This is a genomic window from Streptomyces sp. NPDC048411, from assembly GCF_040704695.1.
Classification (GTDB): Bacteria; Actinomycetota; Actinomycetes; order Streptomycetales; family Streptomycetaceae; genus Streptomyces.
Genome location: NZ_JBEZKL010000049.1, coordinates 1 through 53,022 on the forward strand (window position 1 = coordinate 1; position 53,022 = coordinate 53,022).

Sequence of the window (53,022 nt, forward strand, 5' to 3'; positions counted from 1 at the left end):
CCGTCATCCAGGTGTGGCCCTCCCAACGCGCCGCCCTGGAGGCCGGCCTGGTCGATGCCGCAGCGCGGAACATGGCGGTGACCATGCCCACCTCGGCGGGCAAGACCCACATCGCCGAGTGGGCCATCCTCCACGCCCTCGCCCCCCGGGCCGGCGACGAGAACCGCTGGTGGCTCGTCCCCCGGCTCGCCGTCTACGTCGTCCCCACCCGCGCCCTCGCCGCACAAGTGGAGCGGCACCTGGCCGAGAGCCTCGAACTGCTCGGTCTGAGGGTCTCCTCGCTCTTCGGCGGCGCCGAGCACGTCCGCTACGAGATGCAGCTCCTGGACTTCACCGATGTCCTCGTCGTCACCAGCGAAAAGCTCGACCTGCTGCTGCGTAATATGCCCGAACTGGCGGCACGCCTCGCATTGGTGTTGGTCGACGAGGGCCACGCCATCGACCGCTCCGAGCGCGGACTGCGCCTGGAGATGCTGCTGACCCGTATCCGCCGTGCCACCCCGGCCGCCCGCCTCCTGCTGCTCTCCGCGGTCCTGCCCAACGGCGAGGACCTCGCCCGCTGGCTCGACCCCGACGCGGATGCCGCCAACCTGGCCAGCATCAACTGGTCGCCCTCTCGCCTGAGGATGGGCGTCTTCTCCTGGCGCGGCCGCGACGCCGACGGACAACAGGGCGCCATCGACTACGGCAACGAAGGCAACGACGAGTTCTTCCTTCCTCGAGTCCTGACCCGGCACAAAAAGCGCGTCAACCTCTTCCCCAGCGCACCCAAGGACGTCGCCGCAGCCCTGGCCCTGCACTTCGACCGGCTCGGCCCCGTCCTCATCGCTCAGCCCACCAAGATCAAGGCCCGCGCCGCCGCCAAGGCTCTGGGCGACGCCCTGGACAAAGAGGGTGCACCGAAACTCGGCACCACGGACGGGTCCTTCAGCGCCGAGGTCGTCCAGCGGCGCTTGGAAGCCTCCGCCGAGATCGGCCGACACATCGGCACCAGCCACGAACTCACAGCCATGGTCCTTATGGGCTACGCCTACCACCACGCCGAGGTCCCGCAGGCCGTCCGCAACTGCCTTGAGCGCGCCTACCGCAACGGGGCGCTCCGGGTCCTGTGCGCGACGAGCACCCTGTCCCAGGGCATGAACCTGCCCACCAAGACCGTTCTCGTGCCCGACACCTGGCGCGGCGAGAACGACAGAGTCAGCGTCCGCGACTTCTGGAACACCGCCGGACGGGCCGGACGGGCCGGACGGGAGACCGAAGGCCACGTCGTCCTGATCGCCAAGGACGCCAGAGCCGCCCAGGACCTGCGCCGCCGCTACCTGGACCGCAACAAGATCGAACCGGTCGAATCCACGCTTGCCTCGCTCTACTTCGAGCTGGTCACCGCCCGCCTCGGCCACCGGCCCGAGGCCGGCGAGGACCTCACCGCGCTGGACCTGCCCGACCCCACCGGCGGGCGACTGGCCGAGTGGGCCGAAGGACTGGACATCCAGCTCCTGACCTTGCTCGCCGAGGAGGTCGTCGACACCCCCGACCAGCACCTCCTCGAGCAGGCCGCGCAGACGCTCCTCGGCGACACCCTCGCAGGCCACCAACTCGGCGCTCGAAATTACTCCCTGGCCCCGCTGGCCCGCTACTCCGCCCGCCGCGTCGCCGCCATCGCCCAACGCCTGTCCGACCGACCCGCGCGTGCCGCGATCGTCCGCTCTGGCCTCAGCGTCCAGGGCGGCATCGACGCACTCGCCGCCGCGGAGCAGATCCAGACCGTCCTCGACGTACGTCCCGAACTGCTCACCCTCGCGCATTGGCCCGACCTGCAGCTGCTCATCCTGGCCCTCGCCACCGACGTGCACGAAGTCCAGCGCGGCATCCGTCAGAAAAAGGTCGCCGCCCCCGCGCTGATACCCCTGGCCACCGACTGGATTGCCGGAATCCCGGCAACCGACCTCCACCAGACGCACCACGGACGACTGCTCACCCTCGACATCACCGCGACAATCAGCGCGATCGACAAGATCATCGTCCAGGACCTCGCCTGGGTCGTCTCCGCGCTGCTCCAGCTCCTCGAACTCCGGCGCGGCGTCGCTGCCGAGGGCCACCTGGCCGCGCTCCCCGCCATGATCAAATATGGAGTCGGCAGCCCCGCGGCTTGCTACGCCTCCAGCATCGGCATCCACGACCGCGCCACCGCGACCACCCTCGCCGCCAACTGCCCGTACCCAGAGCCGACCTTCCGACAATTCCTCGACTGGCTCAGTCAGCTGACCACCGAAGAGATCACCACGCTCACCGACCCCGACACGGCCCGCCTTCTCATCCGCAGCACCGAACGCCGCAGCCCCCGCGCCACCCAGGCCGCAATCCTCAGCGGCAAAGGGACCTTCACTTGCCCCCTGCGCGGCGTCCGCCACAGCGGCAACGGCGCCTACCTCGCGCAACTGCGGGCCGGAACCGCCCTAGACCTCGTCCGCGACCCCAGCAACGAGTCCGACCCGAACGCCATCCAGGTCCAGCACCAGGGCGTCTCCCTCGGATGGATTGCCCGGGAGATCACTCGCCCGCTCGCCCTCGCCCTAGACGAAGAACCTGCCCCCCACATCTACGCGCACCTCGCCACCGACGCCAGCTCGATCGCGCAGCAGAACGGAGCCGACCAGCTCCATGTCCACAACGCGGTCTCCCTGACCATCATGCTCGCCCCCCGGTAACCGGCCTCGCCGCCGGCTGGACACGCGCCGACGCTGTTGCAGTTGCTATTGCCGCAGGGCTGCTCGCTCGGCTTGAAAACCTGCGCTAGCGCTGTCTGCCAGCGATGGAACACCAACCATTTCTCACCGTTAGGTTCAGGACCCATGAGTCTCACAGCCACGGACTACACCTGGTTGCCGGACCACCAGCTACACGTTGCAGCGACACTGGCCCACGTCGATCAGACACTTGACCGTGTCATTCGGATGATCCACGCCTACACCACCGCCCAGGATCCCCTCTCCCTAAAGACCGTCGTTGACGGTCATCAAGCACACGCGGTCGTGACCGCGATTGCTCCTCTGCCTGAAGCGATTCCTCGCCTCGTCGCAGACGCTCTCACTCAGCTCCGCGCTGCGCTCGAACACACCGTGTACGCCGAGGTGGAACACCTTCTCGCACGACCCCTGATGGCTGAGGAAGCGCGCAGCATCGAGATGCCTGCCAGCACGAGCCCTGCCGACTTCGAGTCCTGGCTCAATCACCGCCGGAGACGTGCACTTCCGCCTCTGCAGCCCGGTGCTCCCGTTGCCCAGCGCATACGAGCCCTGCAACCCTTCAATCGCCGCGCTTCTGACGAGCACCCACTCAAGATCCTCGTCGAGTACACCAATCTCGCGAAGCATCGCCGGCCCGCCGTCGCGGCGGCCCGTCTCGGAGCTGTCTACCCCGACGCACCGCACCCCGGTCTTGTTGTGGTTCAGCCACTTGAACGGCGACCGCAGCCTGGCAGCGGACAGCCGCTACATGTCGGCGACACCCTCGCGACAGGACCACGGGGTGAGTACATCCCTCTCTCCATCATTACGACGGTGTCGCTGCAGCGCCCGCATACCGGGGTATGGAACATCGCGGTCAAAGAACTGGAAAGCTTGGAAGACTGGGTCCGCACGACGGCCATCCCCATGCTCGTCACGGGAGGCCGCGACGTCGCGCCGCTACCGCCGCAGCTGGACATTTCAACTGGGCACGACGATCTGCGCACTGCCCTGCCGCGTGCAGGAGTTCTATCCGCCACAGAACGAGGCGGACACCGACTCCAGGCTGAGGTCGCGCGCGCTGATCTTGCCGAGTTTCTTGTCCCGTTGGTGGGGAGCGACACAAGCGGAACGATCGATGCCTGGGTATCCACGCTAACCGACGACGTGGCGCGCGAGCGTATCGACCATTTGATCCGCGCTCGCCGTAGCCCTCACGAGGCACTGCGAGTTACTGAGCAGCTACTTGCCGAACTCGGTGACTTCGAGGCCAACTACCATGTATCAGGCAGGGGTTGAGGTGTCGAATCCGAAGCTCCACCACTATGTGCCTCAGAGCTATCTGGCGCGATTCGGGCGAGGGGAGATGGTCAGGGTAAGGCGCCGGTGGCCACCCAAGACGCACCTCGCCAACGTCAAGAACGTCGCAGCCGAGACTGGCTTCTACACGATCACGGACGATAACGGCATGCCCTCCGCAGCCATCGAGCGTGAGCTCAGCGGCCTGGAAGGGCAGGGGCTTGCCGCCCTGCGCCGAATAGACGAGACGGGAATGCCGCCGGCCGTCGGTACCGATGACCGCGAGCTGCTCTGTCTCTACCTGGCTGTGCAGATGGCCAGGACACCGCGGAAGCGCACTGCCCCGCTCTTCGGGCGTAACGTCACCGCCTACGCGAACGGCCGGGAGGTCGACCACGCGCTGATGACCGAGTACCTCACGCGCGAGCATCTCGGTCACCCGCCACGGGCAGCCGAAGCCCAGGGTGCCTGGGATTTCTACCACGGCACGCGAGCGATGAAGGGCGGCAACGACCCCACCCACGACGAAGCGGTCACCGTGACGCTCAGCTCTGTCCAGGTGTGTATCCCGCAGTACCGTGCCCGGCACTGGCGACTCGAGACCAGCCGCAAGCCGATCTTCCTCACCTCCGACGCACCCCTCGTACTCTGGCGCCCGGAAACTCCGAGTGATGCCTATCAAGGTTTCGGCCTGGAGGGTGCTCACGAAATCAGGTTCCCGGTCAGCCCCACGGCCCAGCTTGTGCTCATCCCCGGCCAAGGCACATCCGCCCAAGAGGTCAAGCTCAGCCGGGTGATCAGCTGCAACCAGGACCTCGCGGACAGCTGCGAGCAGGTCGTCCTCGGGCACCCGGACCGGCACGCCGCGCTCGACAAGGTCCAGCTGAGCAAGCGCGGGCCCACACTGCGCTTCAACACGGCCCCCGGCATCCGGAAGAACCGGGACGGCACAGAAGAGGCCATGGGCGACATCCTGCATCTGTGGACCACCCGCCGCTGAGACCGAACAGCAGTGGGCCCGGCAGAAGTCCCCGCCCGGCCCACTGCTGCGACTGCCGCTGCGCACTACATCCACCGCATCCCGATCGCAGACAGCTACCCGCAGCGGCAACACCCTCGATCACCTCGCTCGGTTGGGTGAACACCCGGTCTGGGTGAAACCCTCTCCAGGCACCGAGCGTGCTGCCGTACATGGAGCCAATCCGCGCGACGCACGGAGGCGAGCCGGGCCTCGTCGTGGTCGACATCGCGACCGCTGACGACACGGCCTCGCTCGTCCTCCAGGAGCTGCTCGCCGACCGAGGGGGTAGGCCGAGGTTCAAGCAGCGCATTGAGGCCCAGCAAACGCCATACGTTGCCGAGCCTCCGTACGTTCGTCAATCTACGAGGTAGTGGGCTTCGATGTAGGCGACGGTGGAGTCGTACGGCTCCCCCACCGGCTTCAACATGTACCGGCGGAAAACCGCAGCGGTAGCGCGTCGGACCCCGCGGTTGCGAGCATCGGCGTTGTCCCATGACCAGCCAAGGGTGCGGGTGACGACCTGGTCGATCTCCTCGGCCAGGTTCCGCTCCGTGACGGTGAGGCCGGATGGCGCGTGGTCGTGGATGATCCGCGACAAGACACCCACATGGTCGTTGTCCAGCACGACGACAGCTTCATCGGGATGCTTCTCGGCGTCCACGATGGCGCGGGCGACCCGGAGGGCTTCGGACAGGAAGTCCAGGGCATCCTGGGCGTTCTGGATGATCCGGTCCCGCAGTTGCTTGATGCGCTCCGCTAGAGCGGTGTACTTCGCCGAGCCCGGTTCGACGCCTTTTTCGAGGGCGGCCTTGATCTGGTCCAGGATCTCCGCCGCGGACGGCGGCGCCTTGTCCGCGCCGTCGTCCTTGTCGGGCTTGGGGCGGACGAGGGCCAGAAGCTCCTTGAGGATGGCTATGCCCTGGGCGTCCAGGACGAGGGCTTCCTCCTGGGAGGCTGCCACAGAGAAGGAATGGACGTGGGCGTTGATTATCTCCAGGACCATTGGCCCCAGTTCGCCCAGCCGTTCCTTCCTTTCCTCGTCGGAGGACTTCTTGAACAGGGTCGTGTACACGGACCCGAACAGCCCGAAGCCGTCCCGGTACTTGGCGACCCGCTTGTCGGTGTTGATGAGCGGGTACAGGCGGGCCAGGAGCCGGTAGTCCTTGGTGAATACCTCGGCCGCGCCGGGGCTGGCGTCCAGGAAGATGTTGATGGCTCGCACAGACTCGTATCCGTGGACCGTGAGGTCCAGACCATCCACGTTGGCGAGGAGGTCTTCGATGCGGGCGAAGGTGGTGCGGAACTCGGCGACCAGCTCGGTCAGGTCGGTGACGAACCCGCCGCCCTTGCTGGCTCCCTTTGCGGTGGGGTCGACGACGGCTCGCTGGACCTCTTCGGCCAGGCCGATGTAGTCCACGACCACGCCGTCGGTCTTCACGAACCCGGTCGGGGACACCCAGGTGCGGTTCGGGCGGGTGATCGTCTGGAACAGGTTGTGGGCCTTCAGCGGCTTGTCCAGGTAGAGGACGCCCTCGTTGGGGGCGTCGAACCCGGTCATCAGCTTCGCGGTCACCACCAGGAAGCACAGCGGATCGTCCGGGGTGAGGAACCGCCGCTTCTGCTTCTCCTCGTCGACCTCCGAGAGCTGGTACGGCCGCATGGCGGGGTCTTCGTCCTTGGAGTCCGAGACGGAGATGTTCACTTCGGCGGTGATCCGGTCGTGCTTTCCGACCTCGGTGAGTACCTGTGACGCCTCGAAGCCGGCCAGCAGCTCGTTGATCTTGTCCGTGTACGCCACGGCCAGCTCACGGTTGTAGGCGACGACCTGGGCCTTGAGGCCGTTGCGGTAGGCGCTGGCCAGGTAGTGGTCCACGATGTCCTGGCAGACCGTGTGTATGCGGTCGGGGTTGGCGAACACCGAGGTGAGGCGCCCGAACTTGCGGGACAGGGCCTCGCGGTCGGGGTCGTCGAGGTCGAATTCATCGGCGAACTGGTCGAACTCGGCCTGCAGTGCGCTGTCGTTTATCTCGAAGGTGACCGGGTGCGGGTCCAACATGACCGGGACGGTCGCCTCGTCGAGCAGGGACCGGGACACCGAGTACCGGTGCAGCACTCTGCCCGGGTCACTCTCCTCGCCGAAGAGCGCGAAGGTGTCGGTGGCGAGGTTCCTGACGGGAGTGCCGGTCATGCCGAAGAACTTCGCGTTCGGCAACGCTGCGCGCATCTGCCCGGCCAGGGACTTCGACTTGGCGGACTGGGTGCGGTGTGCCTCGTCGACCAGCACGATGATGTTGTCTCGAGTCGACAGATTCTTGCCGGCATCGGCGAACTTGTGGACGGTCGTGGAGATGACACCGCGCACGTCATGGGCCAGCAGGGAACGCAATTTCTGGCTGGTGGCGGGCTTGTGGAAGTAGGCGTCCCCCATCGCAGAGGTGAACACCCCAGAGGTCTGCCGGACGAGGTCGGTTCGGTCCGAGAGCAGAATGATCGTGGGCGACTCAGTGCGGGTGTCGGTCAGCAGCAGCGAGGCGGCGAACACCATCAGCAGAGTCTTGCCAGAGCCCTGGTGATGCCAGATCAGGCCCTTCGACCCGCCCTCCAGAACCCGCTCGTGGATCAGGTGCGCGGCCTCCATCTGCGGGTAGCGGGGCAGATACTTCATATCCGCACCGTCCCCGGAGGTGTCGAAGAGGGCGAAGTTGGCGAGCATGTCCAGGATCGTGGCCGGGTTGAGCAGCAGCTCGACGGAGCGCCGCACGTCGGCCTGCCCGGACAGGTCCTCGTCGTCGGCGGTGGACCGGAACGGCTGCCACAGGTTCACCGGCGCGCCAGCGGCACCGAACCGCAGCTTCAGCCCGTCGGAGGCGACGGAGAAGACATTGGGAGTGAAGAACCACGGGTACTCGGTGGCGTATACGTCGTTGATCTCGCGGGCCGCGTCCGCCCAACCGGACTTCGCGGTCGGAGACTTCACCTCGACCACAACCAGAGGCAGCCCGTTGACCCAATACACGAGGTCGAACCGGCGGGAGGTCTTGCCGGGGACGGTGATGGTCACCTCATCCGACACGACGAGCGTGTTGGCCGTCGGATGCTCGAAGTCGATGACCCTCAGGGCGTGCCACACGCCGTCGGCGTCCCGGAACTCCTTCTGCCCGCGCAGCAGGTTCAGCACCAACTCGTTGGACCGGACCAGGCCGCCTTCGACGGCGTTGACCGTGCCGACGATCTCCTCGACGATCGCGTCCACGTCGAGCCCTGCGATCACCTCAGCGTTTAACCGGACAATGGCGTCCCGCAGTTGGCCGACCAGCACCGTCTGCGTAGTCTCGCGCGGCAGCGATCTGCCCGCTATGAAGTCCCAGCCCATCGGGAGGGACCACTGGATCATCAGGTTCTGGAACTCCCGCTCGCGAATGCCCTTCGCCACGGCTCAGACCTCCAACTTGGCGGACTTGATGTCGATGGTGCGGTCCAGCAGCCCTGAAAGCAGTGCCACCCGCGCCTGACGGAGACGTTCCGCCTCGGCACGGAGGGCGACGACCTGCGCGTCCACCGCGCCAGTCATCTCTGAAATGCGCTCCTGCTCTTCACGAGGGGGCACAGGCATAACGATCTTCTTAAGGTTCGCGGCGGAGATGCGAACCACCTTAGTTACGCTCGTGAATTGACGCTTCTGGTGCTGAAACAGGGGTGAGGCGAAGAAATACGAGACGAACTTCGAGTCAAGATCATGACGGAAGATGAAGCAGTCGTCGTGAACAGCCACGTCATCGTCACCCAACCAAGCAACAGCCTTGCCGACGTCCTCGACGTTCTCGCTCGTCCCGGCAATTACCACATCGCCGGGTTGCGCCAAGCGCATCGAGCCGCGGAAGCTCTCGGGCAGGTACGTCACCGTGCGTGTAGCCGATGCCCCGAAGTCCGTGTAGATCTGGCCGTAATGGATGCATCCCAGGCCGGACTCCGTGTAGTCGTTCTTCACGAACCGGCGGCCGCGGGTGAGCGTTCCAGCTGCCGACAACGGAGCAGACAACCATCCTTCACCGCCACGGGAGAGCATGTCTCCCAGAGCAGCGTTCCGGACTCGAAGGAGGCTGTCTGCCTCCACCTCGAGTGCCGCGACCTGCTCGTCTATCACGCTGATGACCTCGACGATCCGCTTCTGCACAGGCAACGGCGGGATGTCCATGACGATGTTGAGGAAGTCTGCAGGCTTCACTCGCTCCCGCCTGCCGCCCATCCCCTTCGACGCACCTTGGAGTGCGTCCCACATGCTCTGCGTCGTGGTGAGAATCCGGAAGAAGTCGGGGTCCCCGCCAGAGGCGAAGGCGAAGGTAGGGAACTCCTGGGACGCGAACGATTCCGGCAGGTCGTCGGGAGTAACCGTGATCGCGCCTTCGAATGCCTTGAGCCGACTGTAGACGAGCAGGCCGGAGCCGATCCGGTTGAGCTTCTTGTAGGCCGTAGAACTCCCTGCGACGGGATCTCGGTAGAGCAGCCCTCTCCCCCTGTTCAGGACTCCCACGGTTGGATAGGACTGGCCCGGATCCACATCTACGATCGCGACGTTCGGTGTGAGGAACCGCGAGAAAGGTGCCCGAAGCCACTCCTCCTGCGAACCAGCTGCTACTTCACTCATTGAATCCCTCAATCCCAGCGTCCGCGAGGATGGCGAGCATGCGCTGCTCAATCTTCTGACGGTCAGTTCGGGCAACGCTGTACGCCTCGATCAGGGTGGGCAGGTCCGCTTGCTCAGCCGAGACCCGCTTGATATAGCGACTGATGTTGAGGTCATAGCCGTTCGCCGCGATCTCAGTCAAGGACACGAACCGGGCGGCCAGCCCACTGTCTCCGTCCAGGTCCAGCGAGGTCCCGTCGGCCTCGAAGCTCGCGTTGTAGGCGGTCACGGTGTCGGAGATGTCAGCGTCGGCCAGGACGTTGCGGTTCTTGCCCTTGATGAACCGCTTGGAGGCGTCGATGAACAGCACCCCGTTCTTGCGCTCGTCGGTCTTGGTGCCGGAGGCACGGAACACGAGGATGCAGGTCGGGATCGTCGTGTTGTAGAAGAGGTTCGCGGGCAGCCCGATCACGGATTCAAGCAGGTCGTTATCGACGACTCGCTGACGGATCGCCCCCTCCTGGCCGCTACGGAAGAGGACACCGTTGGGCAGGACGACGCCGGCGCGCCCCTTCTTCGGGTCCATCGATGCCAGCATGTGCTGCACGAACGCCCAGTCTGCCGACGACTGCGGGGCGACCCCGCCGAGGGCGCGTGGGTCATGGGCCCACGGCTTCCACTTCAGGCTGTATGGCGGGTTGGCGAGGATCACATCGAACTGCGCGACGGACCCGTCCGGCTTCTTGAAGCGCGGGTCCTTCAGGGTGTCGCCGACCTCGACCTTGAACTGGGTGAGGTTGTGCATGAAGAGGTTCATGCGGGCCACACCCGCGGTGTCCTGTACGGCCTCCTGCCCGTGCAGTTTGAGTGTGTAACCACGCCCACCATGGGCCTTCAGGAGGTTCGCGGAGGCGATGAGCATGCCCCCTGATCCGCAGGTTGGGTCGTACACCGACTCGTGGCCCTTGGGATCCAGGACCTCGACGATCAGCTCGACGACCTCGCGCGGAGTGAAGAACTGGCCGGCACGGGTGCCGGACCCGTCAGAGAACCGCTTCAGCAGGTACTCGTACGCCCCACCGAGCACGTCGTGGGACATGTTGCCCTCGTGCATCTTCGGGGTGCGGTCCATCGTCTGCATGACTGCCGCCAACACCTCGCCCGACAGCACCTCTTCGGAGGTCCAGGTCATGGACCCGAACAGGCGGGAGAACTTGGCTGGGTTGGCCGTCTCGATGGCCTGCAGCGAGGCACGGACCCGCTGGCCGAGGCCGGGCTGGGTGATGGTGGCCAGGATGGACGTCCAGGAGGCGCGACGCTTCTGCACGGTGCCGGGGTAGATGAACGGAATCTCGAACGACTGGTAGTCGCGGTACTCGATCTCGTGGGCTTCCTCAGCAGCCAGCCCGTCCAGGAGATCCTTGTTCTCGGTGAGGAACTCCTGGTGGTGGTGCTCCCAGGTGTCCGACAGATACTTCCAGAACATCAGCGGGAAGACGACCGAGGAGTATTGCGCTTCTGGCATCGCCACGCGCAGCTCATCGGCGGCATCCCACAACCGGTTCTCGATCTCCTGCTGGGTCACTACCATCAGTCGAAGGTGTCCTTGCTCGTCAAAGGTGGCGACCCGAGGGTCGTTATGTTCCTGCAGGTCAGTCAGCCCATCTCTAGGTATGCCCGACATGAGCACGCCGGGCGCGCCCTGTCGGTTGGACCTGCGCGGAACGTCGTATCCCTGTGCGGACGACTCGCCAACGATATCCCTCCCCCAGGAACACGAAATACGGCAATCACCCCATGCGAACGATGCGTTGGGGAAGCGGCGAGGAAGGCGCCGAAGCGATGCCGTGGATCCGGGTAGGCGATGGAGCGACCCTGCCGGCGACCACCCGGCGTCCCGCGCCTGGGGCGATCGCCCCTGGGTGGATGCGTCCCTCGCCCTCAATGCGCTCCTCGCGGGACGATGCGTGACGGCCTTCGGCATGCCGCCCGTCATGCGTCATGCATGGACGTCCCAGCACTCGACTGAATTCTCCGCCGCGTCATGAGCCGCTCGGCGTGCAGAGAGTTGCCACGAAGTCTTCATTGAGGTTCGCTAGCTGGCATGCCGAGGCATCTGCTGGCCGTTGAGCACACGAAGATCCGAGCGCTGCGCGAGCAGGCTGGGCTCACTCCGCAGGAGCTTGCTGACCGCGTGGGAGTCACGTATCGCGTGGTCGTGTACTGGGAGGAGGGCAGATACGTGCCTGAAGCCAGAAACGTACGGCGTCTCGCCGATGCCCTCGGCTGCGCCACCGCCGACCTCACTGGTACGCGCAGCGGGACCGAGGCACTGGTTGACCTCCGATATGCCACTGGTCTCACCGCTGAGCAGGTAGCCACCCGACTGCGCGCTACTCCCGCCGGCCGGGATCTCTTCGTGGACGCTCACAAAATCCGCAGCCTGGAGCGGAACCGGCCGGTGTCCGGCTGGAATTGGAAGAAGCCCGAGTGCACAGGCCGACTCGTGCAGCAGCTTGCCGTCTTGTATGAGGTGCCGGTCCGCATGGTCATGGACGCCTGGATGCGTACGCGGCCGACTGATAAGCCTCCGCGTCTACCCGAACATCAGCGGCAAGGCCCGCCGGCCTCCGCGATCAACAGCTGGGAGGGCCTGAATGATCGGCAGCGGGTCTATCTCGGTGAGATCCTGCGGGATGACCGGATGACCGAAGCTGAGATGTGGATGCGTCGACAGAACCAGGTCAGGGTTCCGTCGGCTAGGCAGTGGCGGCAATTGCCGTTTGCTCTCGATGCACCCGCCGAAGTGGTCGGTCACACTCGCCTTCAGCAGCGTCTGCGGAGTGCTGGTGTTCACGATCAAGGGGCCGGGGCCACCCTCCACTCCCTGGAGCGGCTGGGACTGATCAAGGTGGTCAGGGACCGTGTGGAGGTCCCCGGGGTCGGCGAGGTGGACCGCACGCTGGTGGAGATCACTCGCCGGGGCCGTGCCTGCGTCCGTGCCGGACTAGGAGAGCCCACGGAGCCGGCAACACCTGCGCATCTGCTGTCCGAATGGCTGTGGGGCGTTCTACTGCGTGTCGCCTCTGCCGGCTCAGAGGGTCTCCATGAGAGCGAACTGACGGGGAAGTCCCTGTTCTACTTGGCCGTCGGCTACCGACCGAAGCGCCAAGCTCATCCCAGCAGAGGGTTCATCGAGCTGCGCCCTCGGATGGCGCCAGGCGATACGCATGTTCTCGAATACCGGTGGCATGCCACTGTGCTCGGACAGCAGCACATTGCCGCGTACCTGCACGTCTACGCGGAGATGTACCCGGCGGCTGCCTCTCCTCCAGATTGATCATTTAGTTCGGTCCGAGGCCGTTCCGGACCCATTGTCAGACCCATACTCTACGGTCGTCTCCCGTGACGACCCACGCCGATGATGACGGCCTGACGTTCTCCAATTTCGAGGCGTTCCGCCTGATCAACTTCACCTTCATCAAAGCCTGCCAGACGATCACCGCCCCGGACCTAAGCCCAAGGGACCGGGCGGAGAAGCTGATGCGATACCACGGGGACTTGCTCGCCGCGTACGGCCCTGGAGTGCCGCTGTCCTTCGCGGAGTTCCGCCGAAGACTGCGCGGCCCCATCGAGGGCCTGCTCCCGCCATGGCTGGACCGATCCGGCTTCGACGATCTCGACTTCCCCGTCGTCGACGCCGAGGGGTGCGTCACCGGAAACGCCTTCGATCTGCAGTGGGAGACCGCCCAGCTGCACCGGATCTTGAAGCGGCTCCGACGGATCGGACGTATGAGATTCACTGAGGAGCAGCTCCAGGACGAGATCGACCAGGATCAGATGTACGAGATCCTCAAGGGCCGCGGCGATGCCCAGTACGTCAAGGACCGCACCACGCTGGTGGAATGCCCTGCCGGCACGGCCGCGGAGCTGAACAAGCGCGGTCTGCCCCTCAACGCGATCGGCTACTACGAACCGATCCCCTACCACGCCATCTACCGCACCTGGTGGTTCCCCTGCACGGTGTGCAAGTGGCCCATGAAGGTCAGCAAGCGGATGAGCGCGGGCCGCGAGTACTACCGCGTCGCCTGCCTCTACGGCCGTCACGCCGATACCGGCGCCAGCTTCATGTTCCGGCCTACAACCGGAGACGCGCCGCAGCTGCACCCCGACAGCCCCGACACCCCGGCTCCACACGAGGCAGCGCTCGCGCTGGGCACCACCGGTGCCGTGCCGGAGGCGGAGCCGGTTGAGGGGCGTCTGGCCCTCAAGCGCGGTGTGTGGCGCTACACCTGTGTGCCCGGCCTGCACGAGCTGCGTCTGCACAGCGTTCTGCGGGAGCGGCTGGCCGCCACACTGGCAGATGTGGACGAGGCCGTCAGGCTCTGGCCGATGAGCGATGCCTACGACCATCGCATCGAGGTCAAGGGCCCTGACGGGAGCGCTCACGTCTTCACCGTGGATGTGAAGGATTACACCCATGGTCGCGTCCTGGCCGAGAGCCTGCACCGCAACGAGGGGGACAAGGGCGGCGCCGAATGGCTCGTCGTTCCCGACCACCGGGCCGACCAGATCCCCCTGCTGACCTTGACCTGCCACAAGTACGGAATGAAGGCCGCGACCATGACCGACTTCGCCCAGATGGTCTGCCAGAGCGCCGGGGTGGTGTGGGCATGAGCCAGATGACCGTAAGGGACGCCTTCGTCCGCGCCGCGCTGGCTCTGGCTGCGCACTACTTCCCGCAGCGGGACGACGACGGCAAACCGCTGGCGTCCTTCCGGCACGCGGCGTTCTTCGCCAGTTGCAAACCCCAGGCATGGGAAAGGTGGAACGAGCTGGGCAGTGAGGAACGGCTGCTCGTGGCCGAGGTGATGAAGCTCAGTAACCCCGACCTCGTCGACGAGAAGCGGTTCGCCTCCGCCGCACGAATCCTCCTGGGGGCCATGAACACCGGCGATGAGGAGGACGAGGAGGCCTCTCTCCAGCTGTTCACTCTGGCTGGTGATCCTCTCACCGCCACCGCGGCCTACCCCCTGCTGGGAGGGGACTACCTCGGATACGCCAAGAGCCTTCTCGCGCCCTTCCGGCGGCCGAGCAGCCGGCGCAAACCCCACGACTTCGCAGCGCCGGGCGCGAGGTACGAGACGAGTGAACGCACCGAGGGCAACGAGATCGTCCACGGCCGCGTCACCATCCCCCGCTTTCCCGCTTTCACCCAGCCCCTCGGCCATGAGGCGCTTCCCGCACTCACCACCCGGCCCGGCCTCGGCACGATCCGAGTCACCGTCCAGGAGCTCAAGGACATCGCGCAACTCCTGGACACCCAGTACGAGGACACAGAAGCGGGCCCCTGGCTGTACAAGGTGCTGACGGGTCTACTCGACCGGGTCAAGGCCCACGACACCGACACCGTAGACGTGCTGGACCTCCTGGCCGGCCGAACCCAGATCTTCCACGCCCCCACCGGAACCGGTAAGTCCGTACTGGTCCGTCTCTTGGGCTCGTGGGCCGCACTCAACGACTACCGCGTCACCCTCGTCGTCCCCGACGTCAAAGCCACGCTCGCCTCCGTCTGGGACATCAGCCGCGACCTCGAGATCCTGCACCAGGCGGGCAAGACCGAGCACCTTGCGACGTGTGCTCCGCTAATGTCGCCGTCATCGCGGCACGAGCGGACCCTCAAGCACGCGTCCCTGGTAAAGGAGGACCCCGACGCCCCCGGGGAATGGGGCAAGCGAGGGCGCCGTGACGTCGACCACCTCGCCTACGGTTGCGCCCAGCAGCACTGGCTCGACTCCGCCGGCATCTACCGTCCCGGCAAGGAGAACTGCCTGAGCCTGCGCGGCGGCGGAGAGATGCTGGCCTGCCCCTGGATCCCGACCTGCGGCAAGTTCACCCCCGCCTACCAGGCCGCTGACGCCACGGTGATCGTCACCAACCACCACAACTTCATCCAAGGCACCATGCGGGTGGGCGTCCAGATCGACGGCCGCCCGGTCCGGTCCGTCACCGTCCGCGAGTTCGTGCTCCGCGCCAGCGACTTCGTCATCATCGACGAAATCGACGCCTTCCAGGCCGTCGCCGTCGACCGCTGCGCCACCACGGTCGACCTACACTCCCGGCGCCCGTGGACCGCCGAACCGCAGGTTCTCGACACGGCGGCCAAGCACCTTCCCCTGCGCTTCGAGGACCAGCTCATCGAACCGGTCAGCCACGTCCGGCTCATGGCCGAGTCCCTGCTGACCGGGCTGTGCACCAAGGCGTTCCGCCTCAACCACCACGACGACGCCCGAGTCCCGAGGCTGCGGCATGAATACGACTACGAAGGGTGGCGCCTGCCCCGCTCCAAGGACCGCGAGCTCATCGGCCTCCTGTTCCCCGAATACCAGGTCAACGACGGCCAACCGATTCCCGCCGAGGCCATCGACCGACTCAACGCACTGGTACCGGCCCCCGACCTCGGCGAAGACGACGAGATGGCCCCGACACCCATGCTTTTGGACCCCGAGTGGGAACGGGTCAGCAGCGTCCTCGGGGCCGTCGTGTCGCCGCGCGGCATCAACCAGCGCGATGCGCTCAAGCTCAGGCTCCACGAGGCACTCGCCCCGATGATCAGCGACGGCCGCGCGCGCAACCGGGCCATCGACCACCTCCTCATCCGCACACTGATGAGCGAACTGGACTGGTCCCTGGCCGTACTGCGCGACACCGCCCAGTCTCTACGCCACTCCGGCCTACTCACCGCCAACCGCATCATCGACTCCATGCGCTCCGGCGGCATCGCCGACGTACTCCCGCACGGAACGATCGGCAGGCCGATCAACGGATACCGGGTCACCGGCATGAAGAACCCGGAGAAGGACGCCAAGCTCTCCACCCAGCACATGGCCGGCGACCCGCACACCTACGTGTCAGAGCTCGGCGGACTGGTCTCACTGATCACCGCCGGCGTGGAGCGGCCCATCTTCGGGCTCTCCGCCACGGCCTACTTCCCCCAGGCGGTCAACGAACACGTCCACGCTCCCGTGATGTGGTGGATGACCGACGCCCAGGAAGAATCCATCCTGGTCGAGTCCTCGGCCATCACCTACGGCAACGGCCACCGAAAGGCCGGAGAACGCATCCCGATCGCCGGCCAGTTCCCCTCCGACAAGCCCGAAGCCCTGCGCGAAATCGGCGAACGTCTGTACGAGACAAAGCTGTCGAGGAAACTCGCGCGTCTGGCCAAGTCGGAACCGACGCGCGCCCGCGTGATCCTCACGGCCAACAGCTACGAGCAGTGCGGCCACATCGCCACCGGACTCGCCAAGGCGAAAGGGCTATCCCACCGCGTGTGCGTCCTCGTCCGGGAAGAAGACCGCCTCAGCAACGTCCGTCACCTCCCCGACCCGTCGCTGGTCCGCCGCATCACCGTCGAAGAGGTCGAGGAATTCCCCCAATTCGGCGACATTCTGATCGCCCCCCTGGCTAACATCGCCAGAGGACTCAACATCGTCGTCAATCTCCGCTCAGCCATCCACTCCATCTACCTGTGCGTGAGGCCCCCGCTGATCATCGACGACCCCACCTGGATGTACGGCAGCGTCAACGCCGCAGGCATCAACTCGCTGCCTGCATCCGGTACGTCGGACCCGATCGAGGCTCTGCAGACGGCCCGCACCGCAGCACGCGATCACATGGCCATCATCCTGCGCTCCTCCCCGCAGCTTTCGACCATGGACCTCGTCCTCCAGGAGCAGATGGTCGCCGGGATGCTGGTGTCCCTCATCCAGCTCGCCGGCCGAGCCCGACGCGGCGGCACCAACATGGAACTGCACTTCGTGGACTACGCCTTCCACGACGAGACCTGGAGCTCCGACCTGGCCAGCATCATCGAACGCATGGCCTCCCGGTGGCTGCCGGAAGAACGCCGGCAGATGGCCGAACTGTACGGCGAAGCGGTCAATGCCTTCCTGACCTACGCAGGCGTCGACCTCGCCCTCTCCGCATAGCCCAGCGCTTCTTCCCGAAAGAGATAACAGCATTGAGCGACAGCACCGCCACTCTACCGAGCACCCTCACCCTGCGCTGCACCCCCGAACTCGTCCGGGGCCAGAAGGTGTACGTACGCATCTTCCCGCGGAGCGTGCGGGATGAGTGGGAGAAGCTGAAAAGCGACGGGGACGACGAGCAAAAGAGTCTGCAGCACCCCGACGAGAAGAAGAACCTGCCGTACTCAACCGCCCTGACCTACCTGAAGTTCAAGACCGGCGGGTACGTCCACCTCGACCGGTACCTCAACTTCCTGGTCTCACTGGAGAAGATCGACGACGACACCCTGCGCCACGTCTTCCGGTGCGTCGTCGGATACAGCAAGGGACTCAACACCGACCAGGCCATCCTCCTCGACGTGCCGCCCGTGGCCGACGCCATCGCGAACACCCCCGAGCAGGAATTCGAGATGACGCGGTTCCTCAAGCCGACGCCGGGCAAGCAACCGAAGTGCCCCGACTGGATGTACGTAGCCGTGCCCTGGGTGATCTCCAAGAAGCTCGCCGCGCAGAAGTTCACCATCTACGACCTCGTCCCGATCACCGAGAAGGTCCCCGCTAAGGAGAAGGACGGCTCCCTCAAGCTCGATACCGACGGCGAACAGGTCTACAAAAACCGCACGATCGGCTGGAAGGCCAACCCGAACAAACGGGAGATCACCTACCTTCCCGACAGCAGGGGCGGACTCATCGCCTGGGACCAGCCCTTCGGGCGCAAGTACAACCTCCGTGACGACGCAACCAAGGTGAACGAGGCCACCAAGGCCCAGTACGCGATGTCCCGGCTCTCGGTGGTCATGAAGACCGAGCCCAACGTCGTCCACCCCGTCATCTTCCTGGACGCCCATGTCACCCGCGTCCACAGCAACATGGTCTACGCCAAGTCCACGCACATCTACCAGGGCAGCGACGGCCTTCCGATCCTCCACACCGAACTGGTACGCAGCGGCGGCGTCCGAGCAGTCAACCAGCGAGCCCTGGAACTGCTCGCACGCGACGAGATGGACATCAGCCTCCTGCAAGCGCTACAGACGCGCGTCACGGAAGAACGAGCCCTGCTGGAGAAGTCCGCCGAGGAGGAGGAATTCCCCTCGTTCATCACCCCTGACGCCGACGTCATCCGCCCACTCATGCCGAAGAACGACAACTTCGCCGTCGGCACGGGACCGGGCACCCTTCACCTGCGGCTCCTGGCTGAGCACGTCACCAAGGTGCTGGGCGAGAAGGCCGCCTGGGTCGACTTCACGGTGGAACCGATGAACTTCGAGCCACGCCCCACGGACAAACAGAAGATGCCCCCGCAGGAGCGTGCACGCCGCATCGAAGCCGGCGAGCTTCTCCACACCATTGGCTTCCCCCCGCCCGACGAGATCACCGCCTCCGTGAACGCTCAAGGCTTCGAGCACCTACGGATCGTATGCCTGTGGTACCGCTACAACACACGCCTACGCATGATCAACGCGCTGTCCTTGGCCTTCCCGGACAGCGCGCCCATGGGTGATCCGAAGCCAGGTGAGGAGGTCTTCCTCGCTCCCGGCATCAGCGCGGTGTTCCGCCAAGCTGAGCGCTTCCTGTCACACGGCGACGACATCAACCGGACCGTAGAGTTCAAAGCCCTCGAAGACGACTTCGCCGGCAGCGACTCGCACGTGATGGTCGGCGTCTGGTGCGAGACCGAGATCCCGACCCTGAAGAAGAAAGACGGAGAGAAGCGAAACGCCTTCCTGCTTCGCAAGGAGCGCTACGACGGGAAGTTCCAAGTCCGCCGCTTCCTGGCCAAGCAGGACTTCGTATGCCAGTTCACGACGGGGATGAAGGCGGGGTCCTTCGGAAACCCCGCAACAGAAGTCAGTCCTCCGAAGCCGGGGAAAGATCACGCCGCCTACATGGCGCTTCTCGACCTGTACCGATCGCTCGGCATCATCGACCAGCGCCTCGCGCGGGCCATCGCGAAAGACAAGAAGGGGCACGAGGCCGGGGATCTCGTCTACTGCGGTATCCACGCCCGTCGGCAGGCGAAGACGGCCGACGGCAAACACACCAAGCGCATCATCGTTGCCACCGCCCTGTTCCCGCCGGAGGAGGAGGGCGGCGCCTGGACGATGAGAGCGTGGACCCCCCTCATCGGAGCCTGGGTGCCCTACCGACAGGCGATCACCGCCTTCCACGCCAGTGACTACGCACTCCATGTCGACGGCAAGGGCGAGACAGACAAGGAACGCTGGGCGGAGGCCGCATCCCACGTCGAAGACGCACTCGCCAGCCTCGTCCGCGACGAAATGGAATCCGGTATGGGCTACGTTGTCATGGTCGACGGGCACGCCTGCCGTCGGATGTGGACGGGCCTGCACAACGAGAACCAGAGCTACCAGGAAGACGACATCACCGATCCGCGCACCTGGCTGCCTGGTTACGGCAAAGGCAAGAACGCACCGCGCAAGAAGCCGAGCGCCGTCATCCGGATGAACGTCGCTCCGGACGAGGTACCCCAGTACGTTCCCGTCCCCCGCGAGAGCGACCCGGACACCGAGAAAGAGTCCATCCTGTTCGCATCGGCCAAACTGCATCGCGCCGACGTGGACTTCGGACACCCCTTCTGGATCCTCTTCAATATCCCGCGCAACTACCAGGCCAAGGGCGGGGACCTGGGCAAAACCATCACTCGGTGGGACGCCGATCCGGGCAAGGGCGGCGAGGAGGGGGAACGAGAGACGAACGAGCTCAAGACCCCATGGTGGGCCGTCACGGCGACCGAGATCTACCCAGTCGGCGTCGCCAACGGGGTCGACCGGACGATGCTCGCACGGGCAACCGCGCGCTTGTGTCACCAGACCATCGCCTGGTCCGACCGCTCCCGCTACCCCGTGCCACTGCATGCAGCGAAACAGTTGGACCTGGACCACCCCCAATACCGGCGGTCGGCGCCGCCCGAGGAGCAGGGTGACGAAGCCGCCGACGAGTAGCCGCATAACGTGTCGGCAGTAAGGCCGAGCACACGACACGATGGCCGCCCCGGATGCCTCGGGATCCGGGGCGGCATGCTCCAGCATCGGTGCCGTCAGCGAGGCTGAGTCCGGCAGCGGCCTGCGGGGTGATCCCCGCGAGACGTCGATCGCCCCGATCCCCGCGGGTGGGTGTCGAGCCGATGACTGCCAGTTCTACGAGGCCACCGCAGCTGGCCCCGCTTTCTACAGCGCCCATCTCTCCGGGCTGGATGAACGCGCCATAGGCCGAGCGAACGCCTGGAGCAACCACCCGCAACTTGCGGCCGCGGCGCGGGCACAGCGCAGGGTGCTCAACGCCGTCGAGCACCCTGCTGACTCGGCCACGCTCTCGGCGAGGGTCTTTCGGGAGTCCGGCCGATCAAGCAACAAGTCCTGTCCGGATACAGCACAATTATGATCCGGCCGACGACCCGGAAACCCGGACCGTGTGCCGACGGTCACCGGTAACGGCCGACGGATGCCGGCACGGAACGGGCTGGGCGGAGTGGGGAACGGATGCGGGCAGCGGAGATCGTCGGGGTGCACGGGATCGGGCAGTCCAGGACCTCGGAGGAGCAGTTGACCCGGGACTGGGGGAAGGCGCTCGGGCGCGGCATCAAGGAGTTCACGGACCGGCCCGACCGCCCGCCCACGCTCCGCACGCCGCACTGGACTTCCCTGCTCGCCAAGGGCACGGACCGGTTGGGGCCGCAGGACGACCCCTACGGCGCGTCGATGACACCGGCGGAGGAACAGTTCGTAGCGGAGGCCCTCGGTGACGTCGTCGGGCCTCAGGACCTTGCCTACGCCGAGGAACAGCCGCTGGCCGTACTGGGCCCGCCGAAGCTCTGGCCGCCCCGGATCACCCGGCTACTGATGGCCTATGACCACCGCTTCCCCGGCGGCGGCGGGCGGTTCTTCGTCCAGCGGATGCGGGAAGTCCGCTCCTATCTGACGGAGCCGGACCTGGCCGTCAAGGTCCGCGCACTCGTCCGGGACCACGTCACCCCGACCACCACCGTGGTCATCGGCCATTCCCTCGGCAGCGTCATCGCCTACGACCTGTTCCGCCACGAAGACGACGCCGCGGGTCGGACACCCGGAGATGTCCCCGGGCCCGCCGTCCACACCCTCATCACCTGTGGTTCCCCGCTGGGTATCCCCTCGGTGCGGCGGCTCATGAAGATCGAGGACGGCGACCACCTGCGCCTGCCCGACGACGTCCGGTGGATCAACGTCTACGACCCGGACGACGTGGTCACCGGCGGCGCGGGGCTGCGCCGGGTGGCGCCGGGGCTGGTCGATGCCGCGGTCCGCAACGGCGTGGGCGACCCCCACAGCGCCGTGCGCTACCTCCGCAGCAAGCCGGTGGCCCGCGCAGTGGCGGGCGGTCGGCCATGACGCGCGACCCGGTCCCCGGCACGTACGCCCGTCGCCTTCTCGTCATGGCCGTCACCGAGTACGACGACGGGACCCCGGCACAGCAGCAGGAGTTCCGCACGGGCGTCTCGGCGCAGGTGACCGTCGTGGAGGGCTGGTGGGCCGATCCCGGCCTCGACGACGAGCGCCGCTTCGCCCCCGCCCGGCCCAAGCAGCTCCGTGACCTGAGGGACCTGCGCGAGTTCCTCCTGGACGAGGAACTTGCCGAGGTGGACGACGACGAAGCCCTCGTCGTCTATGTCACCGGCCACGGTCTGGCCCCCGCCAACTCCCCGCAGCACTTCTTGCGCTTGCCCGACTCCTACGAGGACCGGCCGCTCAGCACCGCCTTCCCGACCGCCGAACTGATTGCGACCGTGCTGGACTCCCGGGCCACGCACGTCCTGGTGATGGTCGACTCCTGTTTCTCTGGCCGGCTCGAAACCGAGCTCAAGGCCAACCTGAAGGCGCTCCGAGAGGGGCGCCGCTCGCTCGGCTCGCTCGTCGTACTCGCGGCCGGGAACGACGAGAGCAGGCCCCGGCTCGGTCAGTTCACCAACCTGCTCCGGGCCGCCCACGAGCACTGCGCGGACCGGGCCAACGGCTACGCCGGGTCCCACCTCAGCTGGCAGGACTGGAAGGGCATCGTCGGCGCGGTGTTCGACGCGAAGACCATGGCCGACGTCCACGAGATCTGGCCGACCCCATCCGCCACGGTCCAGAGGGCGCACCAACAGCCGAGCCCCTGCCTTCCGAACCCCGGCTACGCGGCCGTCGAACCCGTACTCGGTGCCTCCCTCAGCCAGGTCGGGTGGACCCGGACCGAGCTGGACAAGTACTGGATCTCGCGCGCCGCCGGTCAGCCGGGAGCCGGCGGCCCCGGCTGGTACTTCACCGGGCGCACCGAACTGGTCAAGCGAGTGCTCGCGTTCCTGGTCGGCACCGAGGACGTACTCGTCGTCACCGGCGAGGCCGGCTCGGGGAAGTCCGCCCTCCTGGCCCGCATGGTGACCCTCAGCGACGCCCGTTTCCGCGCGGACCCGCACTACGGTCCGCTCATCGCCGACATCCCCGAGGAACTCGACGTCCCGGTGGGGTCGGTGGACGCGGCCGTCCTCGCCCGCAACTCCGATCCGGACGAACTCGCCCAGACCCTGCACGAGGCGCTCGGTGGCTCCCCGAGCGTCTTCGGCACAGCGCGTACGGCACGCACCCGGACGGCATCCAGAGGGCCGGCGACGCCCCTGGACGAGGGTCCGGTGGTGGCCCTGTGCAAGCTCGTAGGGGAGCTCGCCCTGCTGCGGGGACGGCCCCTGACCCTCGTGGTCGACGGCATCGACGAGGCCAGGAACCCGACGCGCGTCATCACCGACCTGCTCCGCCCCCTCACCCAACTGCGCATGGATACGGGCGGATGTCCCGCGGTCCGGCTGCTTCTGGGCGTCCGCAGCCCCAGGGAGTACACGGCCGCCGAGGGCGAAGCGCGGCGCCCCTCCACCTCGACCCCCACGGCCCCTTCCACCGACCTGCTCGGGCTCCTCATCCGGGCCACTCACTCCGGGAACCCGATCCGCACGGACGACGTCGAGGCGACCAGGGGCGACATCGCCGCGTACGTCCGCGCGCTGCTCCGGGCCCCGTACGAAGGCCAGGGCGGCGCCGAGGAAGGGCGGCCGGAGCTCCCGGGGCTGGACCTCGCCCCGCCCCAGCCCCAGCTCCGTTACCAGCACCGCTCGCTGGCTGCAGCGGTCGCCGAAGAGGTGTCCCCGTCCTTCCTGGACGCCCGGATCGCCGCCGAGCGACTTCGCTCGATGCGTGTCCTGCCGAGCCCCGACGACCCTCCGTGGCGCCGGACCCTGCGCGAGGGGACCGAGGCGCTCCTCCGCGAGGACCTCGGTGAGGTGGCCCGCTGGCACGACACCCCGGCCGAACACCTGATGGCCGTGTTGCGGACGTCCGCCTTCGGGCAGGGGGCGGGACTGCCCTGGGCCGACATCTGGCCCGCCGCGGTGCGGGCACTGTGCCTGACGCCCGTGGCTGACCCGGACGCGGTCATCCGCCAGGTGATGGCCAGCCGTCTCAACGGCTACCTGACCACCGCGGTCGAGGACGAGCGGACCGTGTACCGGCCGATCCACGAACGGATCAGTGAAACCCTCCGGTACTCACCGCAGTCCCTGCTCGGTCTCCCGGACACAGACCCGGCGGAGCGTTTCCCCGAGATCTCGATCACCGCCACGCACGCGCAACTCGTGTGGGCTTTCGAAGAGCTGCTCCCCCCGGCGCCGGACCAGCCCCCACACCCGTACCTACGACGCCACCTCATCGCGCACGTCGCCGCCGCCGGACTGGTCGACGACCTGCACGTCCCCTGGCGGTTCCTGCCATGGGAGACGAGCGGCACAGTCCGGGCAGCCCTCGGACTCCCCGCCGACTTCCACACCAGCGCTGCGCACCTCGCCGCGTGGGCCCGTATCGAAGCGTTCCTGGGCGATGCAGGAGCGGCAGCACGGGCCGACAGCCTCCGCCTGTCCCTCCTGGGCACGGCTGTCGGGCGGGGTGCCGCCGGGAACATGGTCGCGACACGGCCCCTACCCGGCTACCGCTCCGGCGTCACACCACGGTGGAACCAACTGCGGGTGCCCGACAACCTCTTGGCACGTACGTCGACCCCCCTCGCCTCGCTGGTGTCCTTCACCCTTCCGGACGGCAGCCCGCTCGTCGCGGCGGGCGACCAGGGTGGTGAGGTGCGCATGTGGGACCCGCGCACGGGAACGGAGTTCGGCCTGCCCTTCCGGCCAGCCCCGTACGTACGCGCCCTGGCCGTGCTGACCGCCCCCGCGGAGAGCCCCTTGCTCGCGGTGGGCACCGCTCACGGCGTCTGGATCTACGACCCGCAGAGCGGCGATGCGACCCAACTCACGGTGACAGGAGCCGTGTTCGCCCTCGCCGCCTTCAGGACCATGACCGGACGGGTCCGGCTGGCCGTCGGAACCGACGCGGGACTGATCACCTGTGATCCCTTCGACGAGGAGACACCGGTCCTGCCCCTCAGGCCCCTCGACGGCGTGATGGGCCCCTCGGTCAGGGCGTTGGCGACGTTGCGACTCCCCTCGGGCAGGACGCTGCTCGCCGCGGGCGGCAAGAACAGCACGTTGGAGGTCTTCGACGCCGAATCGTTCGACATCGTCACCGTGGTGCACGGGCAGGGCAGGGGAGTGGTCGCGCTCGCCCTGTACTTCGACCAGCAGGACCGGCCCCGGATCGCTGCGGCTTCGAGCACGACGCGCAGCGTGCGCACCTACGACGCGCTCACCGGCGAGGAGAACAAGGCAGCGCGCATCCCGCGGTCGGCGGCCTCCCTCGGGCCCTACCCCCATCCGGGTTTCGGAACACTGCTGGCACTCGGCGGCGCTGACGGGGGGCCCGTGAGCCTCTGGGATCCGGCCACGGGGGAAGAGGTGTTCACATCCCCGCCCGACCACACGGGAAGGGTCAAGGCCGTGGTCGCGGTCGATACGGGACGGCCGATGCCCTTCGCGGTGACCGCATCGTTGGACCGGACGGTCCGGATCTGGAACCCCGCCGGGCGCACGTCGGAGCTGGAACTCGATCTGGAGGCGTCGGGAGACGGCTCCCTCCTAGCCGTGCTCCCCGGATCGGACGACGGCCCCAGCCTGCTGGCGCCCGGCCGTTCAGGTGCCGTCAGCATCCGGTCGGCGGCGAGGGGGCAGCTGCGGCGTACGCGACTGCGCCCCCAGCAGCTAACGTGGCCCGCCAAATGGGACTGCGACGCGTTGACCGCCCTGGCCACCCACGTCTGGCCGGACGGGTCGGCGTCCGTCGTCATCGGCCTGAAGAACGGCCTGATCGGCCGCTGGGACGAGCAGCGCGGCTGGTGGTCCCCTCCGGTGGATCAGAGCTGGCAGGCGGCGAGCGTGCGCTCTCTCGCCACGCTCTCCCTCCCCGGTGCCGACGACGTCGTCCTGGTCAGCGGTACGAGCGCGGGAAGCATCTGCTTCCATGACCTCGCCAGCGGCGAGCAACGCTGGGAGCCCGTCCGCGAGGATGCGGCCGTGCGCGCCCTCGCGGCTCTGCCGACCGAGACGGACCCGCTCGTGGCCTTCTCCAGCGGCCGTACCGTGGGGTTCAGCCGCGTCGGTGCGCCGTCACACCTGCGCCTGCCCGGCCGCACGGGCCCCGTCCCTTCACTCGCCGTCTGCCCCGCGGAGGACGGCAGTTCCCTGCTGGTCACCGGCGGCAGCGACGGCTGCGTCCGGCTCTGGTCCCCGGACGCTCCTCGGACGGAGGCGTACCCCATACTCGAGGGCCACCAAGGCCCGGTCTCCGCCATCGGCCTTCTGCCGCCCACCCCCACCTCGCCGCAGCCGCTCCTCGCCACCGCGGGCTCGAGCGACACCACCGTGCGCCTCTGGAACCCGTGGACCGGAGAAGAGCTCATGCGGGTGGTCACCGGCACGCCCCTCACTTCCCTCTGCGCCCTGCCCGACGGCGGCATGCCGGACACTACCGACCCGGCGATCGCCTTCGGCGGACCAGGGGGCCTGGCAGCCCTCACCGTCCGCAGCTGAGCGACTCCGCAGCCGTGGCCGCACCATCGGCATTTCGGCTGGGATGCGATATCCGCTGCGGTGGCAGGATCACTGGATCGGGGCGTCCGGCCACATCGAGCTGGCGTCCGGGGTCCGAGCGGCAGGAATGCGATGAGCGGGTTGGAAGCGTCGGACCAGGAGTTCTGGACGCGGTCGGGAGTGCGGCTGCGGGCCCTCTCGCGGGCTTCCCCCTGGGGCCACTCCTAGGCACCCCGAAGCCACAGGCGAGCGGCCCTCTGCTGGGACCTTCCCAGCCTCTCCCCGTGGGGAGCGGCTGGGGAGTTCCTCGTCGCCGGGGGAGGCTCTGGGGAGTTCCAGCGGCATAAGCCGGTACCCCGCCGAAAGACACTGAAAGACACGTTTCCGCAGGTCATGGACTCAGCGGGCGCAAAAAGCCCAGGTCAGCGACCCGACCTAGGGGCCTCCATGCCGAAGGTGCCCTGGAGGGTGGGACGAGTGGTGAACATGATCTGAATCCTTGCCACTTGCACACTACGGCCGCGCAGTCAGCGCCGCGGCGCCGGAGCAGGCGGCGGGCCCTCAGCGCGGCGGGCGAGCATATCGTGCGCTCGACCGCCGTACGAGGACCCGCCTCACACCGGCCACGTGCCGCCGGGAATCACGGCACGAGCGCCACCAGGTGTCCGCTGCCGCTGAGCGACGTCAGGTCGATGTCGACCATGCAGCGAACCTGCACGTAGTTGAGCGTCAGTGTCGCTTCCACGTGCACACTGCCGGTGCCCTTCGCGAAGTCTGCGCCGCCGAGGTCGCTGGCCGCCCGTGCGCGGCCGCGCCTCTCGCAGAACGCGTCGCCGATCGTCGCGCCGGGCACGGCGCGGCCGCACCGTGCAGGTACCGTTGCCCGGGCTGATCGAACGCGGAAGTACCGTTCCGGCGCACTGCGGTTGACGGGACGACGCCCCGCCCGCCGACCCCCTTCCCTGCACCCGGCAACGGCCGGTGCACCGTGGCAGACTACGATCATGACCGAAGCCGTGAAGGGCCCCGCCAGCTACTTTCCGTCGATCGAGAAGACGTACGGTCGGCCGATCCCGGAGTGGAAGGACCTCATCCGGTCCTCGCCCCTGACCAAGCACATGGAGCTGGTCTCCTGGCTCAAGGCCGAGCACGGCCTCGGCCACGGCCACGCCAACGCCCTCGTCGCGCACACCCTCGCGGAGGACAAGGGCAAGTAAGAGGAGCTCACAAAATGGGCGCCCGGCGCCGTGATCGCCTGAACGCCTCGACGCTCACAACTCGCGTGGCCAAGGGCTGTCCCGTCATCCCTGGTGGGCGCACGACAACAGCTACGGAACCTCGGCGCGTTGCCGGAACGTCCGAATACGCCCAGCATGAGGACGCTCCCCCGCCTTGCGATGCACCGCATCCGACGCCGTGCGCTGATCCACCAGGAATGACGGGACAGCCCTCGGGACGGGAGAATTGCACGGCGGAGAATTGCACGGCGGAGAATTGCACGGAATGGCCGGGTCTCCGGCGGCGTTGTCACTGGTCGGTACCGGTTCATGGGCGGTCCGAGTGATTCTGGAGGCAGGGCAGTGCACGGTGAGTACAAAGTCCCCGGCGGCAAGCTCGTCGTGGTCGATCTGGACGTCGAGGGCGGTGCTCTGCACGAGGTACGGGTCGCCGGGGACTTCTTCCTCGAACCCGACGACGCCATCCTCGCCATCGACGCGGCCCTGGAGGGCGCTCCGGCCCACACCGACACCGCGGGGCTCGCCGCCCGCATCGACGCGGCGCTGCCCGCGTCGACCGTGATGCTGGGTCTCACCTCGGAGGGCGTGGCCGTCGCCGTACGCCGCGCCCTCACACACGCCACCGAGTGGCGCGACTACGACTGGCAGCTCATCCACGAGGCCCCGCAGTCACCCGCCCTCCACATGGCGCTCGACGAGGTCATCACCGCCGAGGTGGCGGCGGGCCGCCGCCCGCCGACGCTGCGGGTCTGGGAGTGGGCCTCCCCCGCCGTGATCATCGGCAGCTTCCAGTCGCTGCGCAACGAGGTCGACCCGGCGGGCGCCGAGCGCCACGGCATCACCGTGGTGCGCCGCATCTCCGGTGGCGGGGCCATGTTCGTGGAACCGGGCAACACCATCACGTACTCGCTCTCCGTTCCCGATTCCCTGGTCTCCGGCCTCTCCTTCGCCGACAGTTACGCCTATCTGGACGACTGGGTGCTCCAGGCGCTCGGCGACATGGGCATCAAGGCCTGGTACCAGCCGCTCAACGACATCGCCACGGAGGTCGGCAAGATCGCCGGTGCTGCCCAGAAACGCATGGTCGGCCCGAACGGCGGCCCCGGTGCCGTCCTCCACCACGTCACCATGTCCTACGACATCGACGCCGACAAAATGCTGGAGGTCCTCCGCATCGGCAAGGAGAAGATGTCCGACAAGGGCATCAAGTCCGCCAAGAAGCGCGTCGACCCGCTGCGCCGCCAAACCGGCTTGCCCCGCGAGACCGTCATCGACCGCATGGTGGAGTCCTTCCGCAACCGCTACGGGCTGACTCATGGGCGCATCACTCCTGAGGAACTGGCGCGCGCGGAAGAACTGGCCACCACCAAATACAGCAGTGCGGAGTGGACAGCACGCGTTTCGTAAGGGCTCATGGAGAAGATGCGCGTTGGAGACCTGCCTCGGTGCCGGCGGGCGGCTGCCCTTACCGGGCCGGGAAGCACTGCTCCGTGAGATCGGCCACCGGCCGCGCGGGCTTCCGGGACGGTGATTGTGTCGGGCGCCCCGGAACGTCTCAGAGGTGCGGGTCCCGCGGCACGACGAGACCCGACTCGTAGGCGAAGACGACGAGTTGGGCCCGGTCACGGGCGCCCAGCTTCGTCATCGCCCGGCTGACATGGGTCTTCGCGGTGAACGGGCTGATCACCATGTGGGCGGCGATCTCCTCGTTGGTCAGCCCCCGTGCGGCCAGCGCGCTCACCTCGCGTTCGCGGCGGGTCAGGGTCTCGAAGCCGGGGGCCGTGGCCCGGTCGGGCGGACGGGAGACGAACTCGCCGATCAGCCGGCGGGTGATGGCGGGCGACAGCAGCGCGTCGCCGCGGGCCGCGACGCGGATGGCCTGGAGGAGTTCGGCGGGCTCGGTGTCCTTGAGAAGGAACCCGGCGGCCCCGGCGCGCAGCGCGTCGAAGACGTACTCGTCGAGCCCGTAGTTGGTGAGGATGACGACGTGGACACCGGCCAGCAGCGGGTCGGCGGCGATCTCGCGGGTGGCCTCGATGCCGCCCATCACGGGCATCTGTACATCGACGAGGGCGACGTCCGGGGTGTGGTGGCGGGCGAGTTCCACTCCCTGACGGCCGTCGGCCGCCTCGCCGATCACTTCGATGCCGTCCTCGGCGTCCAGCAGGGCGCGGAATCCGGCGCGCATCAGGGCCTGGTCGTCGACGATCAGCACCCGGATCGTGTCCTGGTGATTCATGGCGCGGTTCCCATTGTCCGCAGGGGCAGTTCGGCACGTACGGAGAAGCCGCCACCCGGGCGTGGCGCGGCGGCGAGGGTGCCACCGAGGGCCCTGACACGCTCGCCCATGCCGGTGAGGCCGGTGCCCGGGGTGACGGAGTCGCCGGGGGCGCAGAGACCCTGATCGTCGACGCTCACGGTCAACACGTGGTCTCCGTAGATGAGTTCGACGGTCGTCGGGGCGCGGTCGGCGTGCCGGGCCACATTGGTGAGTGCTTCCTGCACGATGCGGTAGGCGGCCCGGTCGACGTCCGACGGCAGGGTGCGTTCGAGGCCGGTGACGGTGACGGACAGTGCGATGCCCGCGGTGCGGGCCCGCTCGGCCAACTCGTCGATGCGGTCCAGCCCCGTGCCCGGCTCGACCACATCGGTGCGAAGCACCTCCAGGGTCGCCCTCAGCTCCCGCATCGCTTCGCCGCTCGCCTCCTGGATCGCGAGCAGCGCGGGCTCCACCTCGCTGCCCCGCTTGCGGGCCAGGTGAACGGCAACTCCAGCCTGGAGCTTGACGATCGAGATGGAGTGGGTCAGCGAGTCGTGCAGCTCCCGGGCGATCCGCAGCCGCTCCTCCCCGGCCCGGCGCAGCGCCGCCTCGTCGCGGCTGCGTTCGGCGTCGAGCGCCCGCTGCTCGGTCTGGCGGAGATACGCCTGCCAGTTCTTGTCGATGAGTCCGGTGACCCCGGCGCAGAGGAACCAACCGAGCAGCAGCAGGGTGCGCTCGACGGTGTCCTGTGCGTTCGGTGCGGCGACGATCAGGACCGTGAAGTACCCGGTGAGGAAGAGGGCACCCGCGGCGATGCCCCACACGCGGTGTCCACTGCGTGCCGCAGCATGCACGGCGGCCAGCACGGGGAACGCCGCCCAGCTTCCGGGGTGGGCGTGCACGACGTACCCCAGCATGGAGACGGTGGTGACGGCGAGCACGGCGCGCGGCGCCCGCCGGTGCCCGGCGAGTGCCAGGGTGGCGACCGCGACGAGCAGCAGGTCGAGCGTGTCCGGCCTCGAGGCGGCGTAGGCAGCGGTGAGGACCGCCGCGCCGATCGCGACGGCGAGTACGGTGTCCAGCAGGTGAGTCCGCCGGTCGATGTCCCCCTGCATGAGCCGCACCCTAACTCCGCCGCAACAGCCTGGTCATCATCCTGCGGGACGGACTCCGCGCTACTCCTGGGGCAGTAGCCGCGGCCACCGCCGGTCGGCCGGGACCATCCTCAACTGCCTTCGGCCGTACGACGACCGGGCACCGTTCGACGGGTGAGCATCGTCTCCATGACCGGACCTTTTCGATACACCTCACCCGAACCGCCGAAGTCGGCGACCGGAGTGGTCGCCGATGTGTACGCACAGCTGGCCACCGACTTCGGTATCGACCGAGCCGCGACCTTTGTCGTGCTGTCCGCCGCGCCGCCCCTGCTGGCCGGCACCTGGGCCGTCATGCGGGAGTCCCTGCTGGCCGGGCAGGCGTCGCGCACCGGAAAGGAGGTGGTGGCGGCGGGGGTCTCGCTCGCCAACCGCTGCCCGTTCTGCGTCACCGCGCACACGGTGCTCCTGCATGCCACCGGCGACCACGTCCTGGCCGAGAGAATCACCCGCGGCGAGCAGCCCGAGGACCCCGGACACCGTCAACTGCTGGCGTGGGGCAAGGACATGAGCACGCCGCAGCCGTTCCCGTCCGGGCAGGCACCGGAGTACATCGGGACCGCGCTGGTGTTCCACTTCATCAACCGGATCGTGTCTTCCCTGCTGACCGAGACCATGTTGCCCGGGGGCGCCGAGAAGTACCGCTTGGTACGGAGCGTGGCGGGCCGCTCGCTGGCCCGTACGGTCCGCCGTGAACTTGTCCCCGGCGAGAGCCTGGCCCTGCTCGAGACGGAGGGGCCGGCGCCCGAGTGGGCGGCGGACACCCCGATCGGCACGGCGTTCGGCGCGCTGCGAGCGGCGGCGCACCTGGGCGCGGAACTGCTCAGCGACGATGACGCCGCGCTGGTACGGGCATCGGTGGCGGCCTGGGACGGCGTCGCCCCGCTCCCCCTGCACGGCGAGGAGCTGCCGAGCCGGACGGAGCGGCCGGGAGCACGGCTTGCGCTGCTCGCGGCGCGTGCACCGTACCGGATCACGGACGAGGACGTGGCGGCCTGGCTGGCGCCGCCGTTCACCGATCACTGCTTGGTTCATCTGATCGCGTTCGGCGCGATCTGCGCCGTCGAACGCGTCGAGGCCACCCTGACCGCAAGGACCGAGGAGCACGCATGACCGTCACCGACGCGTGGAACGGATCGATCGGCCTGCACTGGGCCGACCATCCCGACCGCTACAACGCCATGCCGGCCCACTTCGACGAGCCGCTGTTCGACGCCGCGGCGATCGGCGCGGAGGACCGGATCGTCGACATCGGCTGCGGCAGCGAGCCCTCGACCCGCATCGTCGCCCGGCGCGCCCCGCGGGGCGTCAAGCGCCCGCAAAGGCCGGCGGCCGGTGCTCGTACCAGCGCTGATCGGCCTCCAGCTGGGCGGCGAGGGAGATCAGCAGCTCCTCGCTGCGGGAGGGGCCGAGCAGCTGGGCACCGATAGGGAGCCCGTCGGCGGTGAAGCCGGCCGGCACATTGATGCCGGGCCAGCCCAGCACGTTCCACGGCCAGGCGTACGGGCACGCCTCGGTGATCGCCACATCGGTGCGCCAGGCGCTCAAGCCGTCGAATGTACCGATCCGGGGTGGGGGCGCGGCGGTCGTCGGGGTGAGCAGTACGTCGAACCGGGCTCCCACCCGGGGCGCGTGGAACAGCGCACCGATCCTGCGCTGCTGGCGCACCTCCCGGGCCCGGGCCGCCCGCACCGCCCGGCCCCCGAGCCGGGTGCCGGTGCGCAGGGCGCTGCGGGTGCGCGGGTCGAGGAGGGTGGGTTCGGGGTGGAGCGCGGCAAGTTCGGCGATCCCGGCCGTGGCACGGGGGACGAAGCCGAGACCGATGAGCCCGTAACGGGGCCTGGCCTCCTCGACCTGATGGCCGAGCCGGGCGAGTGCCTCGGCGAGTGCGGTGACAGCCCGTCGTACATCGGGGTGGGGGGCGGTACGGGTGAGGGTGAGCGGGGGCTGCCACGCGAGGGCGATCCGCAGCCGGCCGGGGTCGCGGCCGGCTGCGGCGGAGGCAGCGACGGGTGGGGGCCGGTGCAGGTCGTCGGGGTGAGGTCCGGCGGCCGCGTCGAGCAGCAGAGCGGCGTCGGCGACGGTGCGGGCCAGCGGTCCGTTGACGGTGAGGCCCTGGAAGGCGTCGTGGTGCGGGTGGACCGAGATCCGGCCGCGCTGCGGTTTGATGCCGACGAGATGGGTCCAGGCAGCCGGGATACGGACGGAGCCGGCGCCATCCGAACCGAGGGCGGCGGGCACCAGCCCGGCGGCCACGGCCGCGGCGGAACCGCCGGACGAGCCGCCGGGCGTGTGGTCGGTGTTCCACGGGTTACGGGTGGCACCGAAGGCGGGTCCTTCGGTGAAGGGCCACTGTCCGAGCTCGCAGGAGTTGGTCTTCCCGACGATCACGGCCCCGGCGGCGCGAAGCCGGCGGACGACCTCGCTGTCGGCGGTGGCCGCGGGCAGGTCGCCGCGGCAGCCGAAGTAGGTGGGCATTCCGGCGATATCGGTGTCGTCCTTGACGGCGACCGGCACCCCGAGCAGGGGCAGCCGCTCCCCCGCGGCGAGACGCCGGTCGGCTTCGGCGGCCTCGGCGAGCGCTTCGGTGGCACGCAGGTGCCGGAAGGCGTTGAGGGTGCTCTGGCTCGCTTCGATGCGTTCGAGGGCGGCGGACACCTGCTGGGTCGAGGTGGTCCGGCCGTCGGCCAGCTCGCGTGCGCTGTCCGCCAGTCCGGTCGAATCCGTGAACTCTGCTGAGGACATGGCCTGTACGCCTCCCGGATTTCGGCGCGTGCCCGCGCCTTCCGAATCTGTCCGCCCAAGCGAACTTACTGGAGGGTAACGAGTAGTGGCCGGTCCACTCAACCGTTCAACGGGGAGTGTCAGTTCCGCTTGCTGGTTTCTCCGGCAGGAGTGGACAGAACCGAACAGCTGAGGTGGGGCCTGTGGAAGCAGAGTTCGCCGGAGAGTTCGAGACGCACCTCACGGTGCTGCTGACCGGGACCGGGCGCGGCACCCTCACCGAGCGGCGGACCGCCGCCCTGCTCCGTTCGGCCGAACCACGGGCGGCGGGCTTCCCCGTCATACGGGTGAAGATCGAGGCCTCGCCCTGGGCGCGGACATACCGCAGACGGCGGATCCGGGCAGCCGCGCGGTGACGGACCGGTCGGCCCAGGACTGCCGACACCGCTACCGCGCTCGCACACGCCGGCCCCGGCGGGCTGCCCTACGGTCGGACGCTGATCTTGCCGATCCCGGTGCCGATGCCCGCACAGTGTGCGGTGGACTGGCCGGACTGGCCCGGGTTGAGGGTGACGTGTTCACCGTCCACGTCCGGCGACCAGCCGCAGACCAGGTGCACCCAGAAGGTCTGCGTCGTGGTGCCGTTGTTCCGGCACAGCGCGTATCCCGTGTGGTCGTCGATCCGGTGCTTTCCCGTGTCGCAGGACAGGCCGGGCGGCGTCGCCATGGGTGTCACGGCGGTGGCGGCCGTCGCGAGCGCCGCGGTCATACCTGCGACAACGGCGCCCCGCAGCACGGGCCCGGACAGACTCCCCCTGCACAGCTTCATCGTTCGCCTGTCCTCTTCCTGGTGCCGGACTGGGTGCCCCGACACCATCCCCCACCGCCCGTTGCAGAAAACAGGGCTGGACCTCACCCTGTGTACGCAGGTGGGCGGCCGTCCCGGCCCGGGCGCTGACGACGTACGTCGCGACCACAGGCAGGCCGTATCCGCGGAGGATCGACGTGCAGGGCGTCTCGGCCGAAGGCGAACCCGACCGTGGGCTTCTCGGCATTCGACAAGCCGGTGCCCACGGCCGCGCCGCCGCCGGCCGAGACGCTCGACATCAGAGCGCCGCTGAGCCGTTCCCAGCAGCCGCTGTGACCTCGGACCAGCCGCTGAGCAGCACGTACAGCAGCAGTGACGACCCCAGCCCGACCGCCCAGCCGTAGTCGGCCAGGGGCTTCAGGAACGGGATCAGACCGTCAGCCGGGAACGGGCCCTTGCCGGGAGCGGAATGGGATCCGCCGATGGCCAGGACGCCGCCGACCGCGAAGGCACCGACGGCGCGCCAGTTCCAGCCGTCCGTGTACCAGTAGCGGCCGCCGGGGCGGTAGAGGTCGGCGAGGTCGAGGACGGTGCGCCGCACGATCCAGTAGTCGGCGATCAGGATGCCGGCCACCGTACCGAGCAGACCGCCGACCAGGCCGAGCCAGGTGAAGATGTACAGCTCCGGGGTCTCGGTGAGCTTCCACGGCATGATCAGGACACCGACGACACCCGTGATCAGCGCGCCCGTACGGAAGTTGATGAGTTTGGGTGCGAGATTGGCCAGGTCGTACGCGGGCGACACCACGTTCGCCGCGATGTTCACGGAGATCGTCGCGATCAGCACGGTCACCAGGGCGTAGAGCAGTCCGAAGACGTTGTCCGTCCTGGCGACGAGCTCGACCGGATCCCAGATCGCCACTCCGTAGACGGCCTGCGAGCCGGAGGTGACCAGGACCGACAGGAGCGCGAAGAGCGTCATCGTGGTCGGCAGGCCCAGCGTCTGGCCCCAGATCTGGGCGCGCTGGCCGGCGCCGAAGCGGGTGAAGTCGGGGATGTTCAGGGAGAGCGTGGCCCAGAAGGCGATCATGCCCATCAGGGAGGGGAAGAAGACCGGCCAGAAGTCCGCGCCCCAGCCGAGCTTCGAGGGCTGGTCGAGCAGCGGGCCGAAGCCGCCGGCCTTAACGGCGACCCAGACCAACAGCACCAGGGCGCCGACGATGACGAACGGCGCCGCCCAGTTCTCGAACCGCCGCAGGGTGTCCATCCCCCGGTAGATGATGGCGAGTTCGACTGCCCAGAAGAGGGCGAAGCAGAGCCAGAGCGTCCAGGGCTGTCCGCCGATCTCGGAGGCGCTCGCCCAGCCGCCGAAAATTTTCCCGAGCAGGGTGAAGATGCCGACGCCCCCGATCCAGGTCTGGATGCCGAACCATGCGCAGGCCACCGCGGCCCGGATCAGCGCGGGCAGGTTGGCGCCGCGCAGACCGAAGGAGGCGCGGGCCAGCACGGGGAACGGGATGCCGTACTTGGGTCCGGCGTGGCCGGTCAGCAGCATCGGCCCGAGCACGATCAGGTTGGCCAGCGCGATGGTGAAGACGGCCTGCTTCCAGTCCATGCCGAGGGCGACGAGACCGGAGGCGAGCAGCCACGACGGGATGTTGTGGGCCATCCCGACCCACAGGGCTGAGTCCGCCACCCGACCACCGCTGGAGTCTGTCGTCAATGTGATCTCGGCTGGTGGATCACGGACGGGTGATACGCCGCCATGAACTGACCGATGCCGAGTGGGACTTCGTGGAGCCGCCGTGCCCCGGACGTCGATCGAGCGGCCTCGGCTGGATGACGACCTCGGCGACGGCAACGCCTGCGGCGGCCACGGGGTCACCACCCTCCTCACGGCGGGCGAGCTCCCGGCGCGGGACGCGTACTGCGCGGACGAGTCCCGACTGCTGCGCCGGGTCCTGCTGTTGGCCCACAATGGCTGTGGGTAAGGCGACGGGAGATGTGGATGCGGGCGCTCGTGGTCGGGGTGGAGTCTTACGAGGCGGGGTCGGTCTGGAACCTCGACGGGCCGGTGCACGACGCGCTGGGGTACGCGCGCTGGCTGCGGGAGCTCGGAGTGAGGGACGAGTCGCTGACCCTGTTGCTCTCTCCGCTCGAGCGCAACCGCGAACTCGCCGACGGCTTCGGTCTGCCGTACCGCCCGGCCGACCGGAACACCGTGCACCAGGTGCTGACCCGGGAGCTGGCGGACGAGCGGACTGACTGGCTGTTCGTCGCCTGGTCCGGGCATGGCCTCATCGACGCCGATCGCAGCCGCCGACTGCTTTTTGCGGATGCGGTCCACCGGGATCTGCGTGGTCTGGACGTCGAGGCGGTGCTTGCTATGTACCGGTCGGACGGCGCACCGGGACATCCGCGCCAGCTTTGGCTGTTCGACGCCTGCCAGACGTACGCTGACCCGGCGACGACGGCTGGGGCCCTGCGGCCCGACCCCATACCGCGTTCGACTCCACGTCAGCAGGCCGATCAGTACGTGCTGTTCGCCTGTGGTCCCGGTGAGGCGACGCGCAATGGAATGCGCTCGGGTGTGTTCAGTGCCGAGGCTCTGCGGATGCTGCGCGAGCACCCCGACTGGTGGCGGTCTCCCCGGCCACTGGCCGATGCGCTGCGCAGCCGGTTCGGGACTACCACCTCTCTCTGGTTCGAAGGGGACGGGGAGGCCGGGCGGACCGCCGTGAGGCGGAAGATTCCGGGGCGGAGACTCGATCTGTCCGACAAACGTCGTCTGCGCGACGCATTGGCCGCGGTGGGGGTGATGCGGCAGCCGGAGTCGCGTAGTCAGGTCATTGGCTTGCTTCCTGATGAGATAGCGGGAAGTGTCGCCAGATCAGGGGTAATGCTCCTGGAGATCCTGGATCTCGTCGAAACCTGTCTGACATTTGGTGACGGATTGACGCACTTGTGGTCGGCGGTGTCCCTGGTTGATCCTGGTACGACTGCGCTCGACGATCTCCTGGAAGTCTTCCGGAGTTATCCGGAGTGGTTTACTCCGCCTCATCTCGACGCGAATTGACGCTTCGTGATTCAGCCATTTCAAGCCTGTGATGGCGCAGGCTGACCGGTTGAGCATGTTTCCAGCAGCGCATGCATAGGACATCATGTAGGTGCGGGTCGAACATCGCATCGCACTGACTTGGGGGAGGTCTCACGGCAGTGGTAAAGCCGAAAAGCGCCGCCATATCGGATCTGCCTGATCTCACTGGTACGTCCCTGGAGGCGTTGCGCTCTCGATCGAACGACGACAGAGCGGCCGCCAAGAAGCGGCTGCTGGAAGAAGTCGGGCGGTCGGCCAGAAGCCTGTCCCCCGGCGGGGAGAACAGCTGGACCGTCTGACATCCCCGGTCCGTCCCGATCCGGTGCCAAGGCAGAGGGAGCGTATGCGCCCTGACTCACTGCACGAAGCGGAGTCGCGGCATTCACTGACGCCCCAGCAATTCCGTGAACTCGCGCGCGGCGACGGCAGTCCCGCCACGCTCGCTGCGCTGTCGCGAGCCGAGTACAGCCACCGCCTGCTGTTGTTCGATCTGCTGATGGATGCTCTCAGCCCTCTGGCCGGGGTGACCGGTCGGCTCCCTGCTGCCCAGCGGGCCTGGGACCTACTCGCCGCGGCACAGCGCCAGAATCCGGCAGCGGTGGAGGAATTGCTCCTCCTTCCGGAAACCGGGCTGTGGCTGACCCGGCTGTTGACCCGGCTGCGCTCCGCCGGCCGTGCCGAGACCCCTTTGTGGGCAGAGGCAGGACATCTGCACACCCTGGCCGCCGTGGCCGCGGCACGGGCGGGCCTCACCTTCAGCTTTCCCGTCCCTGCCCTCCAGGAGAGGGTCTGGCTGCCCACGATGGGACTGGCGCTGCTGCCCTCGGTGCACCGGCAGCGGAACACCTGGAGCGTGGCAGAGGTCCGATCGGTGTGCGGCCGGCTCACTCTCATCGGCGGATACGGCCATCTGCGTCTGCCCTCCGGCCCGGAGCACCCGGCGCGTGGTTGGCTGCCCCAGCGTCGGCCGGCTCTCGGCGCAGGCGCTTCCCGCCGGATCACGCTGGACGACCTCGGCCACCACCGGCTCGCCCCGCTGCCGGACGGTGCAGCCAAGCGGCTGACGCAGAGCGCGTACGACTCCTGGAGCAGACTGCTGCAAGACGCGTACGGGCTGTTGACCACCATGGATCCGCCGACGGCCGACGCGGCCGCTGTGCTGCTGCGCTCCCTCCAGCCGATGCCGGCCCACGAGCGGTTACGGGTACGCAGCGTCAGCAGCGGGCACGGCGTCGGCGGGCTGGCATTGTCCATGCCGGATACGGCGCCCCTCTGCGCGGCCACGCTGGTGCACGAACTCCAGCACAGCAAGCTCAGCGCGCTGATGCATCTGTACCCGCTCCACGAGCCCGCGCCCCCGGGCGCGGTGCAGCGGCTGTACTACGCTCCCTGGCGCGATGACCCCCGACCGCTCGGGGGAATGCTGCAGGGCGCCTACGCCTTCACGGCGGTAGCGCGGTTCTGGAGTGCTTGCGCCGTGCAACTCACCGGACACGTCAGCAGCCTCGCCCGCTTTGAAAGTGCCCTGTGGCTCGGCCAGCTGGCCGACGTCGTGCCGGATCTGGCCACCGACCCCGCGCTGGCCGCGCTGGGGCGTGACGCGTTACAGGACCTGCTCGGGGCCGTCGTCCGGCTGCACGACCGGACCGGTGAAGGCTCCGAGGTGACGATGGCCCGCCGGATGGCCGCCGATCACCGGGCGACGTGGAAGCTGGCCCATGTGCGGCCTCATCCGGACGACGTGGGGCGGCTGGCGGCCGCCTGGTGCGCGGGCCGGAAGCAACCGCCCGCGCTGCCACCTCGTCCGCACCCGGAGATCCAGGAATCCGGGGCGCGGCACCTCGACGCCCGCGCCATGCTGGTGCGCGTCGGCCTCGCCGACCCGGCGGCACTCGACAAAATGCGCGGCAGCCAGGGTGACCACGTGCCCGGGGCCGGGCCGGCCGATGTCCTCTGGGCCTGCGCCGAGTTCGCCGCTGCGCGGCGCCTCTACTCACAGGACATCCAGAGCGCATCCGCCGGCCCTGGGGCATGGACGGGTCTGGGGCTGGCCCTGGCGGACGCCGGCCATGCTCCGGAGGCCGTCAAGGCCCTGACGGCGGTGCCCGAAATGGTCGCGGGCGTTTACGGTGCCGCCCGGCGGATGTCACAGCGGACGCCGGACCCGATCGTCCTGGCCAGTTGGCTCGGCCAGGGCGATGCCGGTCCGCCCGGCACCTGTTAGATCGGCATGGGGTCGACGTCGCAATTGGCCCGGCGCCAGGCGAGCGTGTCAGCACTGGCCCGGTGATCCGGTCCCAACTGCTCGTTGATCGCGTCCACAGCATTCCGGTGCAGTTCCTCCGCCTCCCCGGTACGGCCCAGCGCCCTCAGGTCCGACGCGGTATTGCCACGCAGCACAAGCACAGTGGGGTGGGATTCGCCGAACTTCTCGATCAGCGCTGCCGTCGTCTTCCGGTCGAGTTCCAGAGCCGCGGCAGCATCTCCCTGGGCGAAGAGATCGTTGGCCAGGTTGATCGCGCAGATCAATGTGTGCGGGTGTGTGTCGCCGAGCGGTGCCCGGAAACGGGTCAGTGCCGACTCGTTCAGCTTCCGCGCCTCATCCACCCGGTCGAGCAGCCGCAGCGTGACAGCGAGATTGGCATCGGCCGCGACAGTGTGCGGATGGTCCTTGCCGAATACCTCCGCGTACAACGCCCGGGTTCGCTCCCCCAGCTTCAGCGCCTCCGGGAGCTTCCCGCTCTGCCGCAGGTCGATGGAGAGGTTGAGCGAAGCCTGCAAGCCGTCGGGGCTGCGCTCGCCGTACCGGTCGATGAGCGCGGTCCGGGCCATCTCCGTGCTGGCCTGCGCAGCCTCGTGATGGCCCGCCTTGCGCTGCGCCACCCCGAGCCTCGCCACCGCCCGCAGTGCGGACGGGTGGAGGTCGCCGAACGTACCGCGGAAGGTGTCGACCGCGTCCTCGCAGGCCTTCTCCGACGCGGCGTACTCCCCGAGTTCCTGCTTGTCCAGGGTGAGTGAGACCTCCGAGTTGAGAGTGGTGGGCGCGTCCGCGCCGAACATCTGCACCTTGGTGCGCCAGCTCGCCTCGTCCAGGTCCCGCGCTTCGCGGAAGAGGCCGTTGCAGCGCCGGGTCACCGCGAGGTTGTGGGCATGGAGCAGGGTCTCGGGGTCCTCGTCGCCGTACGATCTGACGGCCCGCGCGTAGACCTCCTCGTCGAACTCCAGCGCGCCTCGGTAGTCCCCGCGCGCTCTGCGGTCACCGGACACCTGGCCCTTGACGCGCAGGTACTCCTCCTCGAGATCCGGGCCGGCCTCCTCCAGCGTGGCGAGCATGCGCTCCCCCAGGGCCGCGGCCTGCGGATAGCGGCCCATCGTCCACATGATGTAACGCACATGCCGACCCAGGATCAACGTCTGCTGGTCGTCCTCGCCGAAGAGCCGGCACCAGTTCTCGTACGTCTCGCTGGAGAAGTCCAACGCCGCCTCGTGATCGCCCCAGTAGAAGAGGTATTCCGCGACGTTGTAGACCATCTGGCGCACATTGCGGTTGGGCGAAAGCGACGCCTGGGAGGCGATGACATGCGGGTAGAGCTCACCGAAACGCGTCCAGTTCTGCGGGGCACGCGGGTCGCTGGGGGCGTTCGCCGCGAGGAGCAGGTGCGCTCCGTGCCGGAATGTACGGCGTTGCTCCTCCGCCATGCGCGCTTCGAGCACCGCCTGGACCAGCCGGTGCATCTGGATCGAGTTGGTGCGGTGGTCGATCTTCGCCAGGGAGTAGCGGCTGATCTCGCGGATGGCCCGGCTGAGCCGGATCGGGTCGGTGAAGATCCGGTCCAGCTCCGGGGCGATCGGCTCGGAAACCGCGTTGGTGAAGAACTGCCTGGAGACTGGTTCCGGCGCGAAATAGGCGCAGAGTTCCAGGAGTTGGATGGCCCCGGCGTTCTTCCCTTCGACGTGGTCGAGGGAGACGTTCCACGCGGTGGCGACGGTCTTCTCGTACTGAGTCGGGGGGGACACCGCCATCAGCTCAGCGCTCTTTTCTTCGAACACCCTCAGATATTCGGCCGGAGGCATGCCGGTCTCGGCGCGCCACGCCGATGCCTGCTCCACCGCGAGCGGCAGGTCGCCGAGGACCTCGGCGAGCATGTCCGCATCCTCGGTGGACAGATCGGGGTTGCGCCGCCGGAGCAGCTGGATGCTTTCTTCCCGCTCGAACACATCGACTTCCAACGGGTGGGCCAATGTGTTCCACTGGGGATTACGCGATGTCACGATTACGGAGCCTACCGGTCCGCCCGCAGGCGTGCTCGGGAAGTATTCCTGCACCGCTGCCGGACTTTCGGCATTATCGAACACCAGAAGCCATTTACCGTACGGGTTTCCGATGCGCAGCGCCTCCAAGACGGCCGGCACTGCGGTAATCGCCTCGCTGCTCACCGGAAGGTGGAGTCGCCGGGCCAGTTCGACAAACGCCTGCTGAATTTGTGTGGGCCGTTCTGCCGGGATCCAGCAGACCACTTCGTATTCGGCGGCGTGCCGGTATACGTATTCGAGTGCGAGTTGCGACTTCCCGACACCGCCCATTCCATGCAGTGCATGCGGGAGCACCGCGGTCGGGCCGTCCTGCAGACCGCGTTCCAGGTTGATGAGCAATTCTTCGCGTCCGGTGAATACGAGGTTCCTCGGCGGCATGTTGCCCCAGACGGTGGGCATAGGCAGTCGCGCACCGCCTCCGGCCGGGGGTGCTGAGGCCGGGCTCTCTACCGAGGGGCGGACCGTACTCACTTGTGGGCCTCCAGGGGTGGGGATCTTACTGTCGGTGTCATCGGGGAGTGTCTCATCGGGAGAAGGCCGCGAAGCGTTGCGCCGGGCCTCGGATCGGGGCGTGTTCGCAGGGGTCGGCGGACCGGCCCCGATGTGCTCGCCAAGACGCCGGGCGCGGTGGAGATGGTTTCCGGAAATCGCCTGCAGCGCCGCATGTTCGGCCTGCCGGAAGCGAAGGTTCTCCGTAGTCGACTCGACTGTCGTGAGCGCTTCCTCACGATGCGGCGACTCTTTGGAATCATGTAAGTAGCCGAGGAGCTCACGCGCCGCCTCATTACGCGGGGCCAAAAACTCTGCCGCCTTTTTCAGTGCTCTTGCAGTGGCCGTTCTGCTGCCTGCAGCGAGTAATTCCTCGCGGGCACCGTCAACGAATACGTAGGATTCTCCGTCACACCCGGGCAGCGGATCGACCAATGGGCTGATCAGCAGCTCCGCCAGATGCGCTCGCGAGGCGCGCGGCATGACCTGCCGCTTCACCTCGGACATGGTTTCCAGGTCCAGCTGTACCGCAGCCAGGCGCGTGGCCAGCGCGAACGCCTCCGCCGAAGCCCTGGTGCGGAACCGCGCAACCAATTCGGCGGCGGTCAGCCCCTGAACGGGTGACGGCGCGGGAGAGGGCAGCGGCCGGGTACTGGTGAGGATCGCCGCCATATCCGCCCAGCGCGGCGTGGTTCCCGCGACGAACCGGGCCCACGGACCGAGCCACTCGGCGCCCAGTTCCAGCACCGGGACGAGGACGACCTGATCGGAGGGATCGCGCGGGAGCGATGCGGCAAGCGGCTCGGCGGGCTCCCAGTGCACCTGCGCATTGGCCGACCAGGGCCCTTGGGCACGGAGTCTCACCCGTACCGGAAAGAGTCCCGTGCTGGGCCACAGGCGCTGTGGCAGCAGCTGGAGCACCACCACGGGCTGGAACTTCCCCCAGAGAGCGGCCAGTCGCTGCGCGGCCCCGGAACGCCAGGCGGGCGCGACCCCGTCCGTCACCAGGAAAACGATCTGCCGCGCCGTCGGGTCGACGAGGCCGCGCGGCGGCTGCGGGTGCGACGCCTGCCCGTGGCCGCGCAGCAGCGCACGCGCGGCATCAGCGGTGTCGAGCGTCATCATCTTCACGTCGCGCATCCCGCCGTGCCGGCTCAGCATCGTCCGGAAGTGCTTCACTGCCGGCCGCCACATGGTCATGTGCGGGGCACTGTCGACCACCAGGACGGCGCTCCGTTGCCGCTCCGGCTCGGGCGTGAGCACCGGTGGCAGATGCGGGGCGACTGCGATCCGTTCCGCCGTCGCCGACTCGTCCAGGACGTCGGAGTGGGCGGAGGCGACGAAGGAGCGCAGCGGACGCAGCGCACGACCGAGGCTCAGGCGGTCGCGCCGGGGGCGGTCACCTGCGCCGGGGCCGACGGCGGTCCGCGGCTGCAAGGCCGAGGGCAGTTCGGCCGTCGGCGCGAGGGTGTCCCTCGTACCCGGCCCGGCGACGGGTGGCGGTCCGTCGTCCCGTGCGGAACGCGGCAGCGGTTCGGGCCCCGGAGGCCGCTGCTGTTCCGGCTGCGGCTCCTCGTCCCGATCCGGCTGCTCCGGCTCAGTCACCCGGTCGTCGTCCTGCTGCGCGGGGACAGGCTCCGATGACTCGGCGTCCTCACGACCGGTGTCCGCCAGGTCCTCGTCGGTGGCCAGCCCAGGATGGTTCGCCGCCAGCCATAACGAGTCGGCCACTTCCCATGGGTACAGACCAGTGAGAGGCAGCGGTCCGCCGTCAGGCGGGCTCATCGGGCCGTCGCGGCGGTGCTGCGCACCAGTGCCTCCGGCCCTCGAAGATTCCCCGGTCACCCCGAATCCGCCCCTTCACCGCCCAGCGGGTGCCAAATAGCGGCGAGGACCGATTGCCACTCGTTGGCGTCGCTTCCGTCCTGCTGGTAGAGGCCCGATGTCGCCAAATGCGCGGCATTCAGCAGCTGATCGGCGGCCAGCCCGCCCATCCGCGAGCTCCGTCGGAGAAAATCACGGATCAGCGCGTCCTGGCTGTCGCCGAGGAGTTCTCCGAAATGTCCGGAGACGAGGTCTCCCAGTGTCTCCGCGTCGGGGTCCGGAATGTTGAGCCGCAGACAGCGCCGCATAAACGCTTCGGGGAACTCGCGTTCACCATTCGAGGTCATGACGACGACAGGGAAGACGTGAGCCCTGACCACTCCGTTTTCGACCACCGCGCTGTGGCCGGGATCAGCCGTATGGACGGTGGTCGTTGCTTCCGTCTGCTTCACCCGTACGAGGGGTGGTACTTCGAACCAGGCGTCCTCGAACAGGGTCAGAAGGTCATTGGGCAGATCGGCGTCGCACTTGTCGATCTCGTCGATGAGCACCACTCGCGGCAGCCGGTAGGGGAGCATTCCCGTGCCCAGCGGCCCCAGCTGGACGTAGTTGCCGATGCTGGGCCGTCCGGTGCTTTCGGCGGCGTCCTGCGTGGCCTGCGCGCGTCCGATGGCGTCGTACTCGTACAGACCGGAGGTCAGCGTCGTCCGGCTGGTGACGGGCCAGTGCAACACACGTCCGAGCCGCAGCTCCCGGGCGATCCGGTAGGCGAGGCCCGATTTTCCCACTCCTGGCCGGCCGGTGACCAACAGGGGCCTGCGGAGCAGGAGCGCGGCGTTGACCAGGCGAAGCTCCTCGGCGCGAGGGACGCGCCGACGCCCGGGCGGGCCGAGCCGGCGGTCGGCCTCGTCGTCGTCCGGTGGCTGAGGCATGGTCGCCGTGCTGCGGAAGGTGCGCCAGGGCGGCCCCTTGGGCCAGGTGCGCTTCTCGTACGCCTCGTCCGGTAATGGGTCTCCGGTGCCCCGGTAGAGCCAGCCGTCGTTGTCCGCCGCGTTCACTCGGTCCCCCCTACAAAGGTGGCGGGAGCGTTCTGCCCGCCCTCAAGAAGATGCTCGGGGTCGTCCCAGATCATGCTCATCGAACGGATCGCGTCAACGTCTCGCTCCCGTACAGCACTTGACTCGTCTGCGACCGTGGCACGGACGGCAACGTCGGACTTCCACTGTTGCGCACTTTCGGGAAGCTGTGCCAGCCCCTCATTGGCCAAGCTTTCACGAATAATGCTCCGGAACACCGCTGACGCGGGATCCGCCCGGTGGTAGACGACTATGGGCACTCCGAGGTCCAGGGCGAGACTCAGCTCGCGCAGGCCCAATTCGCTCTCGCGGTGCGGCGGCCTGCTGAGCACCATGCCGACCACGTCGTCGTCCCGCCCGATCTTCGCGTCCAGCAGGGCCAGGTGCTCGGCGTCCGTCAGCCCCTCGGGAGCGCATTCGTACATCTGGCCCTGGCCGTCGCCGGTCCGCCAGTGCGCCCAGCGGGCGCGCCACGCGTTGTGGAAGGTGGGACGCTGTACGCGCTCCAGGCTGTGCAGCATGATCTCCCGGTATCGGCTCAGTAGAGCGTTGGGAAAGCCCAGCGAGGGATCACGGTCCCACCACTCCACGGGCTCGGTGAGCAGCTCCGCCGGAAGAAAGATCTCCAAGGCGGCGTTGTCCGCGCGGGAGTGGCGCAACTGCGTCATGTGAGTGAGTAACTTGGCTGTCTCGTAGGGTAGTTGAGATCTGGTCACTGATTCCAGCGGCTCGGTGTGAGGATCTCGTTGGAGTGCGTTCGAATCCGGATATCTGACACAGGCGGAGACGTAGTAGCGCTGCGCCCTGCCCATCCGCCGCCTGCCCGCTCCGCTGTGGGGCGTACGGTCCGGCTCCACCTTGACGTAGATCCTGATCAGCGGCCTGGCCGGGCCACCGCGACCGGCGTGCGGGACGTCAGGGGAACCGGCGATCCGGGGGTCGGTGCCGTCCCTGAGGTCGGCCCGCAGTTCAGCCAGCGGCGCCGGCATGTTCCACAGCTCGGCGAAGTGGTCGTTCCACGTACGTAACTCGCCTACTCCCGACGCCACTTCGGGACAGAGTGACAGGTGTTCCAGGAAGGCCATGGCGGGCATCAGCTCGCCGGGGCGCCCGTTGTGGTCGGCAAGATGGAGAAATGCCTCCCAGGGCGTGGCGCAGTTCTCGGGCAGGCGTGCCAGACCGTCGGTGGCCCGGTCCACCAGGGCGCCGAAATCGGCCACCGGAACATCCAGCACGCGGCGCAGTGGCTCCCAGTCGGGACCCGGGAACGCCAGCCGCGCCTTCCACTGCGACAGCAGGAGGAGCAGCGCCGGCTCCAGCGCGGGCGTGACCAGGCACGTGGCCTCCACCAGGAGGTCCATGCCGTCGTCCAACGTGGCGCAGCTGTACACGATGCTGACGAATTCCTGATGCGTCACGGTGAAGCTCACAGGCGTCAGGCCAGAAATGTGCTGGTGGATCATCTGACGCCACAGGTCCCGGCTGCTGTCGTTGATGAGCCGCCCCGCCGGGTCCTCCAGCGCTTTGATCACCGCACGCAGGACCCGGTGTTGTACGGCATCGAATCCTCCCGTGGCCACGCGCGTCCTCTCTTGCACCGTGACGTGTGTTCGAATCGAGGTGGGGGCCCAGGGTAAGGGCTCCCCGATCAGCCGGGAAGTGCATCGGCCAGGACCCGGTAGAGATACGCGTTGGCCCAATAGGAGCTGTGGGCCGCGGATACCGGCTGGCGGTTGTCCACCGCCACATCGGTGATGCGCGGGTCATTTCCGAAGGCCTCGGCTGCGACGTAGGAAAGCAGGTCGCGGCGGTCGTGGACGTTGAGCCAGCGGGGGAACGCGCCGGGCAGTCCGGTGCCGTAGGGAAGGGACGGCAGCGCGTCCAGTTCGTACAGCAGCGGCGCTTGCGAACCTACTGTCACCAGCATGTCCGCGACGGGGTTCGAGGCTTGGGCCGCCAGCAGGTCAAAAGCGATGATCCCGCCCAGGCTGTGCCCGAGCAGGACCACAGGCCCCCGGTCGGGAAGAGCCCGAATTGTGTCGGCCACGTGGTCACGTACCGCCTGACCGCGTGTCAGATAGCTGAGTACGTCACCGAAGAAGCCCACCGAGCGATTGCTGAGCCGGGCTCGCCGGGCCACCAGCATCCGAGAGCCGAATGAACGCTCGAAGAGCCGTGCCGAGTATCCGAGGGCGGAGACCAGGACGTCGTTCAGTCCCTTGGCGTCGCCACCAAGTTCGTTCGTGAGAAGGTCCACGAGATCGTTCCGCTCCGGGACCGGAAACGTGCCGGCCTCCCTGGGCGACTGCGCCATCGCCCAGGCGGTCAGAGCACGGGCAGCCAGCCGGGGAAGGGCGTCGCCCTCGGCGGGCACGGCAACGACGGCCTGGCGCAATTCCTGGGCGGCCAGCAGGGCGGCGACCCCCTCGGTGACTGAGGGGCTGGACACGAAGGCCCGCCACGCGTCACGCACCGCGTCGGACGCCCCCAACCGGAACAGCACTCCCAGGAACTGGTCGCCACCGGAGATCACACCCGGGGTGAAGAGGGCGGGGGCCCCGGAACCGGACGGCTTCCCCGACATGGCGTAGATGCCGAGCTCGGCGAACGGATCGGCGTACAGCATCGCCCAGCGCAGCCGGTCCTCGTCCGTTTCGCTGCCGCCCTCGAAGCCGTCGGAGGGCAGCGGGTACGGCCCGGCTGCCACCACCCCGGATTCCGCTGGTTCGGCTCCGGCCTCCTCGGCCGTTGCCAGGTACTCCGAGTATCCGGGTATCGATACGCCGCCCGCCCTCAGGTACGACCCGAGTGAGGAGCCCCAGTCGCAGGGTTCGACACGTACGTCGGGGCGGACGCGGGCCAGGCCGTTCCGTATCCCCTTCAGCGCCTGGGTGTAGGACGGCTCGCGTACGCCCGTACCGTGTACGAATAAAACCGTGACCATCTTCCTGGCCCCCCGTTCAAACTAGCCCGCAACGCGGGTCACTTGGTGATTCTAACGGGGCTCGTGACGGCGCGCAGCAGGGTCGAAGCGCCTGTCATGTCACGCGTCGCGCAGCCTGAAGACCGCCGCGCCCGCCAGCGGCGCCGCCCAGGCGGCTGCAGGACACCGAGGGCCCGGCCAGGGGCCGATCGGCAGGGCGTCCAGGTTTCGCGTGGCCTGGACGGCCAGTCCCACCGAGGCGCGGGCCAGCTCCTGGAGGTTCTCCCGCCACTGCTCGTCGACGACCATCATCGTGACGACGGGAAAGGCGTAGAACAGGCCGAGTACGGCCGTGATCGCCCCCGCCATGTCCCGTACGAGCGCCGCCACCCCCAGGGCGAGCAGGGCGATGTAGAGCACTGTGCCCGCGGTGACGCGCAGCGTCGGGCCTCGGCGAGGGAGAGCGACCCGGCACTGAAGCCGTTGCCGGGGAGGAGGAGGCGGCCAGCAAGCAGTGAGCCGAGGATCGCGAGCGAGCCGGCCGCCAGGGCGGCCCGGCGACGACAGCAGCCTTGGCTGCGAGGACGCGGGCGCGGCCCCGCACCGCCGTCAGGGGGCGCGGATGCACCCCGTGCCGTACTCGCTGCTCATCGCCAGCACCCCGAGGAGGGAGTGTCTGAATCTAAGCCTCGATCCACCGAGGTGGATCGAAAGCCATGGAAAAGACCGCCTCTCTCGTCAGGTCGCCCCGCTGGACCGGCCTGCGCAGTCTCGCCCCTACGCCGCCGAAGCCCTCCCTACCCCGCCCGCCAAGGACTGAGCCCGCCTCCGGACTCGGTCAACGTCGGCAGTCGACAGTCGGCAGTCGGCAAGAGAGGCCTAACCTACGGCATGAACCACCTCGGGATTCGAGCCCGAGACCTACACATTACGAGTCCACCATGCCGACGGCAGTTACAGAGCCGCGAGCCTGGAGAAACAGCGGCCTGTCCCATGGGATCCAAACCAGCCCGGAGACGTCTTCCGCCCCTCCACTCCTGAGACTTTTCGCAGGTGGCGGCAGACGAGTCGGGCTGTACGCCGGGGACAGGCTTCCTACCCCGGTGTCACAGCAGCAAGGCCGGCTCTCCCCTGCCGCAGGAGATCACCCCGGGTCCTCGCCCTGTGGATGGCGTGCACGCCCCCGCCTCGCGGCGAGGCGCCGCGAGGCGGGGGCGGCTGCGGGGTTTCGGGCTCTCAGCGCCTGGTGCGTTCGCCAAGGTTGAGGAGGGTGTAGAGGAGGAGGGAGGAGGCGAGGCCGACGGCCCAGCCGTAGTCGGCGAGGGGTTTGAGGACGGGGATGAGGCCGTCGGCGGGGAAGGGGCCCTGTGCGGTGCCGTTGGCGTCGATAGTGGAGTAGGAGCCGCCGATGGCGAGGACGCCGCCGACGAGGAGAGCGAGGACGGCGCGCAGGTTCCAGCCACCCGTGTACCAGTAGCGGCCGGCAGGGCTGTACAGCTCGGCCAGGGCGAGTTGGGTGCGGCGGATCAGCCAGTAGTCGGCGATCAGGATGCCGGCGACGGTGCCGAGCAGGCCGCCGACGACGCCGAGCCAGGTGAAGATGTAGATGTGCGGGTTGGCGATCAGTCGCCACGGCATGATGGCGATCCCGACCACGCCCGTGATCAGCGCGCCGGTACGGAAGTTGATGAAGCGCGGGACCAGGTTGGCGAGGTCGTACGCCGGGCTGACGACGTTGGCCGCGATGTTCACCGACAGGGTGGCGACCAAAACCACGAGCAGGGCGAAGAGCGTCCCCGCGACGCTGTCCATCTTCGCGGCGAGCGCGATCGGGTCCCAGATCGCGACGCCGTAGACCGCCTGCGAGCCCGAGGTGACCAGCACCGAGAGCAGCGCGAACAGCGTCATGGTGGTGGGCAGACCCAGGGCCTGACCACGCATCTGGGCGCGCTGGCTGCCGCCGAAACGGGTGAAGTCCGGAATGTTGAGCGACAGCGTGGACCAGAACCCGATCATGCCCATCAGAGCCGGGAAGAACACCTTCCAGAAACCGCTTCCCCACCCCAGCGCCGACGGCTGCGACAGCAGCGGACCGAACCCACCCGCCTTCACCGCGATCCACACCAGCAACGCCAGCGCGCCCACGATCACGAACGGCGCGGCCCAGTTCTCGAACCGCCGCAGGGTCTCCATGCCCCGCGCGATCACCGCGATCTCCAGCGCCCAGAACAGGCCGAACGACAGCCACAGTGTCCACGGCTGACCGGCGACCTGACCAGCGGTCTGCCAACCGCTGCCGAAGAGCTTCCCGGCCAGCAGGAAGATCCCCTCGCCGCCGATCCAGGTCTGGATACCGAACCACGCGCACGCCACCGCCGCCCGGATCAGCGCCGGCAGATTCGCACCCCGCATCCCGAACGACGCCCGCGCGAACACCGGGAACGGAATCCCGTACTTCGTCCCCGCATGCCCCGTGAGCAGCATCGGCACCAGCACGATGAGGTTGGCCAGCGCGATGGTGAGGACCGCCTGCTTCCAGTCCATGCCGAGCGCGACCAGACCGGAGGCCAGGGTCCAGGACGGAATGTTATGAGCCATTCCCACCCAAAGACTCAAATAGTTGTAAACACCCCAGGTGCGTCTCTCGACGGGCACCGGCGCCAGGTCGTCGTTGGCGAACCGGGCGTCGTCCAGGACGACCCCCTCGGCGAGGGCGACGCGGCCATCGGGATAGGTCTGCTGGATCGTGGACGTGTCGGGTATTGACGGTGCGCTGGAGGACATGAAGCCACCTCGGTTCGCGGAGTGTCGTGCGGGGGAACGTGACCTCCCCGAGAGCTCGACACCGGGCCCTCGGGGTCATACGACGGAACGGGACGACAGTCATCCCCTGATGCTGCTCGCGGAAAAGGGGCCAAGGCCGCAGGCACCGGCTCAGCCAGATGCAACAGCAGCAGCCCACAGCGACAGGCCGAACCCGGACGAACCGGCCTCTGCACCTCCCGCCTGACGAGCACCCCCACGAACCCGCAGGTCAGCGCCCCACGCCCATGTTCGTGTTTTCTCTTGCGCGATACAGAGGGCGGCGAAGTTGTACGTGGTCCAGTTGCGCCGCCCCAGGGGAACGGGCAGCAGGTCCTCGTTGATGAAGCGGTTGTCGGCGGGGACGGCTCCGGGGTCGAGTTCCACCCGGTCCGGCGGTGCGGATATGCGGTTCTGAGGTGGAATCGGTGGAGTGGGTGGGACGGTGGACGTCATGGCGGCTGAACCCTTCGCTCGGGAGCGGTGCCGTGCGGGGCTGGGGAGTGGGCGCGTACAGCCGTGGGGGGAGGCGCGGGTCAGGCGGACAGGGCGGGGATGATCTCTGAGCCGTACGCGTCGATCGTCGCTTCGCGCGCATCGTGCATGTCGTAGACCGCGAACTGGTCGACGCCCAGGTCGCGCAGGGCCCGGAGCTTCTCGATGTGTGCCTCGGCGGGGCCGAGGAGGCAGAACCGGTCGACGATCTCGTCGGGGACGAAGGCGGTGTCCGGATTACCGGCGCGCCCGTGGTGGCTGTAGTCGTATCCGGCACGCCCCGCGATGTACTCGGTCAGTGCCTCGGGTACCAGGCCGGAGTGTTCGCCGTACCGGGAGACCAGGTCGGCGACATGATTGCCGACCATGCCGCCGAACCAGCGGCACTGCTCGCGGGCGTGGTCGAGGTCGTCGCCCACGTAGGCGGGGGCGGCGACGCAGATGGTCACGGAGTCCGGGTCGCGGCCCGCCTCCGCCGCCGCGTCCCGGACGGCCTTGATCATCCACTCGGTGAGGAACGGGTCGGCGAGCTGCAGGATGAATCCGTCGGCCTTCTGTCCGGCGAGGGCGAGCGCCTTCGGACCGTACGCGGCCATCCAGACAGGCAGTCTGCCGCCCTTCACCCATGGAATCTGCACCGGCTGCCCGTCGACGGTCGCCTCCCGGCCCTCGGCGAGGTCGCGGATGACGTCGATGGCCCCGCCGAGGCGGGCCAGGGTGTTGGGCTTGCGTCCGGCGACGCGCATCGCGGAGTCGCCGCGGCCGATGCCGCAGACGGTGCGGTTGCCGTACATGTCGTTGAGGGTGGCAAAGGTGGAGGCGGTGACCTCCCAGGTGCGGGTGCCCGGGTTGGTGACCATCGGGCCGACGATGAGGCGTTCGGTGTGTTCGAGGATCTGGCTGTAGATGACGAACGGTTCCTGCCAGAGCACCGCCGAGTCGAAGGTCCAGCCGTAGCGGAACCCGTTGCGTTCGGCGCGGCGCATCAGGCCCACGACGGCCGATGCGGGCGGGTCGGTCTGGAGGACGCACAGAAACCGGAGATCGGCGCCATGGAGGGATGGCTCACGCACAACGGCGGCGAGAAACACGCGGGCGGTCACGACCACGCCGGGATGCCCGG

33 protein-coding genes and 2 pseudogenes are annotated in these 53,022 nt (G+C 68.2%); 18 read left to right on the plus strand and 17 right to left on the minus strand.

Translation table 11 applies throughout. The annotated features are described in order from the left end of the window. The 4 genes from AB0915_RS19035 to AB0915_RS19050 form a co-directional block, all read left to right on the plus strand. On the plus strand, positions 1-2,708 hold a 2,708-nt coding region (locus AB0915_RS19035), incomplete at its 5' end, for a DEAD/DEAH box helicase (protein WP_366692186.1). 144 nt (positions 2,709-2,852) lie between these two features. Continuing rightward, positions 2,853-4,025 (plus strand): hypothetical protein, encoded by a 1,173-nt coding sequence (locus AB0915_RS19040; protein WP_366692187.1) that lies wholly within the window; start codon positions 2,853-2,855, stop codon positions 4,023-4,025. A 1-nt stretch (position 4,026) separates the two neighbouring features. After that, complete coding sequence (locus AB0915_RS19045; protein WP_366692188.1) at positions 4,027-5,025, plus strand: DUF4238 domain-containing protein; 999 nt, start codon at positions 4,027-4,029, stop codon at positions 5,023-5,025. 191 nt (positions 5,026-5,216) lie between these two features. Beyond that, a complete protein-coding gene (locus tag AB0915_RS19050) occupies positions 5,217-5,417 on the plus strand; it encodes a DUF6207 family protein (protein WP_366692213.1) in 201 nt (66 codons plus the stop codon). Here AB0915_RS19050 and AB0915_RS19055 read toward each other — a convergent pair. The 3 genes from AB0915_RS19055 to AB0915_RS19065 are packed head-to-tail and all read right to left on the minus strand — an operon-like array spanning position 5,402 to position 11,261. Further along, positions 5,402-8,479, minus strand: a complete 3,078-nt coding sequence (locus AB0915_RS19055) for an HsdR family type I site-specific deoxyribonuclease (protein WP_366692189.1) — start codon at positions 8,477-8,479, stop codon at positions 5,402-5,404. The two genes, AB0915_RS19050 and AB0915_RS19055, sit on opposite strands and share 16 nt — an antisense overlap. A 3-nt stretch (positions 8,480-8,482) precedes the next feature. After that, the gene (locus AB0915_RS19060) at positions 8,483-9,691 is read right to left on the minus strand and encodes a restriction endonuclease subunit S (protein ID WP_366692190.1); all 1,209 of its coding nucleotides are present in this window, start codon (positions 9,689-9,691) and stop codon (positions 8,483-8,485) included. Beyond that, positions 9,684-11,261, minus strand: coding sequence for a class I SAM-dependent DNA methyltransferase (locus tag AB0915_RS19065; RefSeq protein ID WP_366692191.1), 1,578 nt, complete (start codon positions 11,259-11,261; stop codon positions 9,684-9,686). Before AB0915_RS19065 ends, AB0915_RS19060 begins: the two co-directional genes overlap by 8 nt. Positions 11,262-11,774: 513 nt before the next feature. Between AB0915_RS19065 and AB0915_RS19070 the strand changes: the two genes are divergently transcribed. From AB0915_RS19070 to AB0915_RS19095, 6 genes are all read left to right on the plus strand, one after another. Then, a complete protein-coding gene (locus AB0915_RS19070; protein ID WP_366692192.1) occupies positions 11,775-13,010 on the plus strand; it encodes a helix-turn-helix transcriptional regulator in 1,236 nt (411 codons plus the stop codon). A gap of 65 nt (positions 13,011-13,075) precedes the next feature. Continuing rightward, positions 13,076-14,347 carry a hypothetical protein gene (locus AB0915_RS19075; RefSeq protein WP_366692193.1) on the plus strand — a complete coding sequence of 424 codons (1,272 nt, stop codon included), beginning with the start codon at positions 13,076-13,078 and terminating at the stop codon, positions 14,345-14,347. Then, the gene (locus tag AB0915_RS19080; protein WP_366692194.1) at positions 14,344-17,661 is read left to right on the plus strand and encodes a hypothetical protein; all 3,318 of its coding nucleotides are present in this window, start codon (positions 14,344-14,346) and stop codon (positions 17,659-17,661) included. The genes AB0915_RS19075 and AB0915_RS19080 overlap by 4 nt, the downstream gene beginning before the upstream one ends. Positions 17,662-17,693: 32 nt before the next feature. After that, entirely contained in the window at positions 17,694-20,663 is a 2,970-nt protein-coding gene (locus AB0915_RS19085; RefSeq protein ID WP_366692195.1) for an RNaseH domain-containing protein, read from the plus strand. A gap of 537 nt (positions 20,664-21,200) precedes the next feature. Further along, positions 21,201-22,085, plus strand: coding sequence for a hypothetical protein (locus AB0915_RS19090; protein WP_366692196.1), 885 nt, complete (start codon positions 21,201-21,203; stop codon positions 22,083-22,085). Continuing rightward, a complete protein-coding gene (locus AB0915_RS19095; RefSeq protein ID WP_366692197.1) occupies positions 22,082-26,695 on the plus strand; it encodes an AAA family ATPase in 4,614 nt (1,537 codons plus the stop codon). Before AB0915_RS19090 ends, AB0915_RS19095 begins: the two co-directional genes overlap by 4 nt. A gap of 640 nt (positions 26,696-27,335) precedes the next feature. Here AB0915_RS19095 and AB0915_RS19100 read toward each other — a convergent pair. Then, on the minus strand, positions 27,336-27,548 hold the full coding sequence (locus AB0915_RS19100; RefSeq protein WP_366692198.1) for a hypothetical protein: 213 nt from the start codon (positions 27,546-27,548) through the stop codon (positions 27,336-27,338). A gap of 151 nt (positions 27,549-27,699) precedes the next feature. Here AB0915_RS19100 and AB0915_RS19105 point away from each other — a divergent pair, with 151 nt between their 5' ends. Beyond that, on the plus strand, positions 27,700-27,912 hold the full coding sequence (locus AB0915_RS19105) for a DUF4287 domain-containing protein (protein ID WP_266979691.1): 213 nt from the start codon (positions 27,700-27,702) through the stop codon (positions 27,910-27,912). Between the two features lie 363 nt (positions 27,913-28,275). Beyond that, complete coding sequence (locus AB0915_RS19110) at positions 28,276-29,340, plus strand: biotin/lipoate A/B protein ligase family protein (protein WP_366692199.1); 1,065 nt, start codon at positions 28,276-28,278, stop codon at positions 29,338-29,340. Between the two features lie 148 nt (positions 29,341-29,488). Here AB0915_RS19110 and AB0915_RS19115 read toward each other — a convergent pair whose 3' ends face one another. Both AB0915_RS19115 and AB0915_RS19120 read right to left on the minus strand, forming a co-directional pair. Beyond that, positions 29,489-30,172 carry a response regulator transcription factor gene (locus AB0915_RS19115; RefSeq protein WP_366692200.1) on the minus strand — a complete coding sequence of 228 codons (684 nt, stop codon included), beginning with the start codon at positions 30,170-30,172 and terminating at the stop codon, positions 29,489-29,491. Beyond that, a complete protein-coding gene (locus AB0915_RS19120; protein WP_366692201.1) occupies positions 30,169-31,308 on the minus strand; it encodes a sensor histidine kinase in 1,140 nt (379 codons plus the stop codon). The genes AB0915_RS19115 and AB0915_RS19120 overlap by 4 nt, the downstream gene beginning before the upstream one ends. Positions 31,309-31,476: 168 nt before the next feature. Here AB0915_RS19120 and AB0915_RS19125 point away from each other — a divergent pair, with 168 nt between their 5' ends. After that, complete coding sequence (locus AB0915_RS19125; RefSeq protein WP_366692214.1) at positions 31,477-32,460, plus strand: carboxymuconolactone decarboxylase family protein; 984 nt, start codon at positions 31,477-31,479, stop codon at positions 32,458-32,460. A gap of 195 nt (positions 32,461-32,655) precedes the next feature. Here the strand turns inward: AB0915_RS19125 and AB0915_RS19130 are convergent, their stop codons facing one another. Further along, entirely contained in the window at positions 32,656-34,092 is a 1,437-nt protein-coding gene (locus AB0915_RS19130) for an amidase (protein WP_366692202.1), read from the minus strand. A 182-nt stretch (positions 34,093-34,274) separates the two neighbouring features. On the opposite strand from AB0915_RS19130, the gene AB0915_RS19135 reads away from it, so the two are divergent. Continuing rightward, a complete protein-coding gene (locus AB0915_RS19135) occupies positions 34,275-34,487 on the plus strand; it encodes a hypothetical protein (RefSeq protein ID WP_366692203.1) in 213 nt (70 codons plus the stop codon). 68 nt (positions 34,488-34,555) lie between these two features. Here AB0915_RS19135 and AB0915_RS19140 read toward each other — a convergent pair whose 3' ends face one another. Beyond that, the gene (locus AB0915_RS19140; protein WP_366692215.1) at positions 34,556-34,840 is read right to left on the minus strand and encodes a hypothetical protein; all 285 of its coding nucleotides are present in this window, start codon (positions 34,838-34,840) and stop codon (positions 34,556-34,558) included. A gap of 337 nt (positions 34,841-35,177) precedes the next feature. After that, positions 35,178-36,701, minus strand: coding sequence for an NCS1 family nucleobase:cation symporter-1 (locus AB0915_RS19145; RefSeq protein ID WP_366692216.1), 1,524 nt, complete (start codon positions 36,699-36,701; stop codon positions 35,178-35,180). Here AB0915_RS19145 and AB0915_RS19150 point away from each other — a divergent pair. From AB0915_RS19150 to AB0915_RS19160, 3 genes are all read left to right on the plus strand, one after another. After that, on the plus strand, positions 36,685-36,870 hold the full coding sequence (locus tag AB0915_RS19150; protein WP_366692217.1) for a hypothetical protein: 186 nt from the start codon (positions 36,685-36,687) through the stop codon (positions 36,868-36,870). The two genes, AB0915_RS19145 and AB0915_RS19150, sit on opposite strands and share 17 nt — an antisense overlap. 17 nt (positions 36,871-36,887) lie before the next feature. Continuing rightward, positions 36,888-37,955, plus strand: coding sequence for a hypothetical protein (locus AB0915_RS19155; protein WP_366692204.1), 1,068 nt, complete (start codon positions 36,888-36,890; stop codon positions 37,953-37,955). 364 nt (positions 37,956-38,319) lie between these two features. Further along, on the plus strand, positions 38,320-40,200 hold the full coding sequence (locus AB0915_RS19160) for an HEXXH motif domain-containing protein (protein WP_366692205.1): 1,881 nt from the start codon (positions 38,320-38,322) through the stop codon (positions 40,198-40,200). Here the strand turns inward: AB0915_RS19160 and fxsT are convergent. The 8 genes and pseudogenes from fxsT to AB0915_RS19200 form a co-directional block, all read right to left on the minus strand. Then, on the minus strand, positions 40,197-44,510 hold the full coding sequence (fxsT, locus tag AB0915_RS19165; RefSeq protein WP_366692206.1) for an FxSxx-COOH system tetratricopeptide repeat protein: 4,314 nt from the start codon (positions 44,508-44,510) through the stop codon (positions 40,197-40,199). The two genes, AB0915_RS19160 and fxsT, sit on opposite strands and share 4 nt — an antisense overlap. 110 nt (positions 44,511-44,620) lie before the next feature. After that, complete coding sequence (locus tag AB0915_RS19170; protein ID WP_366692207.1) at positions 44,621-45,661, minus strand: MoxR family ATPase; 1,041 nt, start codon at positions 45,659-45,661, stop codon at positions 44,621-44,623. Beyond that, positions 45,658-47,259 (minus strand): hypothetical protein, encoded by a 1,602-nt coding sequence (locus AB0915_RS19175; protein ID WP_366692208.1) that lies wholly within the window; start codon positions 47,257-47,259, stop codon positions 45,658-45,660. The genes AB0915_RS19170 and AB0915_RS19175 overlap by 4 nt, the downstream gene beginning before the upstream one ends. A 68-nt stretch (positions 47,260-47,327) precedes the next feature. Next, positions 47,328-48,623: an alpha/beta fold hydrolase gene (locus AB0915_RS19180; protein WP_366692209.1), complete on the minus strand. Its 1,296-nt coding sequence runs from the start codon at positions 48,621-48,623 to the stop codon at positions 47,328-47,330. Between the two features lie 99 nt (positions 48,624-48,722). Continuing rightward, entirely contained in the window at positions 48,723-49,022 is a 300-nt protein-coding gene (locus AB0915_RS19185; RefSeq protein WP_366692210.1) for a hypothetical protein, read from the minus strand. 816 nt (positions 49,023-49,838) lie between these two features. Next, a complete protein-coding gene (locus tag AB0915_RS19190) occupies positions 49,839-51,386 on the minus strand; it encodes an NCS1 family nucleobase:cation symporter-1 (RefSeq protein ID WP_366692211.1) in 1,548 nt (515 codons plus the stop codon). A gap of 288 nt (positions 51,387-51,674) precedes the next feature. Beyond that, positions 51,675-51,860, minus strand: a pseudogene (locus AB0915_RS19195) (nitrate reductase); the annotation flags it as partial. A gap of 80 nt (positions 51,861-51,940) precedes the next feature. Then, entirely contained in the window at positions 51,941-52,885 is a 945-nt protein-coding gene (locus AB0915_RS19200; RefSeq protein WP_366692212.1) for a TIGR03842 family LLM class F420-dependent oxidoreductase, read from the minus strand. Positions 52,886-52,930: 45 nt separating this feature from the next. Here AB0915_RS19200 and AB0915_RS19205 point away from each other — a divergent pair. Next, positions 52,931-53,022: pseudogene (locus tag AB0915_RS19205) on the plus strand (DUF305 domain-containing protein); the annotation flags it as partial.

Excerpts from the sequence above, each read along its gene's own strand:
- AB0915_RS19040 (WP_366692187.1), top strand. The coding sequence starts at position 2,853 with ATGAGTCTCACAGCCACGGACTACACCTGGTTGCCGGACCACCAGCTA.
- AB0915_RS19050 (WP_366692213.1), top strand. The coding sequence starts at position 5,217 with ATGGAGCCAATCCGCGCGACGCACGGAGGCGAGCCGGGCCTCGTCGTG.
- AB0915_RS19060 (WP_366692190.1), bottom strand. The coding sequence starts at position 9,691 with ATGAGTGAAGTAGCAGCTGGTTCGCAGGAGGAGTGGCTTCGGGCACCT.
- AB0915_RS19065 (WP_366692191.1), bottom strand. The coding sequence starts at position 11,261 with ATGGTAGTGACCCAGCAGGAGATCGAGAACCGGTTGTGGGATGCCGCC.
- AB0915_RS19070 (WP_366692192.1), top strand. The coding sequence starts at position 11,775 with ATGCCGAGGCATCTGCTGGCCGTTGAGCACACGAAGATCCGAGCGCTG.
- AB0915_RS19080 (WP_366692194.1), top strand. The coding sequence starts at position 14,344 with ATGAGCCAGATGACCGTAAGGGACGCCTTCGTCCGCGCCGCGCTGGCT.
- AB0915_RS19090 (WP_366692196.1), top strand. The coding sequence starts at position 21,201 with ATGCGGGCAGCGGAGATCGTCGGGGTGCACGGGATCGGGCAGTCCAGG.
- AB0915_RS19095 (WP_366692197.1), top strand. The coding sequence starts at position 22,082 with ATGACGCGCGACCCGGTCCCCGGCACGTACGCCCGTCGCCTTCTCGTC.
- AB0915_RS19105 (WP_266979691.1), top strand. The coding sequence starts at position 27,700 with ATGACCGAAGCCGTGAAGGGCCCCGCCAGCTACTTTCCGTCGATCGAG.
- AB0915_RS19115 (WP_366692200.1), bottom strand. The coding sequence starts at position 30,172 with ATGAATCACCAGGACACGATCCGGGTGCTGATCGTCGACGACCAGGCC.
- AB0915_RS19120 (WP_366692201.1), bottom strand. The coding sequence starts at position 31,308 with ATGCAGGGGGACATCGACCGGCGGACTCACCTGCTGGACACCGTACTC.
- AB0915_RS19125 (WP_366692214.1), top strand. The coding sequence starts at position 31,477 with ATGACCGGACCTTTTCGATACACCTCACCCGAACCGCCGAAGTCGGCG.
- AB0915_RS19130 (WP_366692202.1), bottom strand. The coding sequence starts at position 34,092 with ATGTCCTCAGCAGAGTTCACGGATTCGACCGGACTGGCGGACAGCGCA.
- AB0915_RS19140 (WP_366692215.1), bottom strand. The coding sequence starts at position 34,840 with ATGACCGCGGCGCTCGCGACGGCCGCCACCGCCGTGACACCCATGGCG.
- AB0915_RS19155 (WP_366692204.1), top strand. The coding sequence starts at position 36,888 with ATGCGGGCGCTCGTGGTCGGGGTGGAGTCTTACGAGGCGGGGTCGGTC.
- AB0915_RS19160 (WP_366692205.1), top strand. The coding sequence starts at position 38,320 with ATGCGCCCTGACTCACTGCACGAAGCGGAGTCGCGGCATTCACTGACG.
- AB0915_RS19180 (WP_366692209.1), bottom strand. The coding sequence starts at position 48,623 with ATGGTCACGGTTTTATTCGTACACGGTACGGGCGTACGCGAGCCGTCC.
- AB0915_RS19190 (WP_366692211.1), bottom strand. The coding sequence starts at position 51,386 with ATGTCCTCCAGCGCACCGTCAATACCCGACACGTCCACGATCCAGCAG.
- AB0915_RS19200 (WP_366692212.1), bottom strand. The coding sequence starts at position 52,885 with ATGCGCCGCGCCGAACGCAACGGGTTCCGCTACGGCTGGACCTTCGAC.